Origin of the sequence: Mesorhizobium sp. M0296 (assembly GCF_040321675.1) — a bacterium.
Classification (GTDB): Bacteria; Pseudomonadota; Alphaproteobacteria; order Rhizobiales; family Rhizobiaceae; genus Mesorhizobium.
The window spans coordinates 56,991-113,327 of record NZ_JAMYRZ010000019.1; the positions used below are offsets into that span (position 1 = coordinate 56,991).

Annotated in this window: 58 protein-coding genes and 1 pseudogene (2 of these 59 running past the window's edge); 31 read left to right on the top strand and 28 right to left on the bottom strand. The window is 58.1% G+C overall.

The genetic code is table 11. The features are described from left to right. The 3 genes and pseudogenes from repC to NKI97_RS19140 form a co-directional block, all read right to left on the bottom strand. Nucleotides 1–286: pseudogene (gene repC / locus NKI97_RS19130) on the bottom strand (plasmid replication protein RepC) (it extends 981 nt beyond the left edge of the window). A 605-nt stretch (nucleotides 287–891) separates the two neighbouring features. Next, complete coding sequence (locus tag NKI97_RS19135) at nucleotides 892–3,093, bottom strand: ParB/RepB/Spo0J family partition protein (RefSeq protein ID WP_352835888.1); 2,202 nt, start codon at nucleotides 3,091–3,093, stop codon at nucleotides 892–894. A gap of 207 nt (nucleotides 3,094–3,300) precedes the next feature. Continuing rightward, a complete protein-coding gene (locus NKI97_RS19140) occupies nucleotides 3,301–3,594 on the bottom strand; it encodes a hypothetical protein (RefSeq protein ID WP_352835889.1) in 294 nt (97 codons plus the stop codon). A gap of 94 nt (nucleotides 3,595–3,688) precedes the next feature. On the opposite strand from NKI97_RS19140, the gene NKI97_RS19145 reads away from it, so the two are divergent. From NKI97_RS19145 to NKI97_RS19160, 4 genes are all read left to right on the top strand, one after another. Continuing rightward, on the top strand, nucleotides 3,689–3,964 hold the full coding sequence (locus NKI97_RS19145) for a hypothetical protein (protein ID WP_352835891.1): 276 nt from the start codon (nucleotides 3,689–3,691) through the stop codon (nucleotides 3,962–3,964). Nucleotides 3,965–4,029: 65 nt separating this feature from the next. Then, the gene (locus NKI97_RS19150) at nucleotides 4,030–4,341 is read left to right on the top strand and encodes a hypothetical protein (protein ID WP_352835894.1); all 312 of its coding nucleotides are present in this window, start codon (nucleotides 4,030–4,032) and stop codon (nucleotides 4,339–4,341) included. 9 nt (nucleotides 4,342–4,350) lie between these two features. Further along, nucleotides 4,351–5,043: an SOS response-associated peptidase gene (locus NKI97_RS19155; protein WP_352835896.1), complete on the top strand. Its 693-nt coding sequence runs from the start codon at nucleotides 4,351–4,353 to the stop codon at nucleotides 5,041–5,043. Between the two features lie 285 nt (nucleotides 5,044–5,328). Further along, entirely contained in the window at nucleotides 5,329–5,604 is a 276-nt protein-coding gene (locus NKI97_RS19160) for a hypothetical protein (protein WP_352835898.1), read from the top strand. Between the two features lie 124 nt (nucleotides 5,605–5,728). Here NKI97_RS19160 and NKI97_RS19165 read toward each other — a convergent pair whose 3' ends face one another. The 8 genes from NKI97_RS19165 to NKI97_RS19200 all read right to left on the bottom strand — a co-directional run bounded on the left by NKI97_RS19165 (nucleotide 5,729) and on the right by NKI97_RS19200 (nucleotide 11,149). Next, complete coding sequence (locus NKI97_RS19165) at nucleotides 5,729–6,604, bottom strand: ATP-dependent DNA ligase (protein ID WP_352835900.1); 876 nt, start codon at nucleotides 6,602–6,604, stop codon at nucleotides 5,729–5,731. A 154-nt stretch (nucleotides 6,605–6,758) separates the two neighbouring features. Beyond that, nucleotides 6,759–7,184 carry a hypothetical protein gene (locus NKI97_RS19170; protein WP_352835903.1) on the bottom strand — a complete coding sequence of 142 codons (426 nt, stop codon included), beginning with the start codon at nucleotides 7,182–7,184 and terminating at the stop codon, nucleotides 6,759–6,761. Further along, entirely contained in the window at nucleotides 7,181–8,053 is an 873-nt protein-coding gene (locus tag NKI97_RS19175; RefSeq protein ID WP_352835906.1) for a hypothetical protein, read from the bottom strand. The genes NKI97_RS19170 and NKI97_RS19175 overlap by 4 nt, the downstream gene beginning before the upstream one ends. Nucleotides 8,054–8,318: 265 nt before the next feature. Continuing rightward, nucleotides 8,319–8,552 (bottom strand): hypothetical protein, encoded by a 234-nt coding sequence (locus tag NKI97_RS19180; protein ID WP_352835909.1) that lies wholly within the window; start codon nucleotides 8,550–8,552, stop codon nucleotides 8,319–8,321. A gap of 8 nt (nucleotides 8,553–8,560) precedes the next feature. After that, a complete protein-coding gene (locus tag NKI97_RS19185; protein ID WP_352835911.1) occupies nucleotides 8,561–8,740 on the bottom strand; it encodes a hypothetical protein in 180 nt (59 codons plus the stop codon). A 160-nt stretch (nucleotides 8,741–8,900) separates the two neighbouring features. Beyond that, on the bottom strand, nucleotides 8,901–9,134 hold the full coding sequence (locus tag NKI97_RS19190) for a hypothetical protein (RefSeq protein ID WP_352835914.1): 234 nt from the start codon (nucleotides 9,132–9,134) through the stop codon (nucleotides 8,901–8,903). A 524-nt stretch (nucleotides 9,135–9,658) separates the two neighbouring features. Beyond that, nucleotides 9,659–10,675, bottom strand: a complete 1,017-nt coding sequence (locus NKI97_RS19195; RefSeq protein ID WP_352835917.1) for a hypothetical protein — start codon at nucleotides 10,673–10,675, stop codon at nucleotides 9,659–9,661. A gap of 261 nt (nucleotides 10,676–10,936) precedes the next feature. After that, a complete protein-coding gene (locus NKI97_RS19200) occupies nucleotides 10,937–11,149 on the bottom strand; it encodes a hypothetical protein (protein ID WP_352835920.1) in 213 nt (70 codons plus the stop codon). On the opposite strand from NKI97_RS19200, the gene NKI97_RS19205 reads away from it, so the two are divergent. Continuing rightward, a complete protein-coding gene (locus NKI97_RS19205; RefSeq protein ID WP_352835923.1) occupies nucleotides 11,148–11,957 on the top strand; it encodes a competence protein CoiA in 810 nt (269 codons plus the stop codon). The two genes, NKI97_RS19200 and NKI97_RS19205, sit on opposite strands and share 2 nt — an antisense overlap. 62 nt (nucleotides 11,958–12,019) lie before the next feature. Here the strand turns inward: NKI97_RS19205 and NKI97_RS19210 are convergent, their stop codons facing one another. From NKI97_RS19210 to NKI97_RS19225, 4 genes are all read right to left on the bottom strand, one after another. Beyond that, nucleotides 12,020–12,310 (bottom strand): hypothetical protein, encoded by a 291-nt coding sequence (locus NKI97_RS19210; protein ID WP_352835926.1) that lies wholly within the window; start codon nucleotides 12,308–12,310, stop codon nucleotides 12,020–12,022. An 81-nt stretch (nucleotides 12,311–12,391) separates the two neighbouring features. Beyond that, nucleotides 12,392–12,640 carry a hypothetical protein gene (locus NKI97_RS19215; RefSeq protein WP_352835928.1) on the bottom strand — a complete coding sequence of 83 codons (249 nt, stop codon included), beginning with the start codon at nucleotides 12,638–12,640 and terminating at the stop codon, nucleotides 12,392–12,394. Further along, nucleotides 12,637–13,638: a hypothetical protein gene (locus tag NKI97_RS19220; protein WP_352835931.1), complete on the bottom strand. Its 1,002-nt coding sequence runs from the start codon at nucleotides 13,636–13,638 to the stop codon at nucleotides 12,637–12,639. The genes NKI97_RS19215 and NKI97_RS19220 overlap by 4 nt, the downstream gene beginning before the upstream one ends. After that, nucleotides 13,635–14,084 carry a DUF3846 domain-containing protein gene (locus NKI97_RS19225; RefSeq protein WP_352835933.1) on the bottom strand — a complete coding sequence of 150 codons (450 nt, stop codon included), beginning with the start codon at nucleotides 14,082–14,084 and terminating at the stop codon, nucleotides 13,635–13,637. The genes NKI97_RS19220 and NKI97_RS19225 overlap by 4 nt, the downstream gene beginning before the upstream one ends. A gap of 1,228 nt (nucleotides 14,085–15,312) precedes the next feature. Here NKI97_RS19225 and NKI97_RS19230 point away from each other — a divergent pair. The 5 genes from NKI97_RS19230 to tcmP all read left to right on the top strand — a co-directional run bounded on the left by NKI97_RS19230 (nucleotide 15,313) and on the right by tcmP (nucleotide 19,253). Then, nucleotides 15,313–15,615, top strand: coding sequence for a Y4lK-related protein (locus NKI97_RS19230; RefSeq protein ID WP_352836060.1), 303 nt, complete (start codon nucleotides 15,313–15,315; stop codon nucleotides 15,613–15,615). Between the two features lie 73 nt (nucleotides 15,616–15,688). Further along, nucleotides 15,689–15,931 carry a hypothetical protein gene (locus NKI97_RS19235; RefSeq protein ID WP_352835936.1) on the top strand — a complete coding sequence of 81 codons (243 nt, stop codon included), beginning with the start codon at nucleotides 15,689–15,691 and terminating at the stop codon, nucleotides 15,929–15,931. 115 nt (nucleotides 15,932–16,046) lie between these two features. Then, nucleotides 16,047–17,003 carry a non-homologous end-joining DNA ligase gene (gene ligD / locus NKI97_RS19240; RefSeq protein ID WP_352835939.1) on the top strand — a complete coding sequence of 319 codons (957 nt, stop codon included), beginning with the start codon at nucleotides 16,047–16,049 and terminating at the stop codon, nucleotides 17,001–17,003. 259 nt (nucleotides 17,004–17,262) lie between these two features. Continuing rightward, nucleotides 17,263–18,021: a DUF5131 family protein gene (locus NKI97_RS19245; RefSeq protein WP_352835942.1), complete on the top strand. Its 759-nt coding sequence runs from the start codon at nucleotides 17,263–17,265 to the stop codon at nucleotides 18,019–18,021. Nucleotides 18,022–18,038: 17 nt separating this feature from the next. After that, a complete protein-coding gene (gene tcmP, locus NKI97_RS19250; RefSeq protein WP_352835945.1) occupies nucleotides 18,039–19,253 on the top strand; it encodes a three-Cys-motif partner protein TcmP in 1,215 nt (404 codons plus the stop codon). A 346-nt stretch (nucleotides 19,254–19,599) separates the two neighbouring features. Here tcmP and NKI97_RS19255 read toward each other — a convergent pair whose 3' ends face one another. Then, entirely contained in the window at nucleotides 19,600–20,409 is an 810-nt protein-coding gene (locus tag NKI97_RS19255) for a DUF5677 domain-containing protein (protein ID WP_352835948.1), read from the bottom strand. 130 nt (nucleotides 20,410–20,539) lie between these two features. Between NKI97_RS19255 and NKI97_RS19260 the strand changes: the two genes are divergently transcribed. From NKI97_RS19260 to NKI97_RS19285, 6 genes are all read left to right on the top strand, one after another. Continuing rightward, nucleotides 20,540–23,929: a helicase-related protein gene (locus NKI97_RS19260; protein WP_352835950.1), complete on the top strand. Its 3,390-nt coding sequence runs from the start codon at nucleotides 20,540–20,542 to the stop codon at nucleotides 23,927–23,929. A gap of 14 nt (nucleotides 23,930–23,943) precedes the next feature. Beyond that, complete coding sequence (locus tag NKI97_RS19265) at nucleotides 23,944–27,306, top strand: Eco57I restriction-modification methylase domain-containing protein (RefSeq protein WP_352835953.1); 3,363 nt, start codon at nucleotides 23,944–23,946, stop codon at nucleotides 27,304–27,306. 134 nt (nucleotides 27,307–27,440) lie between these two features. Continuing rightward, nucleotides 27,441–27,899, top strand: coding sequence for a hypothetical protein (locus NKI97_RS19270; RefSeq protein ID WP_352835956.1), 459 nt, complete (start codon nucleotides 27,441–27,443; stop codon nucleotides 27,897–27,899). A gap of 433 nt (nucleotides 27,900–28,332) precedes the next feature. After that, complete coding sequence (locus NKI97_RS19275; protein ID WP_352835958.1) at nucleotides 28,333–29,172, top strand: hypothetical protein; 840 nt, start codon at nucleotides 28,333–28,335, stop codon at nucleotides 29,170–29,172. 107 nt (nucleotides 29,173–29,279) lie between these two features. Then, complete coding sequence (locus NKI97_RS19280) at nucleotides 29,280–29,837, top strand: hypothetical protein (RefSeq protein WP_352835961.1); 558 nt, start codon at nucleotides 29,280–29,282, stop codon at nucleotides 29,835–29,837. Between the two features lie 11 nt (nucleotides 29,838–29,848). Further along, nucleotides 29,849–30,499 carry a hypothetical protein gene (locus NKI97_RS19285; RefSeq protein ID WP_352835963.1) on the top strand — a complete coding sequence of 217 codons (651 nt, stop codon included), beginning with the start codon at nucleotides 29,849–29,851 and terminating at the stop codon, nucleotides 30,497–30,499. Nucleotides 30,500–30,876: 377 nt separating this feature from the next. On the opposite strand, the gene NKI97_RS19290 is transcribed toward NKI97_RS19285, so the two are convergent. Then, entirely contained in the window at nucleotides 30,877–31,782 is a 906-nt protein-coding gene (locus NKI97_RS19290) for a hypothetical protein (RefSeq protein WP_352835966.1), read from the bottom strand. Nucleotides 31,783–32,183: 401 nt separating this feature from the next. On the opposite strand from NKI97_RS19290, the gene NKI97_RS19295 reads away from it, so the two are divergent. Beyond that, nucleotides 32,184–32,930, top strand: a complete 747-nt coding sequence (locus tag NKI97_RS19295; protein WP_352835968.1) for a hypothetical protein — start codon at nucleotides 32,184–32,186, stop codon at nucleotides 32,928–32,930. Nucleotides 32,931–32,998: 68 nt separating this feature from the next. Here the strand turns inward: NKI97_RS19295 and NKI97_RS19300 are convergent, their stop codons facing one another. The 3 genes from NKI97_RS19300 to NKI97_RS19310 all read right to left on the bottom strand — a co-directional run bounded on the left by NKI97_RS19300 (nucleotide 32,999) and on the right by NKI97_RS19310 (nucleotide 39,008). Next, nucleotides 32,999–36,307: a DEAD/DEAH box helicase gene (locus NKI97_RS19300; RefSeq protein WP_352835971.1), complete on the bottom strand. Its 3,309-nt coding sequence runs from the start codon at nucleotides 36,305–36,307 to the stop codon at nucleotides 32,999–33,001. 72 nt (nucleotides 36,308–36,379) lie between these two features. Beyond that, nucleotides 36,380–37,405, bottom strand: a complete 1,026-nt coding sequence (locus NKI97_RS19305; protein WP_352835974.1) for an RcgR family putative quorum lactone hydrolase — start codon at nucleotides 37,403–37,405, stop codon at nucleotides 36,380–36,382. After that, nucleotides 37,395–39,008, bottom strand: a complete 1,614-nt coding sequence (locus tag NKI97_RS19310) for an RcgA family putative transporter (protein WP_352835977.1) — start codon at nucleotides 39,006–39,008, stop codon at nucleotides 37,395–37,397. Before NKI97_RS19310 ends, NKI97_RS19305 begins: the two co-directional genes overlap by 11 nt. Nucleotides 39,009–39,131: 123 nt before the next feature. Here NKI97_RS19310 and NKI97_RS19315 point away from each other — a divergent pair, with 123 nt between their 5' ends. Continuing rightward, nucleotides 39,132–39,509: a hypothetical protein gene (locus NKI97_RS19315; protein ID WP_352835978.1), complete on the top strand. Its 378-nt coding sequence runs from the start codon at nucleotides 39,132–39,134 to the stop codon at nucleotides 39,507–39,509. 71 nt (nucleotides 39,510–39,580) lie between these two features. On the opposite strand, the gene NKI97_RS19320 is transcribed toward NKI97_RS19315, so the two are convergent. From NKI97_RS19320 to NKI97_RS19350, 7 genes are all read right to left on the bottom strand, one after another. Then, the gene (locus tag NKI97_RS19320; protein ID WP_158302502.1) at nucleotides 39,581–39,754 is read right to left on the bottom strand and encodes a hypothetical protein; all 174 of its coding nucleotides are present in this window, start codon (nucleotides 39,752–39,754) and stop codon (nucleotides 39,581–39,583) included. Between the two features lie 57 nt (nucleotides 39,755–39,811). Then, entirely contained in the window at nucleotides 39,812–40,045 is a 234-nt protein-coding gene (locus NKI97_RS19325) for a hypothetical protein (RefSeq protein ID WP_352835981.1), read from the bottom strand. Nucleotides 40,046–40,244: 199 nt separating this feature from the next. Beyond that, nucleotides 40,245–40,796, bottom strand: a complete 552-nt coding sequence (locus tag NKI97_RS19330; protein WP_128169478.1) for a hypothetical protein — start codon at nucleotides 40,794–40,796, stop codon at nucleotides 40,245–40,247. Between the two features lies 1 nt (nucleotide 40,797). Further along, nucleotides 40,798–41,202: a hypothetical protein gene (locus NKI97_RS19335; protein ID WP_352835985.1), complete on the bottom strand. Its 405-nt coding sequence runs from the start codon at nucleotides 41,200–41,202 to the stop codon at nucleotides 40,798–40,800. Next, nucleotides 41,203–41,898 carry a thermonuclease family protein gene (locus tag NKI97_RS19340; RefSeq protein WP_352835987.1) on the bottom strand — a complete coding sequence of 232 codons (696 nt, stop codon included), beginning with the start codon at nucleotides 41,896–41,898 and terminating at the stop codon, nucleotides 41,203–41,205. After that, nucleotides 41,895–42,434 (bottom strand): thermonuclease family protein, encoded by a 540-nt coding sequence (locus tag NKI97_RS19345; RefSeq protein WP_352835990.1) that lies wholly within the window; start codon nucleotides 42,432–42,434, stop codon nucleotides 41,895–41,897. Before NKI97_RS19345 ends, NKI97_RS19340 begins: the two co-directional genes overlap by 4 nt. After that, complete coding sequence (locus NKI97_RS19350; RefSeq protein ID WP_352835992.1) at nucleotides 42,431–43,039, bottom strand: hypothetical protein; 609 nt, start codon at nucleotides 43,037–43,039, stop codon at nucleotides 42,431–42,433. The genes NKI97_RS19345 and NKI97_RS19350 overlap by 4 nt, the downstream gene beginning before the upstream one ends. Nucleotides 43,040–43,198: 159 nt before the next feature. On the opposite strand from NKI97_RS19350, the gene NKI97_RS19355 reads away from it, so the two are divergent. Genes NKI97_RS19355 through NKI97_RS19415 form a run of 13 tightly spaced genes read left to right on the top strand, consistent with a single transcriptional unit; the run spans nucleotide 43,199 to nucleotide 56,167 of the window. Next, nucleotides 43,199–44,149, top strand: coding sequence for a lytic transglycosylase domain-containing protein (locus NKI97_RS19355; RefSeq protein ID WP_352835994.1), 951 nt, complete (start codon nucleotides 43,199–43,201; stop codon nucleotides 44,147–44,149). A 12-nt stretch (nucleotides 44,150–44,161) separates the two neighbouring features. Continuing rightward, entirely contained in the window at nucleotides 44,162–44,512 is a 351-nt protein-coding gene (locus NKI97_RS19360) for a TrbC/VirB2 family type IV secretion system protein (RefSeq protein ID WP_352835997.1), read from the top strand. A gap of 1 nt (nucleotide 44,513) precedes the next feature. Beyond that, nucleotides 44,514–44,813, top strand: a complete 300-nt coding sequence (locus NKI97_RS19365; RefSeq protein ID WP_352835999.1) for a VirB3 family type IV secretion system protein — start codon at nucleotides 44,514–44,516, stop codon at nucleotides 44,811–44,813. Between the two features lie 3 nt (nucleotides 44,814–44,816). Further along, nucleotides 44,817–47,228, top strand: coding sequence for a VirB4 family type IV secretion/conjugal transfer ATPase (locus tag NKI97_RS19370; protein WP_352836002.1), 2,412 nt, complete (start codon nucleotides 44,817–44,819; stop codon nucleotides 47,226–47,228). Beyond that, complete coding sequence (locus NKI97_RS19375; protein WP_352836004.1) at nucleotides 47,225–48,313, top strand: lytic transglycosylase domain-containing protein; 1,089 nt, start codon at nucleotides 47,225–47,227, stop codon at nucleotides 48,311–48,313. Before NKI97_RS19370 ends, NKI97_RS19375 begins: the two co-directional genes overlap by 4 nt. Nucleotides 48,314–48,323: 10 nt before the next feature. Continuing rightward, nucleotides 48,324–49,025 (top strand): type IV secretion system protein, encoded by a 702-nt coding sequence (locus tag NKI97_RS19380; protein ID WP_287159875.1) that lies wholly within the window; start codon nucleotides 48,324–48,326, stop codon nucleotides 49,023–49,025. After that, nucleotides 49,015–49,239: a hypothetical protein gene (locus NKI97_RS19385; protein WP_352836006.1), complete on the top strand. Its 225-nt coding sequence runs from the start codon at nucleotides 49,015–49,017 to the stop codon at nucleotides 49,237–49,239. Before NKI97_RS19380 ends, NKI97_RS19385 begins: the two co-directional genes overlap by 11 nt. Nucleotides 49,240–49,255: 16 nt before the next feature. Further along, the gene (locus tag NKI97_RS19390; RefSeq protein ID WP_352836009.1) at nucleotides 49,256–50,287 is read left to right on the top strand and encodes a TrbL/VirB6 family protein; all 1,032 of its coding nucleotides are present in this window, start codon (nucleotides 49,256–49,258) and stop codon (nucleotides 50,285–50,287) included. Between the two features lie 35 nt (nucleotides 50,288–50,322). Next, complete coding sequence (locus NKI97_RS19395; RefSeq protein WP_352836012.1) at nucleotides 50,323–51,039, top strand: VirB8 family type IV secretion system protein; 717 nt, start codon at nucleotides 50,323–50,325, stop codon at nucleotides 51,037–51,039. Next, nucleotides 51,036–51,848, top strand: coding sequence for a TrbG/VirB9 family P-type conjugative transfer protein (locus tag NKI97_RS19400; protein WP_352836015.1), 813 nt, complete (start codon nucleotides 51,036–51,038; stop codon nucleotides 51,846–51,848). Before NKI97_RS19395 ends, NKI97_RS19400 begins: the two co-directional genes overlap by 4 nt. Further along, nucleotides 51,845–53,065 carry a type IV secretion system protein VirB10 gene (gene virB10, locus NKI97_RS19405; protein WP_352836018.1) on the top strand — a complete coding sequence of 407 codons (1,221 nt, stop codon included), beginning with the start codon at nucleotides 51,845–51,847 and terminating at the stop codon, nucleotides 53,063–53,065. The genes NKI97_RS19400 and virB10 overlap by 4 nt, the downstream gene beginning before the upstream one ends. Further along, nucleotides 53,046–54,074 (top strand): P-type DNA transfer ATPase VirB11, encoded by a 1,029-nt coding sequence (gene virB11 / locus NKI97_RS19410; protein WP_352836021.1) that lies wholly within the window; start codon nucleotides 53,046–53,048, stop codon nucleotides 54,072–54,074. Before virB10 ends, virB11 begins: the two co-directional genes overlap by 20 nt. Further along, nucleotides 54,071–56,167 carry a type IV secretory system conjugative DNA transfer family protein gene (locus NKI97_RS19415; protein WP_352836023.1) on the top strand — a complete coding sequence of 699 codons (2,097 nt, stop codon included), beginning with the start codon at nucleotides 54,071–54,073 and terminating at the stop codon, nucleotides 56,165–56,167. Before virB11 ends, NKI97_RS19415 begins: the two co-directional genes overlap by 4 nt. 24 nt (nucleotides 56,168–56,191) lie before the next feature. On the opposite strand, the gene NKI97_RS19420 is transcribed toward NKI97_RS19415, so the two are convergent. After that, nucleotides 56,192–56,337, bottom strand: partial view of a hypothetical protein gene (locus NKI97_RS19420; RefSeq protein ID WP_352836026.1) — the 3' portion only. 64 nt of this gene lie beyond the right edge of the window; 146 of the gene's 210 nt are visible here — the last part of the coding sequence; its start codon lies beyond the right edge, outside the window; it ends in the stop codon at nucleotides 56,192–56,194.

The following is a 56,337-nucleotide window of genomic DNA, read 5'->3' on the forward strand; positions in this document are numbered from 1 at the left end:
GGCTCACGCGACCGGGCGAACGACCGATCTCGAAGCCGAGTTGCTGGTTGGACTTGAAGATGATCGGGCTGCCGGATTTGTCGAAGGCCTCGGTTGGTGCGGTGTTGACCAGCGTGACCAGAAGATGGCTTTCGGTCGCGCTGATCAATCCGGTGCATGTCAGGTTTTGGGCAAGCACGGCAAGCTGACCGCGCGTCACCGTGCCGATTTCAGCCGACTCCGCCACTCGCCGGTATTCGGCCCGTTGTGGCGTCATTCGGCGGCCGATCGGCCGCTTGAGTGGCATAGGTTCTCCCACTCTCGTCTCCTCTTCTTGGAGACCAGACAAAGCAATCCCGTTCACCGAAACGGTGTTTTTTGGTTGACAGAGGAAGTGTGGTTTGCGAGAAAGATTTGGCTAAATTGATTATTCGCAAACCGCTTCCGAGATTCGTTTCGGGGCGGTTTTTCTTTTTCTGGTCGGTCTATCTTCTCCGTCGTAAGCGCTGGATTGCCTGATCCGGAATCATGCTGATTCCGATGATTTGCAAAGCATAACCGGAATAACCGTTTTGGCGCAAGAATTGTGCTACACGCGCCTTACGCCAGAAGAGCCTGACGCTCTCAGGTGGCTAATTTCCTTGATTTTCGGCGTTTTTCAAGTGCAAATACATTTCGACACGCTTTGGGACGGTATACCGTATTGGCTCTCGAGGACGAAAACGCCAGCATGGCGCACCATGTCGGCTATCCAGGGCGGGAAGGGGAGTTTGAGGGGAGGGGGTTCGGGCCTCCCCTCAAAATAAGGCCGGTCGATCCGGCCTATTCATTTCAGCGGCGGCCTCGACCGCGCATCGATAGAAGGGAGGCCAGTAGCGCGGGAGAACGCGCAACCGGCCTGCGGCTGGTGTTTTATTCAGCCGCTTCGGGGAACTGCTCGTTGTCCGTTTCGTGCTCGATAGACCTCGCCTCGTCGGCGGCAGCGATCCGCACAGGGGCGGGTATCCAGCCGCTGCCGGCAACAAGTCGCTCAGCGATCATAACGGCTTCGGTCTTTTTGGCCGCTGCCTTGACAGAAAGCTCCGCCTCCCGGCCCTTAGCTTCGGCCACGGCAAGCTCGATGGTGGTCCGGTTGACGTGCTTGAAATAGCTGTCGCCGGTCGTCCCGAACCACTCGGACATGTCGATATTGAGCGCTCGGCCTAGCTGGTTGGCTTGCTCAATGCCCTTCTTGCGATCGTTGAACTTCTTCTCCACCGCGTTGACCGCATGAGCGGCACCAAAGGCCAGCAGCGAAAGAAGCGTGTCCTGCGGCTGCTCCAGCAGCCAATCGAACAGATCGGCGGGATTGCCCGGCAGATGATGGCCGTAGTTTTCGGACAGGTCATTGAACGCCGCAAGGCCCTTGCTGGTGTCGGCGTCCTTCATTGAAGGCTTCAACCGCTCATGGGTGATCGACAGTTGAAGCGCGCTTTGCTCCGAACTGTATAGATAGGCCACTTGCAGCAGCATTGCATGCACCACGGCGATCAGGGCAACGTCAGGATTGTTCGCCAGTTCAATGCGCAGCGCTGCGGTTTTGTGGGCCGTCAGGTCCTCCATAAGAGCCGCCGAATGCGTGACAGTCGGAATTGCGGGCTTTGCCTCGCCCGCGCTGCTCGGCAAGCCCACGGCGGCCTCATCGTCGTCCATTGCCTCGGCATCGTCCGGCTTCACGAAACCGCGCTCGATAGAAAGCCTGCCGTAATAGTCGAGCATGACGAATGCGCCGCCATTCGCCAGTGCCTCGGGGCTATAGGCTTCCGTGCGGGCGGTCAGGGCGTCAATCCGCTTTTCGACTTCCTCAAGCTTTGCCTCGGCATCGTCGTCGGCTGCACCGCTCTCGATCAGTTCGGCAAGCTCGTCATATTCTGCCTGCGTGGCGTCAAGCGCCGCCTGATCTTCCTCGGAAAGGCTCACGTCCTCGGGATAGTGGCGCTCCATGCTATGAAGCCCTTCCGGCATCGAAGCGCGGCACTCCACCCATTTCCAGCCTTCGGCGCGCACCGCCTCGGCCGCCGCCTCAAGCTTCTCGGCCACCAGCTTTTCCAGCAGCACCGTATCAGTGACATAACCGGCGTTGCGTTCATCGAACAGGTCGCGCCTTACGGCGCCGCCCGCCGCTTCATAGGCGGCCAGCCCGCCGATGAACTGGACACGCTTGTCTGTCGCGGCAACCAATTCCTCGGTGAGCGCGCGCCGGATGGAAAAAGCATCACGGTTCCAGGAGGGCAGGGCACTCCATACCTCAACCTGCCGCTGGTGATCGTCGCTGACGGTGAAGGCCGACAACTGCGCAAAACTCATGTCCTCGTCGCGGAACATCTGCAACAGCACCGGCGACACGCGAGCGAGCGCCAGCCGCTTGCACACAATCGTTTCGGTCGTCCCAAAACGGGCGGCGATATCAGCGACTGCTTTGCCCTCTTGGGCAAGGGCGTTGAATGCCACGAACTGGTCAGCCGGGTGCATGGCCTCATGCAGATTCTCGGTCAAGCTGATCGCCGTAGCGTCTTCGGCCTCACGCTGCTTACATTCAACGGGGAAGTCCTTCGCGATCTCGCCCGTCTCGGCAAGAAGGAGGAGTGCGGCACGGCGGCGACCACCCGCCGTCACGAAGTAGCGGCCCTTCTTGTCGCCCTTCCTGACGATGAGGTTCTGCAACAGTCTGTACCCGTCGGCTCGGATGGTCGCGGCCAGTTCCTTGATGCCCTCGGCGCTGTAGGTTTTGCGGACGTTCTTCGGGTCCACGTCCAGCTTGTTCAAGGGGATGGTGATGGTCTCGGTCATGATATTTCTCCTGATTTCCCTTTTCCCGCGAAGCGGTTTCCTGCCCGAAGGGGCAGGAGCCCCGCTCCTGCTCCCGAGCTCGTGCGGAACAGCGGGGGAGAGGGGGGCAAGGAGACAAATCGGAGGGGGATCACCCGCCCGAGGGCGAAGCCGAAGGGGCGCGCTAGATCCGCTATGCGGATCCGCGTCGATCCTGCACGAAGCGCGGGCTGGCCCGCGCGGAGGAAGGACGGGGAGACCGATTTTCTCCTTGCAGGGGAGAGGGGGCAGCGCCCCCTCTCCCATTAGGCGAAAGAACTTCGGCCCGCGCCAGCGGGGCGCCTGTTAACCAGAGAATGTGCTGCTCGAGGAAATCGCATGAAGAGCGGCAGTCCCAAGCTAAGCGGCGCCGAGCGCTCCGATTCAGCCGCTCGCTCTCTACGGCGCTGTTGGGAGGCGCGCTCGCGAGCGGCTTCGCCGCCGAGCTGGTTTGCGGTGTCTGGCCGTTTGTAATCACCCCCGGAACCGTTCGGTGTGCCAGCGGATTTTTCCATCGATCTTCATCGGTTTGTGGATCATCAGGCGCTTCGGCAGATGCTCGGGATGCACCTCGATCAGGGTGATCTTGATCTCCGGCTTGCAGCGGCTGCAGTCGAATTTGAGCTTTAGCGGATCGACCCCGCCGCCATAGACCATCATCAGGTCAGCCGAACGGCAGTAGCGGACATTGCCGCAACTGCATTCCGCCTTGACGAGCATATTGTGCCGGGTCGCCTTGCCCAGCGTGTCGATCGGATCGTGCGCCATTCCTCTAGAAAAGGAACATATTCCTGTTCCGTCAAGAGGCTCTTGACTCCGATGTTCTCATTTCGTTCACTGTCGGCAAATTGGAGACACACCCATGAAGCCGATTACCGCGACCGAGTCCGAGCAGCCCGAGATATATGCCACGGTAAAGCGCGAGCGGGCCGCCATTCACCGGGCCGCCAGCAAGATGGCAAAGCACATGCGTGGCCTGTCCGATGTCAGCCAGAAGCAGGCTATCTCGGAGCTAACGGCCGCTTGGATACTGGCAATATATCCTGAAGACCTCGATCTGGCGTTGTCACTTTCGGATGCGATGCGGCACCAGACCGACATTTACCTGAGAGAGAGCAAGAAGCCCGCTCACCACTGATGGTACAGCGTAGTCGTGGCCCTTCGCCTGCCAGGATCGATCGCGAATGGCCGTATCAAGTGGCCATGCCTGACGACCTATGGACGGGGCGCAGCTTCACATTGATCCGCGAATTTTGCGAAGAGCGCAGGCTAGCCCCAATGAAAAGGCTAGTGCAGGCGATATGGCCAGACCATAGATATGAAAACTGGCGGCTCTACTGCTTCGCGGACGAGGCCTCCGCACAGGCGTTCCTTGACCAATTCCCAGGCGTGATGTTCGATCCAAAGCGCGACCGGGAAAATGGCAAGGCACATGGTGTCTGGCGCCGGACGGGCGAGTACCAGAGAATTCTCGATCTCGGCCCGCTGAGCGTCCCCGAGATCCTGCGGAATTGAGGCAACGGCATGTGTGGGCGCTATACCAGGTATCTCCCCTGGTCGGAAATTCACCGGCTCTATCGACTAACGGCACCAGCCGAAATCGGCCGCAACGATGCGCCGCGCTACAACATTGCGCCCACGGAAGAAGTGCCGTTCGTCACGGCCGGCGAGAACGGGGATCATAAGCTGCGCCAAGGCCGGTGGTGGCTGGTGCCATGGTGGGCGAAGGAAATGCCCAAGGCGGCGATGTTCAACGCTAGGATCGAAACGGCCGATACGTCCGGCGCATTCAAAGATGCCTTTCAGTCGAAACGTTGCCTGATCCCGGCTGACGGCTTCTATGAATGGACGATATCGCCGGCCGACAAAAAGCGCGACCCTTGGCTCATCTTTCTGCCGGAGCATCGGCCGTTCTCGTTTGCTGGACTCTGGGCCTACAATTCAACACTCGACGTCACGAGCTGCACAATCCTGACTGCCGCCGCATCCGAACCCATGAAGCAGATCCACGACCGTCAGCCTGTCATCCTCGACCAGTCCGCTTACGAAGCTTGGCTTGATCCGGCGACACCAATTCCCGCGGCGAAACAACTGCTTGATATTAACCTGGACGGCCAACTGCAGTTCTATCGGGTGAGCCGGGACGTAAACGCGACCGTCAAAGACGGGAAGCCCAACGACAGCCCGCACATGATCGAGCCGGTACCGCTGCTATGAGCGACGAACTGCATCCGGCTTCCCGGTGCAATGGAGCCCGTCACACGCCCGGGCATTCAGCACCATAGGTGCGAGCATCCCGGCTGCGGCAAGAATGCAGGATGGGGCTTTGCCAGACCGAGGCAGACGCCGCACTGGTTCTGTTTCGAGCACCGCGCTGACGGCGAGGCGTTCCTATAACTAACTAGTGTGCTACTCATTCCGATGGCTACTTCATCCGATCCTTGGACAGAGATGCTAAATTAGAGTAGCCTTAATTTCGTTCAACAAAAAAGGGAGAATGCAGTGCCTGTTACCCTTTATACGCACGAACGATACTACCGAGATAACGGCAACACCCAATATGGGCGGTGGAGCGAAAACAAAATTATTGCGTGCCGCGGCGACGGTTACGGCATCGGTTATGACAGTGGCATGTATTCGATTCCTGCGAGAGAACATTGTAATAACGGCGGACCGGTCATGAGCATGACCCGGATCTCCGGAGCGGTTGATCCGAAGTTTGAGAAAATGAAGGAAGCCCTGGAAAAAGATCCGAATGATCCTGGCGCTAGCGAGTAGCGTTTGGCCCGCTCAACGAGCGGGCCTTTTCAATTCGCTGGGTCATCGCGTGCCCGTCGCCGCTGCCCTCAACTGCCTACTGCCTGCTTTATGTCATTTGTAACGGTCGCAAACCCACCTAACGCTACTCCTCGTCACCAAAACCCAGCAACGACGCATGGCGTATGTGGGCGTGGTCGCCGCGAAGATGTTTGACACGCAGCTTTATGCCAGGCTTGACCCACTCCGCCTCCGGCTTCTCCTTCATGACCTCTGGCCTCGGCCCAGCATGATCCTGGACACGCTTCCATAGCCGATCCTTCATGTCTCGGCCCAAGGTGATGAAGGCCGAACCGCGATATTTCCCGGAGCCCGGCTCGGCCAAATAGGCGAATGCCGCCTTGCCACGCTCGCGCTTGACGCCGAGCAGTTCGAATTCATCTTCCGTGAAGCTCTTTGTCTTCAGCCAGTTCGTCGTTGGGCCGCTGCGATACTTGCTGTCAGCGCGCTTCGAGACGATCCCTTCGAGCCCAGCCTGGTCGGCGAGGTAGAAGATCGCCTTGGCGTCGCCGGGCATGGTCTCGCTGAACTGAATCCGGCTGTTCGGTTTTATGATGCTATGGAGAATTTCGCGGCGTGTCTGACAGCCGAGGTCGCGCAGATCACGACCGTCGAGGTGCAGGATGTCGAAGGCGCCGAGATACATGGCGTAGGGGTTGTCGTGAACGGCCTTCTGGAGCGCATTGAAGTCGGGCAGGCCGGTCTCATTGATGACAATCGCCTCGCCGTCAAGGATCGCGTTCTTGACATCAAGCTCCAACGCTGCGTCCACGAGCCCAGCATACTTCTTCGTCCAGTCCGCACCGGTTTTAGTAAAGACCCGGATATCGTCGGGACCGTTGATGACGATCTGAGAACGGTAGCCGTCGAGCTTGACCTCGTGAATCCAGTTTTCACCCTCGGGCGGTTTGACAACCAGCTTGGGCTCCATCGGGGGAATGAACGCCAGCCTTTCGGCCATACAAACTCCACGCAACCAACCCGATTCAATAAACTTTGAACGTTTCGGTTCCGGGAACGCGGCGCAACCCTTAAACGAAGGAGCCCGCGTCCGAGGGGCGGGGACGCGGGCTGATCGGAGCCACCTAAAATCTGGCCTTGTTTGCAAGAGCAGTTTATGAATCTTTGGCCTCAGAGGTTTTGGATACTGCGTACATGGCAGCGAAGGTGACTGTCATGATAGCCACCACAACGAAGACCCAGCCGCAAAGGTCCCACATTGAGGTAACCATGCTCTGAACGACCCGGCTGCGGGGCCAGGCAAGGAACAGGCGCCATCCGTAGCAGACGACGGCGAGCACGATTGCCACCACCAGTAGGTTCGTACTTTTCCGCAGTTTGAAGGCGCCATCCCACGATTTGCCGATAAGGACGACTACGATCGACAGGAACACAGAGATGGCGAGTGCCGTATTGACGAGCGCGTGCGGTACGTCCGGGCGTAGGATAGCGGTGTCTTTGAATAGCTCGATCCACGCTTCGGCAAACGTCAGCGCGACGCTGGGTGTCATGCTAAATATGAATTCGAAGACCTGTTTCACCGTTCAGGCCCGAACATCGGCATGGGAATCGAGCCAACAACGCGGTTGTCCGGGGAGATAAACTCGTAATAAGCTGTAACAGGTACTAAACTGGATGTCGCCCCGGATATTTTAAACACGATATCCCCTTTGGACCCCAGCGGCGTAGCTTCCTCGTTAGTCTCGAAGAAAGCCTTGTAATACGATTCCGGTGCCGTCACAAATCTCGGCCTAACCCGGATGTCGTCAGGGTTGCCATCCGGCCTACCTTTGTACTTCTGTGCACTGTAGGTGAAAAAGCTTTCAAACATACCGTCGACCGCAGCGATGCCGATCACCCCATTAATCTCAAGCATGGTCTCCCGGGGTTTGTCCGGATTGCTCGGAAAAAACACCCGCACCTGGTCTCGGTAGCCCTCCTTCGGTATTCCGGGCTTGGCCAGTTCATGACCGCGCAGGGTGTTTGCTATATTACACGGGTTGTCTTTGGCGTTTTCGTCTTCGTCGGCCGCCGAGCCCATGAATTGGGCGTCCGTGAAGTCTCCGAGATTGCCATATTTGATGCAGCCGTTGACCGCCCTAGGGTTGAGATCGTTGCTAATCCGCGGTTCAGTTGCCACATCATCTGAGGGTACATAGGTGCCCTTGGGGCCGGCGACATGCCAGGTGACGAGCAGGTCGGTATCGCGGTCAAAATTTCCAACACAGGACACATATCGGCGAAGCTTGCCGACTTCCTCGACCCATGAGTTGGTGACGAAATTAAAGTTGCCGACATGGTGTTCTTTTCGGGTGTCGCCTGTCGGGCAGTCTGCTGCATTTGACGGAAAGGCAAACGCGACCAGCGGCACTGATAGTAGAGCTAACGCTGCATACTGGAAAATCTTCATTAAATCCCCCCCAAGTCCCCTGAGTTCGAAAGCGAACTACCCAGTCAACTCAAAATACAGCAAATCTTCAAGGGAATTTCGGGAAGTCCCGCGCCCGACGGAGGGAGGGGGAGGACGCGAAGGGCGCGGGCTGATCGGGCAATCCGATTTCGCAGCAGCGTGTCTCGCAAAACTCCATGATCAGGGTCAGGTTGTGCAGCAGCAAATGTCGTCCGGCAGCGCCACCTGATATGGGTAGGCGCGGTCGATCGCTGAGTAAGATAGCTCACCCATCCTCCGACCCGGCATCAGTCTTGATCTCCCATCTCTTGTGATGCCACTGCCGGCTGAAGCCTGAGGAGATCGCGACCCGAAAATATTGAATCTCGCGCTCCAGGTAGGCAACCTGGACGATCAGTGCGCGAACCGCAGCTCTCGCATCGCCGCCACAGGAGACGATGACGGCGTCGACGTCGCGCTCCAGATCGTCATCCTGGCCGGCTAGATTCTCGGCATGCATCAGGCCGCCTAGTTCGACGCCATGGGGCCGTCGTAATGGATCTTGATGAGCCCCGGAACTGCTTCGGCGATCTGTTCGATCCGGCCTTCGAGATAGCCGTTGTGGAGCATCGCAGCCTTGAGAGCTTTCAGCATGTCGCCGCCGTGGCGTGCAATCAGCTTTTCGGCCGCATGAGTTTCCTTGTACATTGGGCACCTCACTTTCGTGCGCGTGCCACAGTGAACAAAATAAGAACAAAATAGTCAAGTCGGCCGAACTCTTCCCGTCATCGACAATCGCCGTCCTTTCGTCACTGCTCACTTCAGCCGTCAGGAAGCCGCGACCTGCCTGGCAGGGCGCGGCCGTCGGTCACTTCGGCTTGTTGTCGTTGTCGGCTTTTTCGTCGAACTGCACCTGATAGCTCACCTCGACCTTGGCGAGGAACGGAAGCGAGAAGGCGACGGAGATCTTCAGCTGGCCCGTATTATGATGCGGGGCCACTTCGCCTATTATGGCGTCGGGGGAAATGCTCGGCGATTGCCGGTTGATGTACAGACGAAGGCGGCGGCCGGTCCTCTGGCAGAAGGTTAAGAGCGTTTTCATGAGGTAGATCCTCCAAAGTGGTTGTGCGCAATCGCGAGGCTCGAATTCGGCTGGAACTGCCAAGTGCACCGCGTCAGCGGTCGCAACGCAGCGAAGGGTTGCGCGCCGGGGCAGGGCCTGCCGTATCGTCCGCAGCATAAAGATTGCGAACTGCCACTTTGGAGCTGCCGGATAACGCGGCCTTCCTAGCCCCGGCCGCCTATCAGCATCATCAATCGGCAAATCGCCAACCGGCCGTCAGGCTGGTTCCCCGTCGTCTTTTCGCTGGAGTGAGCGAGGAGATGGCTGCGGGTTCGACTGCCGACAACGACAACAAGCCGAAGTGACCAGCCGAACCGCGACGCGGGGCGGCTGCCGTGGTGGGGGGGGGGGGGGCGGGGCGGGGCGGGGGGCGCGGGGGGCCCCGCGCGCCCCCCCCCCCCCACCGTTCCTGGCCCGTTCGATACGGGCCTGGAGCGGGGTAGTGTCTCGTTCGAATTTGGCGTACGAGCCCAAAGCGCGGACCGAGGGCGCGTTCGGCTAAATCAGGCGGTCCGCCCCGCGATGATCGCGACCACGGCGACTGCCGACGAGGTCGCTTCCAAGCACAGTGCCGCCAGCTGACGCGTCGCCGTCCTGCGGTGCTGAAGATGCACCGCAAGGTCCAGCGAAGCCTTGATGTGCGCCCGGACCTCCTTGTTGTTCCCGCCCGGCATCTCGTGATGCAGCCACGCATCGAGCAGCCTGCGCGCGTCGGTCCGGCCGATCTGGGTGCCCTTGTCGTCGACGAGCGGATGCACGGCGGGATCGTGCGTTGCCTGACCTAGCGAGATCAGTATCTCGCGGCAGGTCAGCCCAACACCTTGCCAGTCTTCCTCGGCAGATGCCCTGTCGAACTGCATCCTGGCCTTGCCAATCTGGCGGTCCACCAGCTCCCAACCAGTCGGCTCTCGCTCGCCCACCGGGCTGGGGTTGTGGACCCGGCCCACGGCAGCCGCCACAGGCCCGGCGAATAGCTTCCGGACGTATTCCCGACGCTCGGTATAGCTGCCCCAGTTCTGTTCCTTCCAGAAATGGTACCAGTCCCAGAGTGACCCGTGCGGATTCTCGTACTTGATACCCGCGCCGGAACACCCCTCGACCAGCCGGACCTGTCTTGCGATGTAGTAGTCGTCCACTTCTTGAATCTGTTGTTTGCCAGTGCCCACGGCAATCATCATCTCCCGGTGGATGATGAGGTCCGGGAGGAGCGTGGCCGGCCCGTCCACGGGGTCGCCTGCCTGCTTGACGATGATATCGGTGGGAGGACGACCTTCGTGGCTGGCGCGCCTGCTGAGAGCAGCCTCGGCGATCCGCTTGCGGTCGTATTCTGGAAGTGTGGACAGCGCTTCTGTGAACGGCTGCGGAGCGCGGACAACGACGAGGGTCTGCCAGCCTCCGAAATCCCCGCTCGTAACCCCGATCTCGACGCGCGCGTGCAGGAGCAGCGCCGACAGGTCGCCGCGCCTCAGGCTGTCGAGGAAGGCCCTCGTGTTGTTTCCATCCGAATCTGTGTGCGTCATGCCCTCAGGAAAGGTCCGGATGCGCGTGCAAGCAAGCGCATGCTGCTATCATCCACCGCTGACGATGGATTTTGGGGGCTTGAACCGTTTCGAACCACCAAGCCACCATTCCTTTCATGGACGGGTATCGCTTTGAAGGCCGAAATACCATGGCGCTGGCACGGAGGCTTGTCTTCCACCGGCTGAAACTCGCGCTGACTTGCCGAGCGTTCGCGAAGCTGCCCGGTTGCGATGAACTTCAAACTTGACTGAACCAGCGGGTCAGATACTTTTTGCTTCGTGCTTTGAGAAAAAGCGGCGCCGGGCATCTTCGTCAGCCGCATGATAACCGACGACGGTTTGCCCCCTCACGTCGAAGATAAGAAGAAACAGCACCAGCCCAGGCTGGCCGCGCTGCCGACATAACTTCCCAAACAAGAACCTGGCTGCCGCCTGCGATGGTGTGCGGCCCTGAACGCTTATGGAGAAGATCATGCGGTTTGCATTGGTGAACGACGTGCGGTGTGAGACCTCGCCTGGATTGATCGGTAGCTGCCCGGGCTGCTTGCAGCCGATGATTGCAAAGTGCGGGACGCAAAGAGTCTGGCATTGGGCGCATCGTGGTAACAGGAACTGCGATCCGTGGTGGGAGCCGGAAACCCCGTGGCATCGCGCATGGAAGGACCAATTTCCCTCGGGATGGCAGGAAGTGATCCGGAGCGACGAGGCAGGTGAGAAACATATTGCGGATGTGATGACCGAAAATGGCTTGGTTATCGAGTTCCAACACTCACACCTGCCTGCGCGAGAGATGTCTGCACGCGAGGCGTTCCATCGGAATATGGTCTGGGTCGTGGACGGAACGAGGCTGAAGAGAGATCGATCCCGGTTTCTTGCAGCTCGAAGCTCTTTCAGGCCCACTTTGATGAAGGGCCTTTTCGTTGTGTTCTGGCCAAAGGAAGGCTTTCCTTCTGCGTGGCTTGACTGCGCTGTGCCGGTCTTCTTTGATTTCGAATGTTTCGGAACAGCAAACGAAGTGTCGGAGCAAAATCGCGACATACTCTGGTGCTTGTTGCCGGGGCGTGCCGAGGGGCACGCCGCAGTCTTGGCTGTTTCGCGGAGTACGTTCTTGGATGCGGCTCGGAAGCGAGCACAGATCATTCCTAGTCAAACAATAATGGAAATGATCGCGGCCGACTTGAGGCGCGAGAGGGCGGTTGCCGAACTAAACGCGCGGCGTTGGGCCTATGCACACCCTCCGCACCGGAAATGGTTCCGCCGGCGTCGCCAATCGAGATTCTAGGCGGCGAGCGCGCCGCTGGCCCGGCGCTGCTGCTTTCGCCCTCGAAAGCTGATTCCTGCAGGTTACCGCACAATGCCGAGTCGTTCACCAAGGCTTGGCCGGTGCGGCGGCCCGGCTTCCTTGAGCATCGCCAGAATCATTTCTCGCTTCAGCCCACTAACCTCGTATCCCTGTGCTCGCGCTGTCTTGATGATCGATTCCAGGGTCAAAAATTCCTCCAGGAAAGTGCCGAACCACAGCGCGCACTCGTCGGTATTGGGATGCGGAAAGCCCTGCAGAAAGAAGGTTCGCAACGGCGGATCGTAACCGATGGTCCCTTGCGCATCCGTTGCAGTCCCGTTTGTGATCTCCACAGTGTATCGGCTCATTGCCGTTCCTCTCGGTGATTTCGATGATGACAACCGGCCGCGCCGGCAATGGGCGCGGCCGCTGCGCTATTTGAAAAGCGGCATTATCCGCTCGTTTGTGAGTGCGGCGCGGTTGGTCTGGAACGTGTAGCCGTCCCAATCCTTCCATGCCTCCCAGCCTTGCGCGGTGGCGCGTCCGTACCAGACACGCACCTTCACCGCGTTTTCGGACAGCGTCTCGACAATCGAGACGGTAAAGCTCCCGCCAAGCTGAGACGGCGTGTCGTATACGGTGACATGGCGGCGGGCGGGACGCCCGAAAGGGGCCGCACTCATGCGGCACCTTCGGCGCTGATCGCCTTCATCACCCGTTCGGCGGCCCATCTCCCCGCCTCGTTCAAGTGCCGCTGCCACGCGCCTTGCGACGGCGACCAGCGGAAGCCGTTGGCCTTCAGCGCCCGCCGCGTCGCCTCGTCGGGCTTGCCGGGAAAGATCATCTGAATGCGCGCTATATCGGCATTTTCCTTGATCTCGACGGCTCCGGCCTGTGTCTCGACCTCTTGGCTTTGCGTTCCGCGCTCGTGCATCCGCGTCAGGAATTTCAACCGCCCTTGCAGGCGGCGGATTTCTGCGCGGTTGCCCGCCGTGTCGAATCCGCGTTTCCATTGCCAGCCGGCCAGCACGACGCCGCGTGCCGCCACTTCTGCCGAAAGGCCGGTCCGGGCGACGATCGCCGCAATCATGGCCGCGTCGTCGGCGCCGTCTTTTTCCATGCGCCGGATAATGGAGTTCGCGGCCTTCATCTTGTCGATCGACAGGGCCAGGCCTTCGATCTTTGCCATGATCCGCTGCAACGCTGATGGATCGCCCGAGCGGATCGGCTCGTCATCCGCGCCGTGGGGGAAGGCTTTCCGCTTCACCACTTTCCGGGCCGCTGCTGAATGTGCGGCAAGATCGGCGCGGCGGGCATCGGAAATCTTCATCCGCTTTTCGTTGCGGGCAACGGGAAAGCGCGCCGGTCCAGTGATAAACCAGTTCATGCAGCGGCCCTCCGCAACCCAATAGCGCCGCGTCAAATCGACGTGGCGGCGGGTGAAAGCCTCGATCTCTGGTTCCGGGTTCGGTGCGCTCGCCTTCTCCCACAGCTCCACGACGTAGCCGGCAAACTCGTTCAGTCGGTGGGCCAGTTCGTCAAGCTCGGCGTTTGCGCGCCGGTCTGGAAAGTGGGTCAGTGCATCGAACTGGTGTTCGATATCCTTCGCCGCAATGTTTGCGACGAAGGTTCCTGTCACGATGGCGAGGCTTCGGTTTTCCACGATGGCGATTTTCATCATGCCTCTCCTTCGACAAAGGTCGGGGCACGGCGGTCAATCCTGACCTGCAAGCCCATCAATGCGCCGGAGATGATCAGCCCTCCCGCCGTCATCTCGTCGTGGGTCGCAAACACCGGGTCCAGGACCGGACGGCAGCACTTGAAATGCGCCGAAGCGTCTTCAAGGCTTATCAGGGGAGAGTGGTAGGGCTCGCTTCCGTCACCGCCGACGAGAACGAGTTTGCCGGCCAGCGGCTGCGGGTATCCTTCAAAGATGGTGAAGGCGGTTAAGCCGTCGCGCAAGCCTTCCTCGTCAACGAACAGGGAATGCCGTTCATCGAAGCGCACGACCTCGATCGAGCGGCATCCGACCAGTTCATAGATCGGTTTGAAGCTGATTCCGGCCGGAAGCTCGACGGCTCGAAAGATCGTGGTTTCGGGGTCCAACAGGTAAGCAGTCTGTTTCATGGTCTAGCCCTTTCTTTCTCCGCGAAGCGGTCTCGTGCCCGAAGGGGCAGGAGCCCCGCTCCTGCTCCCGAGCTCGCGCGGAGCAGCGGGAGAGAGGGAGGCAAGGGAAAAAACGGAGGGGGTTCGCCCGCCCGAGGCAAAGCCGAAGGGGCGGCGCATGATCCGCTATGCGGATCCGCGTCGATCCTGCACGGAGCGCGGCCGAAGGCCTAAGCGGAGGAAGGACGGGGAGACCGTTTTTTTCCTTGCGAGGGAGAGAGGGCAGGGCCCTCTTTCCCTCTCTGAGGCAAACAAAGTCGGCCGCGATTGAAAGGAGCCGTCGCTGGCTCGCGCCAGGACGGCTCCCGCGGTGAGTGGCAAGAAGGGCTAGCGACTTACCATCACCAACTCGTATTGCCCGAGACGCGCGCACTATGCTGATTTCGCCCCGTTCTGTAAACGGCCGATATGCCAATTTGGCGCACTCTCAACGGCGTTCTGGCTGCGTAGCAGCCGCGCGTCCGATCGTCACCCGGATGGGCGGAGACTGGCCATAGGCAAGGCTCCGTGCCGAAGGCATAGAGCGGTTTCGCGAAGCGACGCGCCCAAATTCTGGCAAACCGACCAGATTCCAAGGTGCATCCAGTCAACCAATTCGGTTACATTGATTCGAACGAACACCGAAGATCAACAGCACGTGGCAGGAGTAATGGCAGGGCCTTCTTTCGAGGAATGGATTTCGCACCTCGGTTTACAGCAGATCAACGATCCGCAAATTGAAAAGCCGATCCATCGGAAAACCAGCTTCGGCGAACTGGAGTTAAGCGCCGAAATCGAAAAAAGTTCAGCACCAGCCTTCGTAAGGCTCGCGACCGACGGAAAATCCCGCAAGCTCGCGCCGATGCTCGGGCTCAGCGACCAGGTTTATAATCGCTACGAAAACGCGGTTTCGCGGCTGACTGTCGGCCGGCTCCTTCACATCTTCGAAGTGCTGAGCATTTCACCGGTGGAGATCCTGTATCCGGTCGCGCCGCATCTTTGGGGTGAGGACCAGGCCGAAGCGGAGACTCGTATGGCGATCGTTGAAAAGCTGGGGAATTTCGACGGTCCCACGCTTGAAGCCATTTTGAGCTTTCTTCACCACCTGAAGACGACAGAGATTGACGAAGCGGCAACGGCTATGACGGCGCGGCGCCAGCCGCGCCATCATTCTTTGCTGCCGTTCATGTTGCAAACGGGAGTGACATTCATGGCGGCAAGTAACAACCGGCTCATGAAGGCGAGCGAGGTTCCGGCATTTGTAGATGCGATCATCAAGGCAGGCTGCGACATCTGCGCCATCGGCCATCACGGATATGTACTCGGGGACGTCGACCTAACGCCGGCAGAACGAGAAGTCGTGTGGCCGAAGATTAAGAAGATCGAGGAGACTTACGGCGATCGCGATTTCCTCAAGCTGGAAATCGTTGCCTACCTGCGATCGATCGGGCGCTATCTCGACCTAGATTCGCCGGCAACGCACTGGTCAGAGAATACGAGAACTCGTCACTGAAGCCGGCGACATCCTCTCCGCCGTTCTGCGAGAGGAGACTTCGGCCTATTGCGGTCAAGGTGCTGGAACAAATTTGACGGCTGTATATTCTCTCGACATGAGCGAGACCGCGGTCATTAGCCTCGATGAGGCCGTCCGGTGCGAGATCCGGCGCGAGCTTGCCGTTGCCAGGGCGAAGCACGGCAACAGCTGGGAAGTCCAGTCGATCGCCAACAGCTGGGGCCACACCATGGATGATCGAGAGACATTGGCGGCAATTCGCTTGCTCAACCGCACCGGCTCGATGTTTGCCGGTGTTATTTGCTCCATACACTGATGCTGCCTCCCAAGATCGGGCCGGGCGATCGTCTGACCATAGTCGATGTGGCGAAGGTATGGGATGATGGCCGCGTGACATTCGCGCTTTCCAGATCGTGGGATCGGAAGGCATCATGAAATGGGCGCGTCGAGCTACCAGCGCCCGTGACCGGCCGAGCGTGCCGGCTGGAGTGTTCCCGCCGCTATTGCCGACCCTGGTTGATCGCGTCCCGCAAGGCCCTAACTGGCTGCACGAAATCAAATGGGACGGCTATCGGATCGGCGTCTATCTCAACAGAGGCAAGGTCAAAATCCTTACCCGCAACCTCCACGACTGGACCGTCAGGTTTCCGACCATCGTCTCGGCGGTGGCCGAGCTCGACGCCACGGACGCGATAATAGACGGCGAGGCGTTCGTCGCCGACGACAAGGGCTTGTCGCACTTTTCCAGTCTTCAGCGGGCTCTTGGCCGCGGCGGGAGACGTCAGGACATCATGCTTGCCGTCTTCGATCTGCTCAAGGTCAACGGCGAGGATCTTCGCGATCGGCCGCTCGTCGATCGGCGAGAAGCGCTAGCTGATTTGCTGGGTGAGACGCCGCCCAACGGCATTGTCTTGAGCGACGAGATCAGTGGAGGCAGCGACATACTCGCAAAAGTCTGCCAGTTCGGCTTCGAGGGCATCGTTTCCAAGCTGCGCATCAGTTCATATCGATCCGGCCGCAGCCAAGAATGGGTGAAGACAAAATGCGTGCTGAGTGATGAGTTCATCGTCATCGGCTACGAGGCTGGCAATAGTTACGGCGGTCTGGGAAGCGTACTTCTGGCGAATGTCGAGGACGGAAATCTGGTCTTCGCCGGCGGCGTTGGCACCGGCTTCAATGCGCGCACCGGGCCGGAAGTAAAGCGCCGGCTCGATGCCATTCAAATGGATAAGCCACCAATTCCCGGTTTGAAGATGAAGAGTGCGGTATGGACGCGGCCGGAGATCGTGGTCGACGTCGAGTATCGCGGCTGGACCGAGGATCACCAGCTCCGCCATCCATCGTTCAAGGGCATTCGCGAAGACCGGTCGGTTGACGAGTTTCTATGAAAGAGGACGCCGCCTGGTTCATCGGCTGTGGAATTTCTGATGCAACCCCCACGCGGCGGTGTTATCCGGTTTCAGCCCCGGTCATCGAGAGAAGGTCGGCGAACCCGAACTCTGCGGGCCTTTTCGGGCCAGAAAGAACCTCCCCGTGTGGGGGTGTTGGAGGCGGCGTCAAACTTGGGCCGCCCAGACCGGCGGGCTTAACGCTTCCCTAACCATACGGAATGCATTATGCGTTCTCCTTATGTTCCGAAAGCGCATCATGGCCGGCACGACCTCGATCGAATGGACGGACGCGACCTGGAATCCAGTGACGGGTTGCACGAAGATCAGCGCCGGTTGCGACAACTGCTATGCTGAACGGTTCTCGGAGCGGTTTCGGGGGGTTCCCGGACATCCGTTCGAGCACGGCTTCGACCTGATGCTGCGGCCAGAGCGGCTCGAGTACCCGCTCACCTGGCGGCAGCCGAAAATGATCTTCGTGAACTCCATGAGCGACCTCTTCCACAAGGAGGTGCCGTTCTCGTTTGTCGACAAGGTCTTCGACACCATGGAGAGAGCAGATTGGCACACGTTCCAAATCTTGACGAAGCGCAGCTCTCGCATGCGCGACTACGTGAACAAGCGATATCGAGACGAGGCCGCACCAGCTCACGTCTGGCTCGGAACGTCAGTGGAAGACGGATCAAGGAAAACCCGCACGAGACACATGCAGGGGATGAATGCCTCAATCAAGTTCCTGTCCGTTGAGCCGCTCATCGGGCCGATGGGCAGCATGGATTTGAACGGCATCGACTGGGTGATAGTGGGTGGAGAGAGCGGCCCGAAAGCGAGACCCATGCATCCGGATTGGGTTCGTGAAGTCCGTGACCAGTGTATCGACGCTGGGGTTTCATTTTTCTTCAAGCAATGGGGCGGAATACGCCCGAAGACCGGAGGGAGAATCCTCGACGGTTTCGAATGGAATCAGCTACCATCTGAAGAACCAAGCCAAGGAATAGTTTCTGTCGCGGCAGAATAACCTCCAGCCAGGATCATATGAGCGTCTACAGGGATCGAGAGCAGACCCAAGCCAAGCATATTATCCTGAGGAAATATCTTCAGACCTTGGCCTTCAAACTTCTTCATGGCGGGCATCGCACGTTGACGTACGTGGACGGTTTTTCCGGCCCATGGGAATCACAAACGGCTGACTACTCCGACACCTCCTTCATGATCGCGATCAACGTGCTGAAGGACGTACAGAAGCAGATGCTGGCCCAAGGCAAGCGCAAGGTCATCCGCTGCTTCTTCGTCGAGGAAAAAGCTTCGTCCTACTCGAAGCTCGAAGAAATTGTGATGAAACATCACGATCCCGCCAATGATTTCTATGTGCACACCTTCCACGGTCGTTTCGAAGATGCCGTTGACGAGATCATGAAGGTGGTCGGGATGTCATTCGCCCTGACCTTCATCGACCCGACGGGGTGGACCGGCTACGAGTTCGACAAGATTTCACGGATCATGAAGCACAGGCCGGGCGAGGTCCTGCTGAACTACATGTTCGATTTCATCAACAGGTTCACGGCTTGGGACAATCCAAAGATCGCCGCCAGTTTCGACGGCATTCTGGGCAAAGACTGGAAGGCTCGGATAGAGGCATCTCCGCTTGCCAGGGACGAAGCGGTGCAAGCGATTTTCGCCGAGGAATTCAAGAAGGCCGGGAACTTCACCTACGTCCTGTCGACCCCGATCGAGAAATTGGCGGACCGCACCCATTTTTGCATCGTATACGGCTCAAGGAACGTAAAGGGACTGGAGGCTTATCGGGAAGTTGAATACTCCGCGATGAAGGAACACGGCATGCGGAGGCTCGAAGCCAAACAGGCGTTGCAGGAAGAGAAGAGCGGCCAAACCAGCATGTTCGCCGTGAGCGCCCTGCACACAGTCCCGCCGATCGATCATCAGGTCGCTGAATACCGGGAACAGGCAAAGGTCTGGCTTCAGGACGAACTAAAGGAAAACGCCCGCGCTTTCCCGTTTTCGCAGGTTTGGCCGCCGATGCTCGAGACATTCATGCTCCGCAGAACAGACGCAAGGAAAGTGTGTGCCGAGCTGGGGAAAGACGGGATCATCCCTGAGACATGGAAAGCAGGCGGCTCCAAGAGGAAGACTCCGGACGAAACAGACATGATCGGCCTGGTGGAAACCGTCATCATACCTCAGATCAGTTCCGTCGCGGCGCAAGCAGCCGATCCAGAAACGCTTGTTTGATTCTGTCGACCTTATCCTGGGCATCTCCCCGCCGCTCAAAATAGATGTCGACGGCATCGAGGTTGATGTACGTACGCCCGCCGAAGATCATGAAAACCTTCTCATCGCCGCTGTCGCAAGCGAAGTCGATGATCCTGATCGTCTCCGGGGCGCGCTGGCAATAGGCCTAATCAGCCCGAAGTTGCGAAACCGGGCAACTCGGCGAACGATCCATGAACATTCGCCTTGGCCTTGGGTACTGCCGGCGTTGTGAACCTGCCACGGACCTGCCACGGCAATTTCCTCCAGTTGGGATTTGAGTCAGGGCCTCATTTGAAGGATGGCAGTCTGTTCCGTCGGTCGGGGTCTAATCTTCAGGCGAATTTTCCATTCCGGCCACAATGGCCGCCGAGAGTTCGCGACGCAGCTCGGCAAAACTGGTGATCTCGAACTGGCGGCAGACCGCATCCGAACCAAGTAAGATGAAATCGCCCGCGGTGAGTAAGAGGTCAGATACCTCGTGCAGTCCAGTTGCATAGTCAATCTCCCGGACCTCGCCATCGGCGTCAAGGATCAAGTAGGCGTCGAGTTCGCGAGCACCTGAGTGCACCGCAGCGCTGAGCAGCCGGTACACTGATACGTACAAGGGATGGAGGCCAGCCTGTTCGCTCAACACCTTGGTCGTGAGCTTTTTGACGGCACCAGCGCGTTTGACCTGCTCCCTCAACCGAGCGAAATCTTCGTCGCTGACCGCATCTAAGAGTCGTTGCATAATCGGATATTCGGGGTGTTGCCGCGCCTTCTTGATAAGCTCCAAGCGCTCATGCAAGTGATCGTTCACGAAGGCGCGATAGTACTGTTCGCTATCGGCAACAGCGCGGATCACGAACACGGCCTCAAGCTCAGCCCGGATCGCTACCCTGCCGGACGCAACTAGGCCTTTGCTAAGCAGCAAAATGCTCGCTTGGTAGTGCTGAAGGGCGCGTAGGAAGAGGGCTGCCACCAGCATTGCCTGGCCGTCCCTGTTGTGAACTTCCGCCTTGTTGAAAAGCAGCGAATGGCACTCTCGATTTATCCGTCGAGCTAGGTCGAACGCGTCACGATTGGCGCTCGACATTTCGGCCTCGTAGGCGTGGCTTTCCGACAGAAAACCGTCCAGTCCGGCATCAGTCTCCATGCTTGAGGTACCTCCCTTAAACTCCTAGCCTTTATTGGAATTCAAATTCCAGGGTATTTGTGGCATTACGGCTTGGGGCGAGAAGATCGCATGACCGCAGCAGCGGCAGGCGCACATCTAGGGGGAGCGATTGCCGCGAATATTTGACAACATTGAAACCGGGTTGCTTCCGGCTTTGCGTCAGACGCTTGAAGTCTCGGCGCGAGGTGATTTTTGCGTGGGCTACTTCAATCTGCGCGGGTGGAAGTCGATTGACGATCTGATTTCTGCTTGGCCTGGGGGCGAAGGCGATCAGTGTCGGCTGCTGGTCGGGATGCAACGTCTCCCGCAAGAGGAATTGCGGATTGGACTCGGCGCTACGAAGGAAGAACATGCGCTCGATAACCAGACCGCGCTTCGACTGAAGAGGAAGCTTGCTGAAGAATTCCGGGTTCAGCTGACGCTCGGAATGCCAAACAACGCCGACGAGGCAGGATTGCGGCGCCTTGCAGCGCAACTCAAGTCGAAGCAGGTCACGGTTCGGCTCTTTCTGAAACACCCGCTGCACGCGAAGCTCTACCTGTTGTTCCGGCCTGATCCGAACAACCCGGTGACGGGCTTTTTGGGCAGCAGTAATCTCACCCTCTCGGGCCTTTCCAAACAGGGCGAACTGAACGTCGACGTGCTCGATCACGATGCCACGACAAAGCTCGCGAAATGGTTCGACGACCGTTGGTCGGATCGCTGGTGCATCGATATCACCGAAGAACTGATCCAGGTCATTGAGGAGAGTTGGGCGCGGGAAGAGACACTCGACCCCTATATGATCTACGTGAAGATGGCCTATCATCTTGCCCAGGAAGCACGTGCTGGCCTGAACGAGTTTCGAATTCCCTCTGAGTTCGGCAAGCGGCTCTTCGCCTATCAGGAAGCTGCGGTCAAAATCGCGGCTCATCACTTGAACAAGCGAGGTGGCGTTCTGATCGGCGATGTCGTTGGCCTCGGCAAGACGCTGATGGCGACGGCGCTGGCCAAAATCTTCCAGGACGATCACTTTACAGAAACGCTGATTATCTGCCCAAAGAACCTCGTCAAAATGTGGGAGGACTACGTTTCCGAGTATCGGCTGATTGCGAAGGTCCTCTCGGTCACCCGGGTTACGCGCGAGCTGCCGGAGCTTCGGCGCTATCGTGTCGTGCTGATCGACGAAAGCCACAACCTCAGGAACCGCGAGGGCCGCAGATATCGCGCGATCCAGGAATATCTCACGGAGAATGAAAGCCGCTGCATCCTGCTCTCGGCGACGCCCTACAATAAGACGTATGGCGACCTTTCCAACCAGTTGCGGCTTTTCGTTCCTGAGGACCGCGATATTGGCATCCGCCCCGAGCGATTACTTCAAGATATAGGTGAAACCGAGTTCATCAGGCGCCACCAAAGTCCGGTCCGGTCCCTCGCGGCCTTTGAGAAAAGCACTTACACGGATGACTGGCGCGAACTGATGCGCCTCTACATGGTTCGGCGCACGCGCACGTTCATACAGGATAACTACGCCCAGACCGACCCGGCCAACGGACGCAAGTTCCTGACGTTCGAAGACGGCTCGCGCTCCTATTTCCCCGAACGCGTGCCGCGCACGCTTCGGTTCCGGATCAACGACAAGGACGTGGGCGATCAATATGCGAGGCTTTACGCCTCGCCGGTCGTGGATGCGATCAACCTTATGCATTTGCCGCGTTACGGCCTAGGAAATTACGTCGCACCAAAGCCTCACAAGCCGCCGACGCCAAATGAGGCGAAGCAGCTCGATGACCTTTCCCGGGCTGGTAAGCGCCTCATGGGATTCTGCCGTACCAACCTCTTCAAACGGCTTGAAAGCAGCGGTGAGGCGTTTCAGCAATCGCTAGAGCGCCACGTCCTCCGAAACTACATCTTCCTGCACGCTATTGATTGCGATCTTCCTCTGCCGCTCGGCACGCAGGATGCCGGGCTTTTGGACACCGCGAGCTACGACGAGGATGTCGACGATCAGAGCGCCGACGCCGAACTGTTTTCGGAAGGCGAGGACGAGAATACGCAGGATGCCGAGACGCTTGATCTGCGCGACGAGGCAGCCTTCCGCGAGCGTGCCGCGGAGACCTATCGCCTCTACGCCGGCCAGTTCAAGCGGCGGTTCAAGTGGCTCCGGCCGGATCTATTCGTCGCGCAGTTGAAGAAGGATCTGGCGACCGATAGTGCTCGACTTCTAAAGATTCTCGACGAATGCGGCGACTGGGACCATGCGAAAGATACCAAGCTCGCCGCGCTGGTCGAATTGCTGACCAAGAAGCATCCAAAAGAGAAGGTCCTGGTCTTCTCCCAGTTTGCCGACACGGTTCGCTACCTTGAGCGGCGCTTGAAGGGGGCGGGTCTCAAGGCAATGGCGGCTGTCTCCGGGGAAACGTCAGACCCGACTAGCGTTGCCTGGCGGTTCAGCCCGGGCAGCAACAACAAGCGCGACAAGATCAAACCCGAAGAGGAACTGCGCGTCCTCATCGCTACCGACGTGCTCAGCGAAGGCCAGAACCTTCAGGACGGCGCGATCTTGGTGAACTACGATCTGCCCTGGGCGATCATTCGGCTTATCCAGCGTGCGGGCCGTGTGGATCGTATCGGACAGAAGGCCGAGAAAATCCTCTGCTACTCGTTCCTGCCGGCCGATGGTGTGGAGCGCTTGATCCAGTTGCGCTCCCGCGTTCGACAGCGACTGAAGGAAAATGCGGAAGTGGTCGGGACCGACGAAGCTTTCTTCGAGGATGAAGGCGAACGTCAGGAACTCGTCGATCTCTACAATGAGAACGCGGGGATTCTCGACGGCGAGGCCGATACCGAGGTCGATCTTGCATCCTACGCCTATCAGATCTGGAAGAACGCGATCGACGCGAACCCCGCGTTGCAGAAAGCGATCCCGGAGCTTCCATCGGTCGTGTATTCAACGAAGGCATACACGCCACAGGACGGGCGCCCCGAAGGTGCGCTCGTGTATTTGCGCACCGCACAGGGCAACGACGCGCTGGCCTGGGTCGACAAGGACGGCACAAGCGTCACCCAATCTCAGTTCGAAATTCTGAAAGTCGCGGCGTGCGAGCCGAATACGCCCGCGCTGCCGCGGCAGGAAGAGCACCACGCAATGGTCGCAAAAGGCGTCGAGCACATCGCCGCCGAAGAGAAACAGGTCGGTGGGCAACTCGGACGCCCTTCCGGCGCGCGCTTCCGAACCTACGAGCGTCTGAAGCGCCATGCCGACAAGGTGAAGGGGACATTGTTCGATCTGCCCGAGCTCGGGAAAGCCATCGAAGAGATCTACCGTTTTCCGCTCCGACAATCGGCGACAGACACTCTGAACCGCCAGATGAAGGCCGGGATCAGCGACGAAAAGCTGGCCGAGCTGGTCTTGGCGCTGCGAGAGGAGGATCGGCTCTGCCTGATCCAGGATGAAGAACAACAATCCGGCGAACCGCAGATCATCTGCTCGTTGGGGCTCGCGCGTTTGACGGCGTGATGAAGGGGACGGGGATGGACTTCAACGCCGGGAATGCCAAAACACTGCTCGGACAGTTCGAATTTGCGAAGCTTTTCACGGAGGAATTGGGCTGGGATCGGCATAGCTCTGACCTCTCAGTTCCCATCGCGGCCACGACATTTGCGCTGCGAGCAGTAGCCGAGAAGCGCGGGATGGTTGCCTGGGTTTGCCAGGCGCCTGCCGGGCAGCAAATCCCCGATCGCGCCATGCGAAGGAAGATCGAGACTCAGGTCGCCAAGACGACGCTTGAGCACCTGATCATCTTCACGGACGGGAAGCGCGCCGAGCAGGTCTGGTGCTGGGCGCGACGCGAGGCCGGCAAGCCTGCTTCGGTTCCCGAACACTTCTGGTACGCGTCATCGGGCAATCGCGGCTTCCTGCAAAAGCTCGAGGCTATCGCATTCTCGCTCGCCGAGGAGAACGCCCTTACGCTGGTCGATGTCACGGCGCGCGCTCGCGCCGCCTTCGATGTCGAGCGCGTCACCAAGCGTTTCTACGATCAGTTCACAAAGGAACATATCGCGTTCCTCGGTTTCATCAGCGGCATCACCGAGGTGGCGGAAAAGGAATGGTACGCATCGCTGATGCTCAACCGCTTGATGTTCATTTACTTCATGCAGCGGAAGGGGTTTCTGAACGGCGAGCGGGACTATTTGCGCGACCGGCTTGCGCGCTGCCAGCGGGAAAAAGGCCAGGACAAGTTCTATTCCTTCTACCGCTATTTCCTGCTGCGCCTGTTCCATGAAGGGCTTGGCGGCAAGGCGCGGAACCCGGAACTCGACAAGCTCCTCGGCCGCGTCCCCTATCTGAACGGCGGCCTGTTCGAAAAGCACCCGATCGAGGAGCGCTGCCCGGACATCAAGATTCCGGACGAAGCCTTCACGCGCATCTTCGCCTATTTCGACCGCTATCAATGGCATCTCGACGAACGGCCGCTGCGCAACGACAACGAAATCAATCCCGACGTTCTCGGCTACATCTTCGAGAAGTACATCAACCAGAAGCAGATGGGGGCGTACTACACGAAGGAGGACATAACCGAGTATATTTCCAAAAGCACGGTGATCCCCTTCCTGTTCGACACCGCGAAGACCAAGTGCAAGGTGGCTTTCGAGAATCCGGGCGGGCCTACGATCTGGGACCACCTGCGCGACGATGCCGATCGCTACATCTACGCCACCGTCAGGCATGGTACCGAAAACCCGCTTCCGACTGAGATCACGGCGGGCATCGAAGACGTCTCTGCGCGCGCGCTGTGGAACCGCACGGCGCCGGTCGAATTCGGCTTGCCGACGGAAATCTGGCGCGAGGTTGTGGCGCGCCGCACCCGCTATGCGGAGGTCCGAGCAAAACTGTCGGCGGGCGAAGTGCGCGAGATTAATGATCTCATCACGCTCAATCTCGACATCCGGCAGTTCGCCCAGGACGTGATCGAGCGCTGCGAAGGCCCGGACCTGCTGCGCGCCTTCTGGAAGGCGATCGAGGGCGTCACCGTTCTCGATCCGACCTGCGGTTCGGGCGCGTTCCTGTTCGCCGCCCTCAACATTCTTGAACCGCTCTACGAGACGTGCCTTGACCGGATGGAAGCCTTTGTCGCCGATCTTGAACGGTCGCCTGAGGGCCACGCACCGAGGAAATTCGAGGACTTCAAAGCCACGCTGGAAAAGGTCAAAGCCCACCCGAACGCCCGCTATTTCACGCTGAAAAGCATCATCCTGAACAACCTCTTCGGCGTTGATATCATGGAAGAGGCGGTCGAAATCTGTAAGCTCCGGCTGTTCCTGAAGCTTGCAGCGCAGGTTGATCCTGATCAGAAACACGAGAACCTCGGCATTGAGCCGCTACCCGATATCGATTTCAACATCCGCGCCGGTAACACCTTGGTCGGTTACGCGACGCTTGGAGAACTCAAGAAGTCGTTGACTAGTAAACTCGACCTCGACGATTCGCTCGACAACATCACCAAGAGTGCCGCCGACCTTCAGCAGATATTTGATGCCTTTCGAGCCAGACAGGTTCAAGGCGATGGTACTGTCCCTCTAGAAGATAAGATTGCTCTCAGAAGTCGTCTGGCTGACTTGGAGAACGATCTAAATCGAAACCTGGCGTCAGAGTCAGGGGTGAAGCGCACGGACGATCCTGGATACAAAAAATGGTTGAAGGTTCACACGCCGTTTCACTGGTTTCTTGAATTCTACAAGATCATGGAGCAAGGCGGTTTCGATGTAATCATTGGAAATCCTCCCTATGCGGAGATACCTCGTGATCTTCATCGTCCGCTTCTGCGACGAACTTTTCGAAGCGCTTTGGAGCGCTGGAGCCGCGACGAAGACCTTTACACACTGGTCGTCGAAAGAAGTTTGAAGCTACTTTGTTCGACTTCTGGGCAGTTCGGAATGATACTGCCTCTTTCGGTCGCATTCTCGACTAAGCGACCATTCTTGGAACTTCGCAAAATTCTTAGTGGCGAAGGAACACTCGCCGCCTGGTCGCATTTTGATCGAATACCCAGCGCCCTATTCGGAAATGAAGTGAGAACTCGATGCTCAATCACACTTTTTTCCCGAGCAACGTCATCATCACCGCATCGAAACGCTACGACAGCGCTACAGCGCTGGAACGCAGAATCGCGTGACGCATTGTTCTCAACGCTTGGATACGCCGAATTCGATGTTGAGATGCTATCACGCGTGCCGAAGCTAGGAAGCAAGGTCCAAGCAGAGACGCTCGAACATCTGAACTCGCGAAAGCTACCGCTCGGGATCGAACTTAGAGACTCGATTTCGTTCTCCACCCTTTCGGCAGCGGCGCCTAACTTTCCCCAGCCGGCGGTATATGTGGGCGGAACCGCTTATAATTGGTTTCCTGCGTGGCGAGATATTCCGGAAACTACTGACATAAATGGAAGGCCATCGCTTCCCGCACGGACTGCGGGCTATCGATTTAGAACAAACGACGAAGCGGATATAGTATTTGCCTTACTGTGCAGCTCGCTCGGCTACTGGTGGTGGTCGGTTGCGTCAGATGGTTTCAATTTGAAGAAATGGCTTCTCGATAGTTTCCCGGTTTCTTCGACGATTTTCTCATCAAGAGCGAAATCGGAGTTGGCTAGACTTGGCGCGGAATTGCGGGCCGAACTCAGAAAACACTACGTATTCAAAGATAATCGGGGTCGAATTGGAAACTATTTTCTCCCGGATTGCTCAGCCCAGGTTGTTGCCATCGATGATGCTATTGAACGCTCGGGGATAGGAATCGTGCCCGGTTTCTTTGCCGACATCAGAGAACACAATGCCATTTTCGCTAGATCAGGATTGGCGGACGATGGCGGCGAAGAGGCGTCAGACGACGAATGAGGATAGGCATTCTAGCGTGGGGCTCGCTCGTCTGGGACCGTCGAGAACTGGCGATCGCCGACGACTTCAGGCCGCGCGGCCCGCATCTGCCCATTGAGTTCTGTCGCGTCTCGGGAAACGGGCGTCTCACGCTGGTGATCGACGAAGCCTTCGGCGCTTCCTGCGCCACCCATGCGACCCGAAGCAATTTCGCCGATCTGAATGGGGCACTTGAGAATCTTTGGGTGCGCGAGGGTTCGGAGGGAGAGCCGCTTCCAAGAGATCTGCGAAATCAGGGGCGGGTAGGTTTTGTCGACATTTCGTCGGGCCAGCAAAGCGGCAGAGCCATCGATCGCCACCCACAGACTGTCGCAGCGATCACGGCTTGGGCGAAGGCGAACGGCTATGACGCGGCGATCTGGACCGCGCTCGCCAGTAATTTCTATGAGCCTGAAAAGGCCAACGCGCCGTTTTCGGTCGAGAATGCGATGCAGTATCTCGAAACGCGGAACGCGACGACACTCCAAGCCGCACTGACCTACATCCGGCAAGCGCCGCCAGAAATTCAGACACCGGTGCGCGAAGCGGTCAACAAACGCTGGCCGGAAGGATGAACCGACCATGCCGGCCGCGGAACGGGGGGATGACCCGCAAGCCACAATTCGAGCTCACGGCCGCGCACGGGCGCAAGGCCGTTACGCTTTACATCGATCCTGATAAATACGCTCGGCTTGAACAGGTGAAAGAAGAGGACTGTTTCGCAGATCTGCGCGAAGGGGGCCCATCATCCTTTCACGCGCCTAAGTTTGCCGGTACCGCACTTCGGGCATGGGAACGCGGCGAAGCCGTTCTTGTCATACTTTTCGCGCCAGATGCCCTTGTCCATGTTACCTCTCCCCCTTGCATCCGGGGAATTCAGCGACTTGCAACAGCCAATTTGAGTCTCGTTTCGCAAACAAGCGGCGTTATATGCGGCCCCGCAGAGGTTGCGCGACCCTATTCTGACTGCAAATATTGAGTAATGAGCGCGCCGTGTAGAGGGGAAGCATGTTTAATCTGATCGTCCGCAATACGGACTGGAAAACCGGTCGCGCCAACATGATTGCAGGACGCGCTCTTGCCTACACTTCGGACGGTCTCAAACAGCAGTTCCAGCCGGAGGGCAATTTGGCGCTTGACGATCTCGCAAAGCTGCCTTGCCTTTTCATGCAGGAAGGCATCCGTTACGAAGAAGCCTACGTCGGTCACATCACACGCCACCAGATGACGCCAAAAGGCGTGACTTTTGACTTCACTCTAGACCGTCACATCGGTCCCTTGCCAAACTTCGCTCTTTACGAACTCCGGTCTGCGCTGGGCATCGACGACGACTTTGAGTTCCACCACACTCACTGGGCCGTGAAGGACGAAGATTTGCTCCACGTGGTCCTGCGGATGTATGCCTCACGGCGCTCGCGTCCAAACGTTTTTGCACTGGCTGACTTCGCTAACGTCGATCACTGCTTGGTCTCGGCGATGATGCCGTTCGCCAAGGATTTTTCCGATGTTTATGACACCATACGGGAGGCCGCGAAAACGTTCCGGATGAACTGCCAGCGGGCCGACGAGATATTTGAGAATCGATCAGTCATGCAGGATATCGTCAACTTGATTGATAGCTCACGGGTGGTCGTTTGCGACCTTTCAGGCCGGAACCCCAATGTCTTCTACGAGGCCGGCATTGCCCATGCACTCGGCAAGGAAGTCATCCTCATAACGCAGAGACTTGACGATATCCCTTTCGACCTCAGGCACATTCGGAACATCGTCTACGACAATCACGCCGAAGGCCGGAAGGAGTTGGCGAAGAAGTTAATCGCCACAATGGAAACTGTCCTGAGCCGGTAGTTCACGAGTTCACATGGAGCTCATTGGGACAGGGCGCCGCCATGAAATCCCCTTGCCCTCCAGCGGGTGGCATTTGATGGTTATGCATAACGTGGGGGCAGAGCACAGTGGCGATCAGTGAAGATGAAGCGCGCAGCCTGATTGCGACAATTCTGAAGAAGCTGGCCGAAGACGCTGCGCCAGGGGATCGTCGTGCGATTGATGATCTCATCGTGCAATGGCACGCTGAGATTGAGGCGGGTCGGCCGGTAGACCGCAAGCTCAAGGTCAGTATCAGTCCGGGGCTGGACATAGTCGCCGAGGTGCCGCGGTCCCGGACCGCTGCGACTGGCGAGTTCGTCGGCAAGAAGGATTACAGTCAACTCGAACAACTCGATCTGCTTGTCGAGACGCTTGGCTTAGCCTTCGTCGCGCCGCAAATGATGGCGAGCAAGCTCCTCGAGACCGTTCAGCAGTTTGCCGGTGAAGGCGGCGTCCAGGCGGCAGCCCCCGTCACTGTTTTTCTCGCGGCGCCCGGTGAAGTCGAGGACGCACGGCGGATCGACACTGTCATCGCAAAAGAGGCGGCGGCGCGTACTCAAGAGCTCGCGAACATTATTGCCGAGCTCTCCGAAGAGAAGGGCCTCAAGCCACGAGCCGTCCGCGCCCGAGTAGAGGTCCTTTGATGCGAGCCGATATGTGGGACGACATCGAGGCCGCGCTCGGTAGCGCCGCCAGTACGAACTTGTCGTCGGGATCCGCTGGCAACGACCTTTATGAGTGTTATGTCTGGGCGCTTGTGCTTGAGGCGGCGCGACGCGAAGGCGCCACGATCCGCCTCCTTAACCGGACCGGCGCGCCGGCCACCAGTTTCTGGTTCCGAACCTCTCCGTCCGCGATCTTCTCGACTGCGCATGACTATTGCCATGCCCAAATCGACTTTCCCGGCTGCCCGAGTCTCGAGGCGCATATCGGAATCTATGTATCGGGCAAATCGAAGGTCAATCATGAATGCGACGTCGCGGTCGTCTACAAGGACGAGGCCAACACCTGTCGCGCTGAGAGCGTATATCCGCGATCGAGCAAGGTCCTACTCGCAATTGAGTGCAAATACTATCTGAGCAGCAGCTTGGGCGTGAATCTTGGTCGGTCTTTTCTCGGTCTGATCAACGACATCTATACGAGCGGCCGCTTCTTCGTATCTACCCAGAACAGTGGATCAGTTGACCGGCTCTTCTCGCGGCACAACAAGGAATTTGAGATTGGTTTGTCTCCGATGACACCCGATCTCGAGGTGCGCCTCCGCGGGTCGTTCGAGAAGATATTCCGCAACTTCAAGACGCAGTAGCGGCTCGCAGTGCCACGGATGATGGACTCCTTACCGTCATCTTATTTGTCTGCGGGTTTCCACGCGTCAGGGCTTTCTCGGCGGCCTTGCGCCGGTCATTCGCAAGAATGCGGGGTGGAGGAGCGCACGCGGACTCAAGATGCAGGCCCGAGGCCCGATGTGAGCATATTGCGGGAAACCATCTATTCCGCCCGCAATCCGGACTGACCGCTACCGGCCCCTGACCGGAAAGTCCGCTCCTGGTTGGTGGTGCGGACCGCGCCAAAGCAGCGCCGTCGGCGGGGGTGGTTTAGCGGACATTAGTACATCCGGCGCTATCGCTGTGCAGCGCGTCGTGGAGAGAAGTGGATGTGGCAGGAGTTCGTCACTGCTGCTCATCATTCGCGGAGTTCGTCGCGATCAGCAGGCTCACCAAAAATCTCATCGAGCGGTCTGATCGGCTCGCCGACGATAACGATATAAGCGGGCGCCTTGAGTTCATGCCAGAACTGCAGGCGGATTGCGATCAGCCCCTTTGCCGGGCCTGCATCCGGCGATCCTAAGCTAAGAAGGGTGGTATGTGCCGGATCGACCTCGTGAGGCGCGGCGGGGAATCCGCCTCCGACGAATTGCGTAAGATCATCGCTTCGCTTGAGGATCAGGTCGGTCAGGAACGGGCGGAAGCCGTCAGGGTCCAAGGTCATGACCGCAAAGGCGTGCGCCGTCTTGGCGAGGAAGCGGAGGAAATTGCTACGGTTCACGTCGCCCAGCTTCATGGCGACGTGCTTGCAGCCGCCTTCCTGGGCGACCGATCGGTTGATCCTGTCTGCAACCGCCATCTCGGTGAACGACCAGGCACGGCCGTGATCATCGCCCGCTACCGCATCGGGCCGCAGGATTCGCGCTTCCGGCAGCTGCCACAGGTTCAACGTGAGAGGGAGTTCGCCCACCGGGAAGTTGCGGAATCCCAGATCCCGGATCTGCCTTCCCATATCGTCGACCTCGACGAAATGGATGTCGACATCCTTGATGCGCGCCTTCTTGTTGCGCGTAGGGGCATCGACCTGGGCACGGAAAACCCCAAGCTGCTTGCGCAACACATCCTGCTCATAGGGCTGGATGATGGCAGCGCAGGCCCTACACGAGGCGTCGAGGTAGATAACCGAGTTAGCGGCGAGCGCGAATGGAATCACATGCTCGTCGGTGAGCTCATCGGTGCTGCCGCAATATATGCAACGCCCCGGCGAAGGCACCTTCTGAGTCTCGTGCTTGCCCATGTCGATTTCGGTCAGTTTCATCGCCATGAAGTAGCTCAAGCGGCCTTAATCATGAAGAGGGCCGTCGCGCACCAAGTGTTGAATCGCCGCTGCCTGCTTCGGAGATCCCACTGCCGACTTTGATTCCCAGAGCTCACCAGCGCAATGAGGGGGCCGGGTGCGGACCGGCAGTTTCCAGAATCGAGGCGGCGATAGCCGCCATTCAGACCGAGGCAGCGGCTTTTGGCAACTGTGCGTGTGCCCGGTCAGGCAGTGCGGCAGACCCGTCTGGGAGCCACAGAACCAAACGGATTGACATAACTTCCATCTTATGAGAGTTATAAACTATCAGAAGATGGAAGTTCCGTATGGCAAGGCCTACCCACATTTCACCGTCATTTTTCACGTCCCGCGAACTGGCGGTCGCCGCTAGCCTTACGGCGCGCAACATGGGCCTGCTCATTGAGCAGCGTTTGGCACCGGAGGCGGTCGAGTATGGCTCCGGAAAATCGGGCCACCGCAGGTATGATGCGGCTGCTCTGGCGCACGCTGCTTTGATTGGGTGCCTTCAGAGTGCAGGTTTTGAGCTGCTTGTTTCCGCGCGGTTGGCAACTGCTTTTGCCGATGACCACGCTGCCAGCCACGGACGTTTGCCCTCGAACCTCGGCACGTTCCTCCACCCGCCGCTCAATCCCGAAAAGTCATTTCCTTGGGGCAAGACGCCTGACGATCCTGACATCAGCTTCGAACAGGATTTCTGGCTTCACTACCTTCTTCGCAACCGGTCCAGCATCTACGTGCGGGGCAAGGCTTTGAAGGGTGATTTCATCATCGAGATCTCTGACCACGCCTATGTCATGACGCGTATTCTCGACCTCGAAAAGGTGAAGGTCTTCTCGCCGGTTTCGCGCGATGGGCTGCCAGTTAGCATCGAGTATCGGATTGCCGGACGTGGCTCCGCGGCACGGATCGTTCCGGCTCATATGGAAATAAACAGCCTGGACTTCTCGGTTGATCCGGTGTCGGCCGAGCAGATGCGCAGGCTGGAGCAGGACTATCTCAAGGGGCGCAGGGATGCCGAGACGATCGTCAACATCAATCTCTCGCTCGGCATCCGCAATGCCTTCGATCGCGTTCAGGACGACCGAGAGACGAGAGGCGGCATCCTCGTGCCTGAGCTACAGACGGAAGGTTGACTGACCTTAGATGACCGGGAGTGGGAACTGCCGCCAGGACTCGCAACGTCTTCTTTCAGGTTCGGAGGTCAAGCGCTGCAAATGATCCTAAGGTCAAGCCCGACTGTTTCCTTGAGATAAGTCAGTGATGCCGCGATGACGATCGATTGGCCTTGCGTTCGCGCGCCTTCGGAGAGACCCGGCTGCACAGCCAATATTTCGGCCTTCACCTGCTGCAGGCGGCTCAGCTTCATCATTTGAGCCAAATCTCCAGGCGCTCCTTTCAAGAAACGGGTTGGGCGCCCGCCACTTTTGGCGGGATCATTGCGGGCGCGCATGTGGGCGCAGAGCTGAGCAAACTTGCCGACCCAGCGTGCTGACCGCACCGCCTGCGATGACACTTCGACCACGTCCTGCACCCGCTCTCCTGGAGTCTTTCCCCCAGAGAACTTGCAATGGACGAGCGTTAGCCGGATCGCGTCAGCTTCAAGCTTCATGCAGACGAGGTCTGCGGCTTCGCCGCTATCGTCGTCATCAAAGACGATGTCATAGCCGGCTTTGATGTACTTCTCTGCAATCGCCCACTGGATGGAGTCCTTGCGTTGCGCGCCACCCTTCCAGATCGACTCCTTCGTCAGATCTACGCCCTTCCAGTCTCGAACCTCGAAGCTTTCCTTGCCGACGACGAGCTCGTAGGGGTTCTGCGGTTTTACGTGCAGGTTCGCGTCCAGCTCCGATAGATCGATGAAACGGAACAGCGGCGGGTAGCTGGAGAAATACTCGGCAAGGGTGCTCTCGATCTTCCCGACCGTCGCCTGAATGGTCTCGCCACCCGTCTGGAGAACCGCAAAATCGTTCTCACCGCCCAGGCGAAACTCGAAATTGCCCCACACACCGCTCGCCGCTTCAACGAGATCGAAGCTGATGGCGTTCTTCGCAACATCGCGGGCCGTAATAACCAGATCGAAGGTTAGCTGCGTCGTCTCCTTCTTCGATGGCGTTTCGAAAGATATCCGCTCTTCTGCCATGCGCAGCATTTCCATCGGCCACTCGATGCTGAGCAGCTCGATGTCGGGGAGCGCTGTCACGACCTCCGGCAAGAGGACGTTGTCGATGAGCTTCGATGTATCGATTCCTTTGTCGATGAGTTTGTCACCGACGCTTTCGGCCCATTCGTTGAACCGCGGCACGGCGCCCATCTCGCGGGACCAGACGCGGCCCTTGACAGAGCAGCCGACGGTCATCTGGCGCCCGTGTTCCCAGCCTTGACCGCTGAGCACTGCCTTCACCGACCCGCTTTTTTCCGCGAGCCCGAGTGCCGTCACGACTTCGGCGCCGGTGTAAGACGCGTAAGAAAGATTGCGACGGCCGTGCTTCTTCATGCCGACGTTCTGGAAGATAAGACGGTTGATGCGCCCCATCGAGCGGAACATGACGTCACCGCTCAGCATCTTCCCTGCCCCTACAGCATGCGCGAGCTTCTCCCATGCCGAGGCGTGATCGGTCGAGGAGAGGTAGAGCAGTTTTCGGGACTTGTCATAGTGCAGGACGAAAAGTGTCCAGATGCGGTCCCTCACCGATTTCGAACGAGCCCATTTCACGGATGGCTCGGTACGCGTCACAAAGAAAAGGGTGGATGAGGGCTCGTGCAGCCATACGCGGTGGGGAAGAACGCCGTCCGGTAGCCCTTCATGGAACTTCTTCGGCGTGAATTGATCGGCCTCGTAGAAAAGCGTGCTGAGGGTCGGCCGCAGCAGCTTGTGCGAAACGGCGATATCGTCCTCGTCTTCGCCTGTGTCGAGGCGTTTTGCTTCGGCAAGAAACTTGATCAGCCGCGCATGATCCTGCGCGGCATCGGAGCTCATTTCACTCAGGAGTTCGTTCCAGTCGGCATCTTCGGAATATAGACGCTCGAGCGCGAGCGAGACGTTGGGCTCTGCGATATTCGCGATGACGGTCGCTTCGCCGATGTTCTTGCCAGCCGAACGGGTAAAGCGCCCCGTGAATTGCAACAGGATGGCGAGGCTCTTGTGCAGATCATGGATGGCCGCGACCTTGAGCTGCGGTAGGTCAAAGCCCTCGCCCAGCATGTTGACGCAAACGGCGATCTTGCTCTCACCTTTGATCAGGCTGGCGATGCGCAGGTGACGATCGGCCTGACGCGAATGAATCAACAGGGGCTTCAAGTCCGGGGCGCGGCCGGCGTAAAGCTTGAGCACTTCCTCTGCGCGATCGATGCTCTCGCAGCGCGCCATCATCAGGTGGTCGAACCCGGCGGTTATGTCGGCGCGGAGCTTGGCGACTGCGGCATCGGCGATCGCGGCATCGGCGCGCGCGGGGCTCGGCTCATAGACCGGCTCGAACGCAATCTTGCGAAAATATCCATCCGCCTGCGCCATGCGCAGCGGATAGCTGTAGATGACTTGCCCATCGACTAGCGTGCCATCGCGCCGGAACGGTGTCGCCGTAAATTGCAGGATCGGTTTGCCGGTAAAAGTCTCGCGAAATTTCGTCCAGCGGAGCGCACCCACGTGGTGCGCTTCATCGATGACGAGGATTCCCGTCCGCTTGACGAGCTCCGGCCACAGAGGCTCCGCACCAACGTCGGCGAGAGAGCTCATGGTCGCAACGACGACATTGCAGCGCTCGAATATTTCGAGGTCGGCAACATTCTTCGGGACCCTTGTGATGACGCCGACTACCGGATTGAGCGCGCCCGGATGCAGAACCTGAAGCCAGCGCAGCAGTCCGAAGGTTAGGAATTTGCCAGCGGTCTGCGTGCGCAACGCATCCGATGGCACCACGACCAGCATCGCCTCACGTGCATAGGCAGCAAGCGCCGAGAGCATGGTTTCGGTCTTGCCGGTCCCGGTTGGCATGACAATCGTAGCGGGCTGTTTGTAGAGACTCCAGTGCGCACCGATCGCGTGCAGGGCGCCGAGCTGCGGAGGACGCAGTCCTCTTTTGTCGGGAGCGACCTTGCCTGCACCATCGGGAAGCTCTCGCCGGAAACTGAACTGGCCATCCCAGCTTTGCGCGCGCTCCTGCAGGACGATGCGCCATCCTTCTTTCACGGCCCGCGCTTCCAGTCCGTCGATGATCTTGTGAGAAAGCCACCGCAGCCCGGTCGTGGTTCTGATAAGCACGCCATCGACACCATCCGGACGCACGATTCTGGTTCGATCAGTGATGACGACGCGCTCCCCACCCTCCAGCTCGTAGACGCTTTCCGAGAGGCGCTTCGAGATTTTGACGTCGCCGACCTTGTCGTACTTGAGGTGACTGGCAGGACGCAGCACGCAGCTGACCACACCGAGCTTCAATCGCACGGGGCCAAGCTCAAGCTGAGGGACATCAAGTTTGGGCGGTTCTACTGAAGCGAACAGATCATTTTGCATGGTGGCTCATCACTTTCGTGTCGTGACGCCTACCAGAGAATTTGCTGGTGAACTGACCGGCCAACGCCAAACTCATGCTCGCCGGGCCGACTTGTCAGCACACGACAGAAACCGCTTCAAGCTCAAACCGGCCAACAAAATGTAAGGCGGCATGGCGAGCGAATAGTGACCACAGTTTAATTTCAAAATATTTGGCCTAGCTCCGGCGTCCTTCAGGCTCTGCATGAACCTCTCCGATAGCTCTGGCAACACCACTTTGTCTCTCCTAGCCAACACAACGTGAAGATCGAGATCAGGCCGTGCCAAACTATGTGCGTAATTCTCCAAGTTAAGTGGACCCCAGGCTCTTCTGAGATCGGTCAGCTCAATCTCAGGCTCAAGGCTATCACGTATCAATCGTGTCGCGCGGCCCGTCCATACCATATCCGCTAGGCTCCCCGCCGTCAGAAACAACGAGGCCTTAGACACAGCCAAGTCGTGTGCCGCGACTATGGCCGCAACCCAGGAACCTAAGCTCATTCCGAGAACCGAAATTTCTCGATAGCCTTCGCTATTCAACCAACGCATGAGTTTTCGCCCATCCAACACTGCCTGCCTTACAGATTGGATCGTTCGACCGAGATTAGGGCTAAGCATATAGTCGGCGTGCACGGAGCCGGGACGGCTGCGTTCGAAGTGATAAGGCATAGCAATCTCGACAACCGTGATGCCACGCTGCGAGAAAAAGTTGGCAATCTGACGATTCCGGGCGCTCGCATTCCAATGGTGAAAAATCACCATCGCCTGATCGAACGAACCGCTTTCTGTGATTTTCGCCCAGACTACATTGTTCTCTTCGATGTCAGTAGAAATGTCCGATGGACATTTGAGCCACCCGTCTTGCCTTTCAAAACCCTGATCGCTCCCGCTCGGCTCATCGAAAAAGGCTGGATCAGCCACGGCCTGGTCGGCAAGGACACAAAACTCCTCGATACTTGTTATCTTCTTCGCACCTGGAAAGGCGCATTCCGCGTCAAGGACGAAATCCGTTGGTTTCTTCCCTTCCTCTCCGCGAAGGGCCCGGCGTTCGTCCCAACGATCGAGCCAACTATGAAACACTCTGATTGTTTCCTAACTCGCTCGCTCGCCAGCGGCCTAATCCTGGATCGAACAGGCCGTATAGTGCGACTAGCACTGAAATGGCCAGAAGGGTCGAAAAGCCGGCAAACGCGTCGATCAACAAGTAGCTGACAACAAGTAACGCCACGACCGCCGACATCTTCCACAAAGGCGCATGAAATCGACCTCCGACACCTAATCGGATGGAGCCATACAGAAATACAAAACAGGTCGAAATAACGATAAGAAGGCTGCTGTAATGCGTCGGCATACGATAGCGGAACCCGGTGCTCACATCATTCCGACCTTGGAACATCGAAGACATATCGCCGACCAACCACCCCACAATATTCTCACCACTGGATGCCAGATAAGAGCTTTGGACCTTCATCCATATGGCGACCAGAACCCCCAAAACAGTACACCGAAAAACCCCACGCATCACTATGAGGCCGGCTTCATTGAGCTCTTGCTGATGATCAACATGCGGCAGCTTCTTCAATCCGTCTCCAATTCTCCAAAGATCATGAACAACCGTATAGAGCAAAATGAGACCTGCGAAGAAAAGATAAAACACTAGGCACATGTATAGATAAGCGAACCCCGTAAAAACGACTGTTTCGGGGACAGATATGACCTCAGGACGCACAAGAGCTATTTTTCCCCAATCCACTGCATAGTTGCCACCCCCCTTCATCAACGGGATCAAGGACACGCCGATCCATTGAAAAAGACCCGCGAACAGCAAGCAAATCAAAAAAACCGACCAATATGTGTACGAGGAAGCGTCAACGTTGCGCAACCAGGCGTCGTCGCTTTCCACCTGATCGCCCTGCGCTGCGAGCTTTCTGCGCCCCTCACTTTTCCAGAAGACCAGCAACTCTATAACGAAGAAGAAAAACAGCGGTAAGAACACCATAAAGTCGAGTGTCCAATTTGCGGCCCAAAGGAATCCAACCTGCTTAACGAGCCCGTCCGCTCGCTCGTAGGTGACGTTGTGGATACCAATGATGTACGACAAAAAGCCGAGGGCGGTCATGCCGGCAAACACCGACGCCGGTAAATTCAGGGGAGATCCGTGACTAAAAAACGCCTCCGATTTCCTCGCCAAACTAAAACGCCGCCTCGGCCCCTTGGCGTCAGTATCCCGTTTTAGCTCTGCCGGAGACGCTGTGTCGTCATCGAAGGTCGCAGCCAGTGCTGTATCTGGAATCACCTGTGCGACGCTGCTTCCGGCTCTCTTCCATTCTCGTCTCTTGGCCGATAACCGCGATTGCGCCGCACTAAGCTCCATCTGCCATTCGCTGGTTGCCACCGGATCATCGCACCCAAAAACCCTCGCCAGCCAACGAATATTGGCAGTGCTAATTCCCTTCTCGTTCTCTTGAAACCAAAGCTGCACCGTTCGCAGATCGACCCCAATCCGGTTGGAATCGATCTGTGAAATCGCCTCTGCGAGAAGCTCGGGCGTCCATGGGCCTGCAGGAAACCCGTCCTTGCCCAACGGCCTACCAGCACCCGCCGCGGCCAGCCGCTTGAATATTTCTTTGAAATCACTTTCGTCTCCCGGCGGAGGGAGAAATATTTTTCCATTCTTAATCAATGGCTTACAGGCGCTGCTTTCGTTTCGTTTCGCTGGCCTTCGTATCCTATCGTGCTCTCGTCCTTGATCAACGTTTTTATCAACTCGAGTTTGGCCGGGGTGGCTGGGGCGGAGTGTGCCCGCATGAGGAATGAAGCCATGCTGAGCCTAGGAAAATCTTCAAATGACCTATCCGGAGTCAACCATTTCACTCGGCAGAATCGCACGGCTATTAATGCTGGGGCGCGGCTCGGCACCCTGGCCGACATAACCGAACGACATGTCGCAGCTCAAAGAGCGGCCAAAGCGTTGCGAGAGACTGAAAAGGGGCCCGGGGCTGGCGACGTGATCGCGTTGGACGAGGCCGCGGCGCGGCGCGACGTGATTGCGTATCAGCCCGCCGATCACCGGGACTCCATCGGGAAGCTGGTATACATCGCGGCATATTTGATCGCGAGGCGGGAGCGTCTCGAGGAATGGGAAATGGCGACGGTTATGGAGATGGCGGCACCTTTTGGGTGAGGTGATCGCCATCATGGTGGTGAAAAAGCCAGCTGAAAAGCGGGCTTTTTCATGCCACAGGTGCTTGCGGGTCAAAGTCGATCTGCTCTTCCATGAATCAACCTGATCGCACCGGCCTGCACGGCACCGGTCAAGCATCCCCAAATCAAAGCGGCGATGAAGTTCCAGCCGAAAAGCAGGGCAATGACGAGGCAGATCAGACCTGTCGCACAGACTGTGGCGTAGTCGAGCAGTTCGTCTTCCATTTTCAGCAACACCTGTTTTCGTCGGCCTCGCCGTTCGAGAACGGCGGCGAAGGCCGGCTAGTCGATGGTAGCGATCCATTCGCCTGATGCACCTTTTGCAAACCCGACAACGCGATCCAGCGGCTGCGCCTGTGGTGACATCTTGATTGATGTCATGCACGAAACTCCGGGGCCGCTGCTGTTCTTGTCGCACTGGCCGAGAGCAAGCGAGATCTCGGGCATGTTGTTGCGGTCCCAAACGAGCGGCGAAGCTTGCTGTGCCTTCTTGAAGGCGGCCAGTGCTTCATCCACCGTCGGCGCTTCGACGATCGGGGCTTGCGGAACAGGGCACACGAAGGATCGGCCGAAATAGCCGCTGTGAGTTCGGCCTTAGAAAGTGCCTGTGCTTCGACGCCGGGCATCGCAAGCCAGGTGCCGCCAGCGCCGGCCAACAAGCCAACGGTGGCGGCAATCGCGAGAAGTGCGTTTTGGTTCACGCTGGAGTCCTCACCTAAAGATTCAAATTGAACCAGTGGCGTTGTTTTACGCCTTGGTCGTTCGGGATGTCGAAATACCAGGGATCGGCGCGGCGGGGACGCATTGACGAAATTTCTTTAGTGCAGCTATCGCTTCCGTTGTCACTGTCACGACCAGCGCGACGAACGGGAATAGTGAGGCCATTTTTGTCGGCCTGGCTGTTAAACCTCGATTTGCAGACATTCACGGTCTTGACGCACTGATCGGGGACGCGGCGATTGCCTTCCTTGCCCCGCTCGCTATAGCCGACCTTCGAGCCTTCCGGGCAGTCTGCGTACTCTTGGCGGCCAGGTTCTCCAGCCTTTGCTTCGTGGCAAATCGGCCAAGAGAAGCCTGGCTTCGCCATGGCGCGAATGAGTTTCGTCATTGGCGGAACGCAGTAGGAGACGCCATGCCAGGACGGACTCTGCGAGGCAGCACAGAGCAATACTTGGCAACCCCAGGAGGCATCTTGAGCCTTGGCGGCGGTAGCAGGCAGGATAGCGACGGCTGCTAGGCCGGCTGCGGCATAAAGCAGGTTTTTCATGTCAGGTGGTCCTCTCGATGGTGACTGCCGGTGTCGCCCAATCGACATGGAAATTGTCGATGGGTAGGGAGGGCTGCGCTCGATCGCCGGCGGCGTAGATGATGGCGGCGATGATCGCGAAGGCTGAGAACCAGAAGATCCCTATGCGGAACAGGAGCGGGTGGTTGAGGATGTCCCGGCACAGTGGCGGGAAAGCAAAGAGCCCAACCAGGAAGCTGTCGAATGCGAGGTTGCGTTGACTTTGAAAAAGGATCGACACGGCGAGCAGCAGCACAGCAAAGGGGCCATGCGCCCACCAGATTCGTGAGGAAAGGACGATCAGCGCGAACGATATCGGAATGGCAACCAACAAGCTTGCCAAGGGATCGTTTGCGATGGAGTTCGCAATATGGGCGAAGTCTGGCAACTATCGGTCTGTCCTCTTCGGTTTTTTGCGAGCGTCGGCGAAGGGAGGCGAAATTTCGCTTTCCCGTTCTGCAAGAAGTTTGAAATCAGCGATTGGCCGGCGATCTAAGGTCTTGTCCACGGCCTTACGTCGCCACTCGTTCATGTCGAGAACGTAAGTCGCCCACATGCCGTAACGAGCCGCCATGGCGTGACGCTGATAGGTGATGTACTGGCCGTTGTAGGGATAAGGGGTTGCGACCCGCGCCCAGCCGACGCGGAGCATTCCGAGCGCGAGATCGCGGCCCGTTACGATGCATCGCGCGGATGGCACGCCATCATGGTCATAGCCGAGAACGGTGCATTCGACGGATTTATTACCGACGGTTCGTTTGAGCCAGGCCTTGGCAAATGGACCACAAGGAACCGGTGGCGGTGCTTTGACGCGGTCACGGTCTTCCCATTTCGGATTGAGCGCCCATTGGGGCAGCTCGCAAGCATCGATGTCTGCGAGACGAATTCCCTGAGCGAATTTGGGATACCAGAGGGTGCGACCGTCTATGACGGCGACGCGCCCTTTGAAGACGGGGTAGACGGGAGCGGGCACGACGGCGCGCGGCTCACGGCGGACTGGAGCCGGGCTCCTGATGTCGGCAGCCATCGCGGGGGTCGCGATGGCTGCCGCAACAATGACCGTAGCGACGGCGGTTATTTTCATTGTTTTGCTTTCTTGGCTCGCTCGTTGGCCGAGCGGCTCAGAAGGACGGCCGGGTGTTGGACGTCTTGGAACTGCCACAAGCCAGCCCGCCTTTCGCGGGCGTCCTGTTCGGCAACGGCATAGGGAGGATGAAAGGGCAGGCCTTCGGCGTTGAGCGAAGCGAAGGCATAGCCGCTGGCAATCATCATTGTAGCCAGGTCGAGCCGGTCTTTGCCCACCGTGGCGTAGCAGACGACATAGGAGAGGTCGGCCGTCTTGGCCACGGGAGTACACACCGGTTTCGTGTCCTTGATGTAGGCGGCGAAAACGGCCAGCGAAGCATCGCCACAGTCGCGCTTTTGGCCACTCTTGTCGGTATAGGCCGTACCACGTAGGCAGGATTGGACGCCGAAGAGGCGGTATTTCTGTCCGTCTGAAACCCACGTATCGCCAGTTTCGAGCGTGATGCCTGGCTGAAGGTCGAAATAGCCAGCCGGGGCGGCTGATACTGCCGCCGGAGTCAACGCGACGCTAAGAAGGGCGAGAAGCCGTCTCATTGCGTTTTTATCCGTGGATCGGACCACATGCCGTATGATCCCGTCTTGCCGATTTCTTCGGCCTTGGCGAGATCCGGGCGGACGTATGTTCCGTCCGGTTTCTTGGCGAGCCGAAGCGCTCCAAGTGACAAAAGCTGTTCTTCGAACATGTCGACAGTGTCGAGGCTGCCGGGGTAGTTGTAGTAGCCGTAGCAGGTCGCATTCTGCTTCGCGGCGTTCTGCTCACTCACAAACGCGCGGCAGAAAATCACCTTCGGGCTTTTCAACATGATCTGAAGCTGCTCTTGGGCGAATGCTGAGCACGCCCCGGCAAAGTCTTCCTTGCGGTTGACCATCTCGCCCTGACACGGCTCGAGCCCGAAAAGATGCAGCGTTGTTTTTTCATCAACGCGAAAGTCTGTAGGGGAGACGGCCTTGTAACCGGCCTGAGACGCATATCCCTTGCGGTCCACGATCTTGCCGGAACCGTCGTAATACTCGACGACCAGCACCGTCTTGCCCGGTGCAGCCAGCGACTTGATGTAATCCTTGTTGATGTCTTCCACGGACAAAACCGGTGTTGCCATGACGCAACTAGCGAGTGTGGCGATGATGGTACGTTTCATTTTCTAGCCCTAACCATCCCGGTGACATTGGATTCCCCGCAAGAGGGGGGTTTAAGTATGGTGCAAAAACTTGTATCACTACACCAAATCGGTATCATGCATCTACGAACTTAATCGGTTTTCGTTGCAATCTCAACACCGCAAGTTAGGCGGGGGACGATGATCAGAAGGGCTAGAATTGAAGGTGTTTCGCGATTGGCTGTAATGGCAGGCGCTGTAGCCTTAAGTGCCGCTGGACCAATAGCGTCAACGGCTCAAGAATCGCAGAAACAAGCCGAATTTGTTACGAATATGGCAGCTGCGGCGCCGGTCAATGACGCTTCGATCAGCGCTATTTTCGCAAACCGGTGGGGTAACGCAAGCGGTGAATTCGTGCTTGGCTCTGACGGCGTGGTCGTACCCGAAACGGCCTCACCCTCGGGGGCCGATCAAGATAACCCTATTGGTAAAGTAGCGATTGGCTTTGCATCTAATAAGATTACCAATAATGTTACCGAAATGGGTAAGCTGGCGAATGGAGGGATTGCCCATAATGGTGTTGCCGCGCCGACAGCCACAAGCACGGCAAACGTGCAAAATTGTGGGCCGTCCCCGCTAAGCCCTGCGGAAATCAAGAGTTTGGTCGTGGAAACGGCTCGTCGGCATAAGGTCGATGAAGTTTTCGCCACTGCCATTGCCTGGGCTGAAAGCGGATTTGACCAGACCCGCAATTCGGACAAGGGCGCGCGCGGCCCAATGCAGCTGATGCCCGGCACTGCAACACGCTTTGGTGTCGAAGACGTTTGCGATCCTGCGCAGAACATCGAAGGCGGCATGAAGTACCTGCGCGTGCTGCTCGACGAGTTTCAAAATCCTCTGCTGGTGGCGGCTGCCTACAACAGCGGGGAGCACCGGATTTATGAGCATGGCGGCATCCCACCGTTCAAAGAGACGGTCGGGTACGTCGCCAAGGTGGTGAATTACCAGCTCGGTCTGGCAATGCCGTCAGCCAGGACAATGACCAGAGCGGCCGCCCCTGCGGCGATCGCTGATGCGGGTGATGACGGCAACGCCGGCGTCATTGCCGTGAAGAAAACCGGCAAGTTTGTCGGCGGTGTGATGCACTTTTGAAGGAGAGAAGGCATGAAGTGCTTTGCGGATAAGGGTACGGGGATTAGCGCGCTGAAGCTGGCTGCCTTACTCGGGCTGGCAGCGGCGATTCAGGTTGCAGGCGCCGATATGGCGCTTGCGCAAGGTAGCGGCGGCGGAAGCGGAGCTTTCGCGCCGCTGCAAACGGCCGTCCAAATGATCGTCGATTTCATTACCGGTCCGTTCGGCCGGTTGCTGGCGATTATTGCCGTGATCGGTCTTGGCTTCCTGGCATTCGCCGGCCGTCTATCATGGTTCACGGCTGGGGCCGTGATCGTGGGTATCGGTCTCGTGTTCGGCGCTCCGTCGATCGTCGACGAAATGATAGCGGCCGTCGGTCAGTAAAATGGCTGAGTACGAGGACGAAAAGCCAGCCTTGGCCCCGTTGGTGATCGGCCTGACCCGATCGCCGACGCTTTGGGGCGTGCCGTACATGGCGGTCGTCATCATTGTCGGCGTCACGATCATTGGCTGGCTGGCTTCGAACTCGTTGTGGGCGTTGTTGGTCGCTCCGGCGGCGTATCTCGTCCTTTTTTCACTTTGCGCTTGGGACAGCAGGATTTTGGACGTGCTGCAGGTGGCGTCGCGGATGACGCCCCGCACCCGGAACAAAACCTTTTGGGGCACCAATTCCTACGGACCGTAACCAATGCTGAAAATCGTTAGAGAAGAGCTTGGATTTGGAAAGGTCGCTCATAATGAGCGGCCTATGTCCACACATATCCCGTACCTGCGGCACGTGTCCGATACGGTGATAGGGCTGGAAAACGGCTCCTTGCTGAGCGTCATCAAGTTAGAAGGCCTGTTTTTCCAGACGGAAGACCAGGCCGAACTCAACATGCGGTCCGTCGTGCAAAACACGATGATCCGCGCGCTTGGCTCAAGCCGCTTTTCGCTCTGGTCAACCGTCATCCGCCGTGAGGTGGAGACCGAGATTGGCGGTGCGTTCGACGAACCGTTCTGCGAGCTGCTGAACAGACGCTATATGGACCAATTGCGTGAGAAGCGCATGTTCACGAACGAAATCTATCTGACCATCGTGCGGTCAGGGATGCGTGGCGCTCTCGGTATTGGTGATTCGGTCAAGAAGCTGCTCGATCGCGCCAACCGAGAAGTGCGGAACCAGCAAACACGCGAGGATGTCACAGAGCTTGAGGAGCTGATCTCCAACATCACGCGCGAACTCCAGAAATACGGTGCTCGCGCGCTCGGGATCGCCTATCGCGATAAGGAGCCGTATTCGGAACCGTGTGCGTTTTTCAATACGATCCTGACCTGTGGCGTGCCGCGCAAGATGCGATTGCCGCGCATGGGCATACGAAGCTTTGTCGGGACATCGCGGCTGCACTTCAGCAAGCGGACCATGCAGGCTCAGGCGGCGGTCGACGAAGACAGCCGTTTCGGAGCTTTGCTGTCTGTGAAGGAATATCCGCCGTTCACCGGGCCAGGCATGCTCGACGGGTTGTTGCAGGTCAACCATGAATTCATTCTGACGCAATCCTTCACAATCGCGGACAAGCCGATCGCACAGGAGCGCATCACCCGCCTCCAACGGCAAATCCAAGCGTCGGATGAGGCCGGAAGCTCGGTCGAGCATGATATCGATTTCGCGCTCAACAGTCTGATGAACCAGGAAGCGGTATTCGGCTTTCACCATCTGACCCTGTTGTGCCTGTCCCGCGATCTGCAGGGCGTGAGCAAGTCGGTGTCGGAGCTTGGGGCTTGCCTCACTGACATGAACATCAATTGGCTGCGCGAGGACGTGAATCTTGAAGCCGGCTTTTGGGCACAGCTGCCGGGAAATCGCAGCTACATCGCCCGCAAGGCGATGCTGTCGAGCGCCAATTTCTCCGGCCTATCGTCGATGCACAATTTCGCGACGGGGCAGATTGACGGCAACCATTGGGGCCTCCCGATCACCATTCTCGAAACCACGTCGCAAACGCCGTACTGGTTCAATTTCCATCAGCGCGACATCGGCCACTTCTTGGTGACCGGTCCGACCGGTTCGGGCAAGACGGTGGCATTAACCTTCCTGCTCACACAAGCAATGCGCGTCAATCCGACTCCGAAAGCGGTGTTCTTCGACAAGGACCGCGGCGCCGAGATCTTCGTGCGCGCCATCGGCGGTTCCTATGAAGTCCTGTCGCCGGAGACGCCGACCGGCTTCAACCCGCTCCAGCTCGAAAACACCGGTCCCAACCGCGAATTCCTGATGCGGCTCCTAAAAGCCATGCTGCGGTCCAGCGACCGCCGCGACTTCACCCAGGAGGACGAAGACACGCTTGAGAAGGCGCTTACGCGCCTGATGCAAGAGCCGGCGGCTGAACGAAACCTGCCGAATCTGTCCGGCCTGCTTGTCGGTCGTTCGCGTGCTGACGCAAACGATCTGCATTCGCGCCTTCGGCCTTGGATCGACGGCGAAAAGGCCTGGCTCTTCAACGCACAGCACGACGTGCTGTCATTCTCGGGGCACAGTGTTTTCGGGTTCGATATGACCAGCATTCTCGGCAATGAAGAGCTGAGGACGCCGGCGCTGATGTACCTCTATCATCGCCTCGACGAACTGCTGAACGGTGATCCGGTCATGTTCTTCATGGACGAGGGCTGGCAGCTGCTGCAGGACGAGACATTCAGTAATTTCATCGTCGACAAGATGAAGACCATCCGCAAGCTCAACGGCATTGTGGGCTTCGGAACACAATCTGCGGCCGACATCGCGAAGGCCAAGGCTTCGCACACCCTGATCGAACAGTCGGCAACGAACATCCACTTCCCGAACCCTCGCGCCGATGAAGAGAGCTACATCAAGCGATTCGGCTTGACGGTGAAGGAATTCAACTTCATCAAAAACACCCCACCGGAGAAGCGCACGTTTCTCGTGAAGCACGGCAATGACTCGGTCATTGCCCGGCTCGATCTGTCGTCCATGCCGGACGTGGTGAAGGTCCTTTCGGGCCGCAAGAAGACAATCGAGGAATGCGCCGCTCTACGGGAAAAGTACGGCGATGAGCCGGAAAACTGGCTGGCTGAATTCTGCGGATGGGAGAAGGGTCAATGAAGAGAAGTCCTGCTCTGTGGTTGATGATGACAGCGCTTGCCGCTCCCGTTCCTGCATGGGCAGGGGGCGTCCCTGTCATTGATGGCGCAAACCTGACGGAAAAGACGATCCGGAAGGATAAAGCGAACGACATCGAAAAGGTCGATAAAGACCGTAATTCGATCAACAAAAGCGTCACCTGCTCGATGTTCCGGCCGGGACGCAAGGATGATCCGGTGTCCGCTGCCAATGCCAATCCGGAGATTGCCGGATTGGTGAAGCGTGTGGCGCGCGAAGAGGGCGTTGACGAAAATCTCTTCATGTCTCTCGTCTACCAGGAAAGCCGTTTCAACCCCTGTGCCAAATCAGGAGCCGGCGCCATAGGCTTGTCGCAGTTGATGCCGGGAACTGCCGGCGATCTCGGCGTCAACCCCTACAATATCGAACAGAACCTGCGCGGTGGCGCACGGTATCTGAAACAGCAGCTCAAGCGGTTTGGCGGCAACACGAACCTTGCCCTGGCCGCCTATAACGCCGGTCATGGCAATGTTCAAAAGTACGGCGGCATCCCTCCGTTCAAGGAGACACAGGGTTACGTCAAAACGATCACCCAACAGTGGTTGCCGGCATTCGGGGGGTCGAACGGAGCCAACATTCCGCTGAACTATGGCGGCGGCGACAGCGCCTACACAGGCATGCGGGATTCGACGATCAACGCCATGGCGACCAGTCAGGCCACGCAGGAGAGCACCGGCAATGTGGCGTCCTGGCTGCAACAGCTGGGCGGTCTCAACGCCGGCACCATTCAGGACAGTTGGGACCACAATTCGGGCGCCCGCAACGCCAATCTGGAGATGATGAACCAGGTCATCCTACTCGGAACGACCATGGCGGACCTGTTCAACTCGCGGAACACCTCGCAGACAAGCGAGGTGTCGGGATCGTCGCAGTCCGCCGACGTCAAGAAAAAGGACGACGAAAAGCCGCGCGAAACGACGGGCATTTGCGACCCGCCCACCGGTCTCGAATGGAGCCCGATCGAAGAGGCCTGCGTGCAGAAGCGTGAACGCGAGGCCAACGTAAAACTTCAGCTGCAGCCCCAATAGGAGAACTACGATGAAGCGCTACATTCTCACTGCGTGCTCGATGCTCCTTGCATCGGCGGCATCGGCCCAGGTGCCGGTTATCGACAACGCGAACTTCAAGATCGCCAAAGAGACGTCGGTCACTACCGACAAGATCCTGAACACCAACAAGGACATTCTGACGACAGTCACGGATACTTTGAAGGCGGTCACTGGCGATCGCGGCGGCGAAGCCGGCCAGATGCAAAACCTTGCCGTTGGCAATGGTTTCAGCGTCGCTTCAATGCCGTCTTTCGATAGCCTGATGTCGGGCGGCGTGCCGAATTTTGGCGGGATTGGCGGCGACATTTCTCAAGTCGCCTCCACCTTCATCAACGGTCTCCAGCTGGTCAAAAGCCTGTCCGGCAAGGCAAACAGCGGTTTTTCCAGCGACAAATCCTATGAGGAGCTGGTTTCAACCGTTCTTGGCGTCGCTGCCTTGGTCAATGGATCGCAAAAGGCAGTGACAACGCGCCGGAGCGCGTTTGAACAGGCCGGACAAAGCATCGGCAAGGCACAGGACATCAAGGGCTCGATTGACCAAAACACGCAGCTTCAGGTGCAAGCCGGCCTGACGATCAACGAACTCGTCGGCGTGATGAATGGCGCCGTCTCCTCGCTGCAGGCCGACAATCAACGCCGTCTGACCGATATCTCCAATTCAAAGAAGGCGCTCACCTACAGTGGCAACTAAGACCATCAAAACTGCCAAATTGCTGTCGGTCATCGTGATCGCAGCCGGCATCGTCGGCTGCGGCACGGTCAAGGAAAAGACGGCTCCCTGTAAGCGACCTGCCAACCTAACGTCCTATGCCGCTGATCCTCGCCAGGATTGCGGCCCGATGTCGTCTATCAACGGCGACCCGTCGGCGGCCTTCGCGGCGATTGACGCGATGCTGGCGGAATAAAGGACGGTGGGCAAAAATGCAGGACTTCTTGGGCGATCTGCTAGACAGGATTGAGCAGTCAGGGGCGAATTTTTCTGAACGTGCATACGGCATTGTCAGCGGCGAGATCATGCCGCTGCTCAACATCATGTTTCTCGCCTATGTCGCCTATTACGGCCTCCAACTCTTCATGGGAACGTCGCGGGTCAGCGTGGCCGATGTCATCGGCCGCATCGTTCGCATGATGGTGATCCTGATCCTCATCAGCCAGTGGAGCCATTTCAACACGTTCTTCTATTCCTGGCTGAACGACACGCCCGAAGACGTAGGCCGCGCGATCCTGACCGCCACAGGCACCGGCATTACCGAGCCAACAAACGGCCTTTCCATGATCTGGCGGACCGCCAATGAAGCGGCATCCGCATTTGCGGAACAGTCGGGCTATTTCTCGGTCTTGCCGTCGATGGTCGGCTTCCTGATCATGCTTTGCGTCGCCGTCTTCATCGCCGTCGCACTGGCGATCCTGCTTCTCGCAAAGGTTATGATGTGGGTGCTGATCGGCACGGCACCGATCTTCATCGCCTGCATGTTGTTCGAGCAGACGCGAAATCTCGGAGTTTCGTGGTTCCAACAGGTGCTTCTCTACGCGCTGATCCCGCTTTTCGTCTATGTCGTGGCCGCTTTCCTGATCGCTGCGATGGACCCTGAGCTGACCAAAGTCTCCAACGCGGCCAGTCAACGCCGGCTTCAGCTCAGCGATGTCTCGGCGTTCCTGCTGCTGTGCTGCGCCGGCGCGTTCGTCCTCATCAATATTCAGGTTCTCGCGCAGGGCATTGTCGGTGGCGTCGCCGCCGGCATTGGCAATGTGGCGCGGGCTGTTGGACGCTACAGCGGCGTGACCGCGCCGATGAAAGCGGTCGATGTCGCACGCGGGGCTGCCGGCTTCGTCGGCACTGCCGGTATTCAGGCTCGCGATCGCACACATGCCGGCATGCTCAGCAACATCCGCGACGCCAATGCCAGAGCGGCGATGCAGAACCGAATAAGCAACAACAGCATGCCGCGCTGAGGTGCTTGTGAGAGTAACTAAGGGCTAGATCGAAAATGTCAGATTCAAAAGAGACTGCACTACGGACCTATTTCCAAGACGGCGATCGTTGGGAATATGAGATCGTAAAAAAGGCCAAGCGATCGCGCGGACTTGCCTGGTTCGTGACGATCATTTTCGCGGCGATCACGCTGCTAGCGCTCGCAGCACTGGTGCTGCTGGTCCCGTTGAAGAGCTTCGAACCGTATGTCGTCGTGGTCGACAAAAATACCGGCTATCTGGAGGTCAAAAGCGGTCTGACTAGGCCTGCCAACCTCACCGAACAAAAGGCGGTCACCCAGGCCAATGTCGTGCGCTATATCCGCGCTCGCGAAGGCTATGACCCCTACGAGATCGAACAGAACTTCGGCATTGCCGCCTTGTTGTCGACCGGCGACGCCGCGCGGGAGTTGCAGGAGCTTTATAGCGCCGCCAATTCGAATAACCCCGCAAAAGTCTACGGAAAAAACAAGCGGGTTTCGGTGGACATCAAATCGGTGGCGGTCACTGAGCCGAGCGATCCTAGCCAACCGCCGTCGACGGCTCTTGTCCGTTTCTCAACGACGGAAAAATCCGACACGGATTCCATCACGCGGCACTACATTTCGGTCGTGCGTTTTCGCTACACCGACACTCCCACAGAAAATCAGTGGCTTTTTGAGAATCCCCTCGGCTTCCAGGTCTTCAGCTACCGTCGTGACCAGGAGACGGTGACCCCAGGAGGTGAGGGATGATGAAACACCTCCTGTTTTCAGCGGCGTTCTTCGCCGCAATCATGACTCACGCCCATGCGGCACAGTCACCACGCCCGGGCAATCTCGACGGCCGGGTTACAAGCGTTGTCTATCAGCCCAACAACGTCGTGACGGTTAATGCCACCTACGGCATTTCGACGATGATCATTTTCGATGAAGATGAACGTTTCGAGACGATCTCGCTTGGCGACACAGAGAGCTGGCAGGTTGCGCCTTCAGAGAAGGGCAACATCCTGTTTGTGAAGCCGATCGCCAAGAACGTCACCACGAACATGAATGTCGTGACGACGAAGAGGATCTATTTCATCGAGCTTCACGATAATCCGCCTGCCGCTGGCAAGAAGGTCTTCGGCGTCAGGTTTGTCTACCCGGAAAAGGACCTCAATGCGGCGCTGCGCAAAGAAGCTGAGTACCGCGCTGCTAATCCGAATATCTCGAACATCGACAAGGCAAACGTCAACATCGACTATTCGTTTTCGGGTGACGCTAAGCTGAAGCCCTCGATGGTTTTCGATGATGGCAAGAAGACCTTTTTCAAATTCACCGGGCGTGTGCCGGCGATCTTCGCCGTGCAGTCGGATTTTTCCGAGACACTGCGCAACTTCCGCAAGGAAGGGGAATACCTCGTCGTTGATGGTGTTGCGACCCAATACACGCTGCGCGATGGCAATCAATGGACGTGCATCTTCAACCTTCGGAAGCCTGATTTCGGCGCTCCGGACCCTGATATCCTCGGTCCGGCTCCTGATCGCGTCGCCAAAAAGCGCTGGAGGAGCGGTAACAAATGAACCGGACACCTGAGCTTGAAGCCATGATGTCGGCCGACGAAACGGCCGTCAGCAACAAAAACGCAAAGCGCAACCAGCTCCTCGGCGGAGCAGCCTTGTTGATTGGCGGCGCCGTGGCAGCCTACTTCGTCCTTGCCACGCCGACGGAAACAGCTCGCGGCACAACCGAAGGCGACGAGGAATTCCGAACCACGACGTTCCGGCCACCGTCGTTCGTCCGCGAGGAAGAAAAGCCCGAGCCGCAACCCGAACCTGACGTGATCAACATCCCGCCGCCTCCGGAGCCGGTACAGGAAAGGGTCGACACGACCACATTTAACGTGCCGCCTCCGCCTGAAGTCATCCCGGCACCGCCCACGGAACCGGCAGCTGCGCCGCCGCCTGAAGAATTTCCGGAGCGCTATAGGTCCAAGCTGATATCGTTGGATAGGGCTCGCGAGGAGCACAGCGCCGGCGGCCTCGGTGGCGCCGACGGCAACAGTCTGAGTGTCGCGGGCGAGGACCGCAACAGCAAATTCCTCGCGGCGGCGTCAAGCCTGGCTGATCGGTCGGCAAAGGCTAAGCAGATCAAACGTATCGACGCGCTGGTACCTGAAGGCACCCTAATTCCGGGCATTTTGGAAACCGCGATCGTCAGCGATCTTCCGGGCCAAATCCGCGCGATCACATCTCAGGATGTCTATTCGTTTGACGGACGGCGCGTCCTGATTCCGACTGGAACCCGGCTTATCGGCGAATATCAGTCCGATGTTGTCAGGGGTCAGAAACGCATTTTCGTCATCTGGACCCGACTTCTCCGCGATGACGGTGTGTCCGTTCGCCTCAACTCCATCGGCACCGACAGCCTTGGCCGCTCCGGATTGACCGGTCGTGTCGACAACAAATGGCGGGAGCGGTTCGGTTCCGCAATCGTTCTGTCGATTGTCGGGGCAGGTGCTAGTTACCTCACCGGCTATGGAAGCGATGAAGCTTTCGGCCAAGATAATGATGAAGCCAAACGTGGCGAGGAGCTGGCGCGCGACACGATCGCGCAAACCTTCAGCGACATGGCTAACCAGGCTTTGAGCGAAAACCTGCGCATCCCGCCGACAATCAGTGTCAGCCAAGGCGAACGCATCTTCGTCTATGTGCGCCAGGATCTCGATTTCAGCGCCATGTATGACGATCCCGTCACAGAAGCGATGAAGGAAATACAACGTGAACGTCGCGGTCAGTAACAAGGGCCGATCGCCCACCAATCCCTATTATTTTCTCGATCGGGCACTCGAACCGATCCGCGGCTTTCTCAACGATCCGCGTGTGGTCGAAATTTCCTTGAACAAGCCCGGCCATGTCTATGTGGAACGGCTGGGATCCGATCATATGGAATTTCACGAAATTAAGCAGCTCACGGCGTCGGAAATCGAAAATATCGGGGAACGCGTCGCCGGGGCAACAAATCAATTTATCAGCCGCGCCAAGCCTATTCTAAGCGCGGCCTTACCGACGGGCGAGCGTATTCAGATCGTGCTGCCTCCCGCCGCGCCGGACGGCGGCTCGATCTCGATCCGAAAGCAGGTCGTGAACAATTTCACGCTCGAGGAGTACCGCGATAGCGGCTCACTGGACAAAGTCTCGGTCGCAGTCGGCGGACTAAGCGACATCGACCGGGAGCTGATCGCGCACCTTCGCGCGAGCCGTATCTACGATTTCATCCATACGGCGATCACCAAGCGCGTGTCGATTTTAATCAGCGGCGGCACCTCGTCGGGCAAGACCACATTCCTCAACGCATGCCTGAAAAGCGTCGATCCGCATGAGCGGATACTGACGCTGGAGGACACGCGCGAGCTATTTCCGCCTCAGCCGAACAAGGTGCATCTGATTGCCTCGAAGGGCGACCAGGGCACCGCAGACGTGACGATCCAGAACCTGTTGGAAGCGTCGCTTCGGATGCGACCGGACCGACTCTTCGTCGGTGAAATTCGTGGCGCCGAGGCCTTTTCCTTCCTGCGCGCCATCAACACCGGCCATCCGGGCAGCATGTCGACAGTGCATGCGGATACACCGATGGGCGCCTATGAACAACTCGCCATGATGATGCAGCAGGCCGGAATGTCGTCGGGCTACTCCAAGCAGGATCTAATGTCATACATCCAAATGGTCATCCCGATCGTTATCCAGTTGCGCCGCGACGGCGGAAAACGGGGCGTTTCGGAAATCTTCTTTGCCCGAGACGAGACATGAACAAGGGCTATCAGGCCTTCTATCTTCTCTTCTGCGCCGGAATAGTTTTCGCCGTCTGGACCCTCACTTACGGACTTGGCTTGCAGCTCGTCTATAAGGACGGCCGAATTCTCGAAACGACGATCACCACCAATCCTTTCGTGCCTGTTCAACAATTCTGGCTCTACAAGGGCAGCCATACCCTGCAGAAGGTCGCGCTCGTCGCGCTCCTGCCAAGCTTGTTCGCCGGCGGCCTGGCGGCCTATCTTGGCTTGAAATCGCCAAGCAACCCGCTCGGCGACGCCGCTTTTCAGGACATTGCCGCCTTGCGACGCGGCAGATGGTTTCGCAAGCAGGGACACATCTTCGGCCGCCTCGGTCGCAAGATCCTCCGCACAAAGGATGATCGTCACCATCTCATCATCGGTCCAACTCGATCCGGTAAGGGTGCTGGCTACGTCATTCCCAACGCCCTCCTGCACGAAGGGTCGATGATCGTCACCGATCTGAAGAGCGAAGTCTTCAAGGCCACTGCCGGATATCGCCGCCGCAAGGGAAGCCAGGTCTTTCTATTTGCGCCGGGATCGGAAGCCACCAACCGCTACAATCCGCTCGACTTCGTGCGCCAGGAGCGCGGAACGCGGACGACGGATATCCAAAACATGGCGAGCATCCTTGTCCCGGAGAACACCGAATCCGAGAATTCGGTATGGCAGGCCACGGCACAGCAAGTGATGGCGGGCGCCATCAGCTACGTTCTGGAGAGCCCGCACTACAATGGCCGGCGCAACCTCGGCGAAGTCAATTCCTTCATCAATAGCGGCGTCGACCTCCAGGCGCTGATGAAGTTCATCAAGGCGAGAGAGCCATACCTTTCCAAGTTCACCATGGAAAGCTTCAATGCCTATCTCGCGCTGTCAGAACGGGCCGCCGCCTCTGCTTTGCTGGATATTCAGAAGGCCATGCGGCCCTTCAAAAACGAGCGCATCGTAGCCGCCACGAATGTAACCGATATGGATTTACGGGCGCTCAAGCGCCGGCCGATCTCGATCTACCTCGCGCCCAACATCACTGACATCACGCTGTTGCGTCCTCTCCTGACGCTGTTCGTGCAGCAGACCATGGACATCCTCACCCTGGAGCACGACCCCAATTCCCTGCCCGTCTATTTCCTGCTCGACGAGTTCCGACAGTTAAAGAAGATGGACGAGATTATGACAAAGCTACCCTATGTGGCCGGCTACAACATCAAGCTCGCCTTCATCATTCAGGACCTCAAGAACCTCGACGAAATCTATGGAGAGACCTCCAGGCACTCACTGCTCGGCAATTGTGGTTATCAGCTCGTGCTTGGCGCCAACGACCAGGCAACTGCCGAATACGCCTCTCGTGCGCTCGGCAAGCGCACAATTCGCTATCAGTCGGAATCGCGCACCATTGAGCTTTTTGGCCTGCCTCGCCGCACGAAGGTCGAACAGATTCGCGAACGCGATCTGATGATGCCGCAAGAAATCCGGCAGATGCCCGAACGTAAGATGGTTCTGCTCATCGAAGGCCAGAGGCCGATCTTTGGTGACAAACTTCGATTTTTCGAGACACAGCCCTTCAAGGCTGCTGAGGCTTTCTCACAAGCGCACGTGCCGGAAGTCCCGTCCATCGAATACCTGCCCGTCAAACCGGTACCGGCGTTGACAGAAGAGTATGCAGGCGATAGCAATCCGACTGACGAAACAGTCCAAGTCGTGACGCCGGCGAAGGCGCAAGCAACCGCCTCGGCCGCCGACGACAAACAGCCGGAATCGGATTTCGGACGGCCGGCTAGTTCTTCCGCTCGTGTGGTCAACCGCAAGGCGATCGACGCACGAAAAAAACCAACCAAGAGCAATTCCGGCGCCGGCGCCGAAACGTCGAAACGCGACGTTGCGGCAATCGAGGAGCGCATTAAGACGGTCGAAGAGAGCTTAAAACCTAGCGCCGAACGACTGAAGGCGACGGTTGCGCAGAAAGTCGAGAAGCTCGGTGACCGCTCCCCGACAACACGAAAGAATTATCTGGATATATTCTCAGCGACGGTTCCTGATCCCGTCGACGTTGGCCTGGCCGCTGAAGCTTAAGAGCTTCCTGGCGGCCAGCTTCCTCTAGAACGGCCAAAAGCTGGCGATGAACGCGGCGGTCTCGCCGCCCCACTGCACAATCAACTGATGCCAGCCGACAACCGTCTCATAAGCGATCTGGATCACGCCAAACACAAACACGAGGCAGATGACCACGCCAAGGCCCTTGC

Bases quoted from the DNA above. Each gene is read 5' to 3' on its own strand.
- ligD (WP_352835939.1), top strand. From the start codon at position 16,047: ATGAAATGGGCGCGTCGAGCTACCAGCGCCCGTGACCGGCCGAGCGTG.
- NKI97_RS19230 (WP_352836060.1), top strand. From the start codon at position 15,313: ATGGCGGCAAGTAACAACCGGCTCATGAAGGCGAGCGAGGTTCCGGCA.
- NKI97_RS19180 (WP_352835909.1), bottom strand. From the start codon at position 8,552: ATGCATGCCGAGAATCTAGCCGGCCAGGATGACGATCTGGAGCGCGAC.
- NKI97_RS19220 (WP_352835931.1), bottom strand. From the start codon at position 13,638: ATGATGAAAATCGCCATCGTGGAAAACCGAAGCCTCGCCATCGTGACA.
- NKI97_RS19390 (WP_352836009.1), top strand. From the start codon at position 49,256: ATGCAGGACTTCTTGGGCGATCTGCTAGACAGGATTGAGCAGTCAGGG.
- tcmP (WP_352835945.1), top strand. From the start codon at position 18,039: ATGAGCGTCTACAGGGATCGAGAGCAGACCCAAGCCAAGCATATTATC.
- NKI97_RS19185 (WP_352835911.1), bottom strand. From the start codon at position 8,740: ATGTACAAGGAAACTCATGCGGCCGAAAAGCTGATTGCACGCCACGGC.
- NKI97_RS19135 (WP_352835888.1), bottom strand. From the start codon at position 3,093: ATGGGAGAGGGGGCGCTGCCCCCTCTCCCCTGCAAGGAGAAAATCGGT.
- NKI97_RS19340 (WP_352835987.1), bottom strand. From the start codon at position 41,898: ATGAAAATAACCGCCGTCGCTACGGTCATTGTTGCGGCAGCCATCGCG.
- virB10 (WP_352836018.1), top strand. From the start codon at position 51,845: ATGAACCGGACACCTGAGCTTGAAGCCATGATGTCGGCCGACGAAACG.
- NKI97_RS19295 (WP_352835968.1), top strand. From the start codon at position 32,184: ATGGGCCTGCTCATTGAGCAGCGTTTGGCACCGGAGGCGGTCGAGTAT.
- NKI97_RS19355 (WP_352835994.1), top strand. From the start codon at position 43,199: ATGATCAGAAGGGCTAGAATTGAAGGTGTTTCGCGATTGGCTGTAATG.
- NKI97_RS19350 (WP_352835992.1), bottom strand. From the start codon at position 43,039: ATGAAACGTACCATCATCGCCACACTCGCTAGTTGCGTCATGGCAACA.
- NKI97_RS19375 (WP_352836004.1), top strand. From the start codon at position 47,225: ATGAAGAGAAGTCCTGCTCTGTGGTTGATGATGACAGCGCTTGCCGCT.
- NKI97_RS19150 (WP_352835894.1), top strand. From the start codon at position 4,030: ATGCCTGACGACCTATGGACGGGGCGCAGCTTCACATTGATCCGCGAA.
- NKI97_RS19155 (WP_352835896.1), top strand. From the start codon at position 4,351: ATGTGTGGGCGCTATACCAGGTATCTCCCCTGGTCGGAAATTCACCGG.
- NKI97_RS19290 (WP_352835966.1), bottom strand. From the start codon at position 31,782: ATGGCGATGAAACTGACCGAAATCGACATGGGCAAGCACGAGACTCAG.
- NKI97_RS19360 (WP_352835997.1), top strand. From the start codon at position 44,162: ATGAAGTGCTTTGCGGATAAGGGTACGGGGATTAGCGCGCTGAAGCTG.
- NKI97_RS19145 (WP_352835891.1), top strand. From the start codon at position 3,689: ATGAAGCCGATTACCGCGACCGAGTCCGAGCAGCCCGAGATATATGCC.
- NKI97_RS19165 (WP_352835900.1), bottom strand. From the start codon at position 6,604: ATGGCCGAAAGGCTGGCGTTCATTCCCCCGATGGAGCCCAAGCTGGTT.
- NKI97_RS19275 (WP_352835958.1), top strand. From the start codon at position 28,333: ATGTTTAATCTGATCGTCCGCAATACGGACTGGAAAACCGGTCGCGCC.
- NKI97_RS19400 (WP_352836015.1), top strand. From the start codon at position 51,036: ATGATGAAACACCTCCTGTTTTCAGCGGCGTTCTTCGCCGCAATCATG.
- NKI97_RS19415 (WP_352836023.1), top strand. From the start codon at position 54,071: ATGAACAAGGGCTATCAGGCCTTCTATCTTCTCTTCTGCGCCGGAATA.
- NKI97_RS19205 (WP_352835923.1), top strand. From the start codon at position 11,148: ATGCGGTTTGCATTGGTGAACGACGTGCGGTGTGAGACCTCGCCTGGA.
- NKI97_RS19245 (WP_352835942.1), top strand. From the start codon at position 17,263: ATGGCCGGCACGACCTCGATCGAATGGACGGACGCGACCTGGAATCCA.
- NKI97_RS19315 (WP_352835978.1), top strand. From the start codon at position 39,132: ATGAGGAATGAAGCCATGCTGAGCCTAGGAAAATCTTCAAATGACCTA.
- NKI97_RS19365 (WP_352835999.1), top strand. From the start codon at position 44,514: ATGGCTGAGTACGAGGACGAAAAGCCAGCCTTGGCCCCGTTGGTGATC.
- NKI97_RS19195 (WP_352835917.1), bottom strand. From the start codon at position 10,675: ATGACGCACACAGATTCGGATGGAAACAACACGAGGGCCTTCCTCGAC.
- NKI97_RS19395 (WP_352836012.1), top strand. From the start codon at position 50,323: ATGTCAGATTCAAAAGAGACTGCACTACGGACCTATTTCCAAGACGGC.
- NKI97_RS19265 (WP_352835953.1), top strand. From the start codon at position 23,944: ATGGACTTCAACGCCGGGAATGCCAAAACACTGCTCGGACAGTTCGAA.
- NKI97_RS19370 (WP_352836002.1), top strand. From the start codon at position 44,817: ATGCTGAAAATCGTTAGAGAAGAGCTTGGATTTGGAAAGGTCGCTCAT.
- NKI97_RS19225 (WP_352835933.1), bottom strand. From the start codon at position 14,084: ATGAAACAGACTGCTTACCTGTTGGACCCCGAAACCACGATCTTTCGA.
- NKI97_RS19215 (WP_352835928.1), bottom strand. From the start codon at position 12,640: ATGAGTGCGGCCCCTTTCGGGCGTCCCGCCCGCCGCCATGTCACCGTA.
- NKI97_RS19380 (WP_287159875.1), top strand. From the start codon at position 48,324: ATGAAGCGCTACATTCTCACTGCGTGCTCGATGCTCCTTGCATCGGCG.
- NKI97_RS19255 (WP_352835948.1), bottom strand. From the start codon at position 20,409: ATGGAGACTGATGCCGGACTGGACGGTTTTCTGTCGGAAAGCCACGCC.
- NKI97_RS19345 (WP_352835990.1), bottom strand. From the start codon at position 42,434: ATGAGACGGCTTCTCGCCCTTCTTAGCGTCGCGTTGACTCCGGCGGCA.
- NKI97_RS19200 (WP_352835920.1), bottom strand. From the start codon at position 11,149: ATGATCTTCTCCATAAGCGTTCAGGGCCGCACACCATCGCAGGCGGCA.
- NKI97_RS19300 (WP_352835971.1), bottom strand. From the start codon at position 36,307: ATGCAAAATGATCTGTTCGCTTCAGTAGAACCGCCCAAACTTGATGTC.
- NKI97_RS19175 (WP_352835906.1), bottom strand. From the start codon at position 8,053: ATGAAGATTTTCCAGTATGCAGCGTTAGCTCTACTATCAGTGCCGCTG.
- NKI97_RS19320 (WP_158302502.1), bottom strand. From the start codon at position 39,754: ATGGAAGACGAACTGCTCGACTACGCCACAGTCTGTGCGACAGGTCTG.
- NKI97_RS19140 (WP_352835889.1), bottom strand. From the start codon at position 3,594: ATGGCGCACGATCCGATCGACACGCTGGGCAAGGCGACCCGGCACAAT.
- NKI97_RS19330 (WP_128169478.1), bottom strand. From the start codon at position 40,796: ATGAAAAACCTGCTTTATGCCGCAGCCGGCCTAGCAGCCGTCGCTATC.
- NKI97_RS19285 (WP_352835963.1), top strand. From the start codon at position 29,849: ATGTGGGACGACATCGAGGCCGCGCTCGGTAGCGCCGCCAGTACGAAC.
- NKI97_RS19190 (WP_352835914.1), bottom strand. From the start codon at position 9,134: ATGAAAACGCTCTTAACCTTCTGCCAGAGGACCGGCCGCCGCCTTCGT.